Origin of the sequence: Oceanobacillus picturae, assembly GCF_000612865.1 — a bacterium.
In the GTDB taxonomy this organism is placed as follows: Bacteria; Bacillota; Bacilli; order Bacillales; family Amphibacillaceae; genus Oceanobacillus_B; species Oceanobacillus_B jordanicus.
On record NZ_CCAX010000002.1, the window covers coordinates 576,136 to 633,806 of the forward strand.

At 39.0% G+C, this 57,671-nt stretch carries 61 protein-coding genes, 1 pseudogene, 1 riboswitch and 1 other annotated feature (1 of these 64 running past the window's edge); of the genes and pseudogenes, 49 read left to right on the forward strand and 13 right to left on the reverse strand.

Annotated elements, in window-relative coordinates:
* The first annotated feature begins 65 nt into the window (after nt 1-65).
* On the forward strand, nt 66-266 hold the full coding sequence (locus tag BN988_RS13885) for a cold-shock protein (protein WP_036577358.1): 201 nt from the start codon (nt 66-68) through the stop codon (nt 264-266).
* Between the two features lie 176 nt (nt 267-442).
* Here BN988_RS13885 and BN988_RS13890 read toward each other — a convergent pair whose 3' ends face one another.
* On the reverse strand, nt 443-1,000 hold the full coding sequence (locus BN988_RS13890) for a TetR/AcrR family transcriptional regulator (protein ID WP_036577360.1): 558 nt from the start codon (nt 998-1,000) through the stop codon (nt 443-445).
* 267 nt (nt 1,001-1,267) lie between these two features.
* On the opposite strand from BN988_RS13890, the gene BN988_RS13895 reads away from it, so the two are divergent.
* The 7 genes from BN988_RS13895 to BN988_RS13930 all read left to right on the forward strand — a co-directional run bounded on the left by BN988_RS13895 (nt 1,268) and on the right by BN988_RS13930 (nt 10,212).
* A complete protein-coding gene (locus BN988_RS13895) occupies nt 1,268-3,211 on the forward strand; it encodes an efflux RND transporter permease subunit (RefSeq protein ID WP_036577361.1) in 1,944 nt (647 codons plus the stop codon).
* Between the two features lie 4 nt (nt 3,212-3,215).
* Nucleotides 3,216-5,021, forward strand: coding sequence for a methyl-accepting chemotaxis protein (locus BN988_RS13900; protein ID WP_036577362.1), 1,806 nt, complete (start codon nt 3,216-3,218; stop codon nt 5,019-5,021).
* 374 nt (nt 5,022-5,395) lie between these two features.
* A complete protein-coding gene (locus BN988_RS13905; RefSeq protein WP_147629723.1) occupies nt 5,396-5,803 on the forward strand; it encodes an NUDIX hydrolase in 408 nt (135 codons plus the stop codon).
* 15 nt (nt 5,804-5,818) lie between these two features.
* Nucleotides 5,819-6,043 carry a hypothetical protein gene (locus tag BN988_RS13910; RefSeq protein ID WP_147629724.1) on the forward strand — a complete coding sequence of 75 codons (225 nt, stop codon included), beginning with the start codon at nt 5,819-5,821 and terminating at the stop codon, nt 6,041-6,043.
* Between the two features lie 241 nt (nt 6,044-6,284).
* Nucleotides 6,285-7,166 carry an aminoglycoside 6-adenylyltransferase gene (locus BN988_RS13920; protein WP_036577366.1) on the forward strand — a complete coding sequence of 294 codons (882 nt, stop codon included), beginning with the start codon at nt 6,285-6,287 and terminating at the stop codon, nt 7,164-7,166.
* Nucleotides 7,167-7,306: 140 nt separating this feature from the next.
* A complete protein-coding gene (locus BN988_RS13925) occupies nt 7,307-7,627 on the forward strand; it encodes an ArsR/SmtB family transcription factor (protein ID WP_036577367.1) in 321 nt (106 codons plus the stop codon).
* A gap of 14 nt (nt 7,628-7,641) precedes the next feature.
* The gene (locus tag BN988_RS13930) at nt 7,642-10,212 is read left to right on the forward strand and encodes a heavy metal translocating P-type ATPase (protein ID WP_081779460.1); all 2,571 of its coding nucleotides are present in this window, start codon (nt 7,642-7,644) and stop codon (nt 10,210-10,212) included.
* Nucleotides 10,213-10,337: 125 nt separating this feature from the next.
* Here the strand turns inward: BN988_RS13930 and BN988_RS13935 are convergent, their stop codons facing one another.
* Nucleotides 10,338-10,517 carry a YjzC family protein gene (locus BN988_RS13935; RefSeq protein ID WP_036577368.1) on the reverse strand — a complete coding sequence of 60 codons (180 nt, stop codon included), beginning with the start codon at nt 10,515-10,517 and terminating at the stop codon, nt 10,338-10,340.
* Between the two features lie 109 nt (nt 10,518-10,626).
* Nucleotides 10,627-11,496, reverse strand: a complete 870-nt coding sequence (locus BN988_RS13940; RefSeq protein ID WP_036577369.1) for a LysR family transcriptional regulator — start codon at nt 11,494-11,496, stop codon at nt 10,627-10,629.
* Between the two features lie 160 nt (nt 11,497-11,656).
* On the opposite strand from BN988_RS13940, the gene mmgD reads away from it, so the two are divergent.
* The 5 genes from mmgD to BN988_RS13965 all read left to right on the forward strand — a co-directional run bounded on the left by mmgD (nt 11,657) and on the right by BN988_RS13965 (nt 17,135).
* A complete protein-coding gene (gene mmgD, locus BN988_RS13945; RefSeq protein ID WP_036577370.1) occupies nt 11,657-12,763 on the forward strand; it encodes a citrate synthase in 1,107 nt (368 codons plus the stop codon).
* Nucleotides 12,764-12,784: 21 nt separating this feature from the next.
* A complete protein-coding gene (locus BN988_RS13950; protein WP_036577371.1) occupies nt 12,785-14,221 on the forward strand; it encodes a bifunctional 2-methylcitrate dehydratase/aconitate hydratase in 1,437 nt (478 codons plus the stop codon).
* A 12-nt stretch (nt 14,222-14,233) separates the two neighbouring features.
* Nucleotides 14,234-15,136, forward strand: coding sequence for a methylisocitrate lyase (prpB, locus tag BN988_RS13955; protein ID WP_036577372.1), 903 nt, complete (start codon nt 14,234-14,236; stop codon nt 15,134-15,136).
* A gap of 246 nt (nt 15,137-15,382) precedes the next feature.
* Nucleotides 15,383-15,589, forward strand: a complete 207-nt coding sequence (locus BN988_RS13960) for a hypothetical protein (protein ID WP_147629725.1) — start codon at nt 15,383-15,385, stop codon at nt 15,587-15,589.
* A gap of 43 nt (nt 15,590-15,632) precedes the next feature.
* Entirely contained in the window at nt 15,633-17,135 is a 1,503-nt protein-coding gene (locus tag BN988_RS13965; RefSeq protein ID WP_051557953.1) for an alkaline phosphatase family protein, read from the forward strand.
* Nucleotides 17,136-17,140: 5 nt separating this feature from the next.
* Here BN988_RS13965 and BN988_RS13970 read toward each other — a convergent pair whose 3' ends face one another.
* Entirely contained in the window at nt 17,141-17,662 is a 522-nt protein-coding gene (locus BN988_RS13970; protein ID WP_036577374.1) for a hypothetical protein, read from the reverse strand.
* Between the two features lie 671 nt (nt 17,663-18,333).
* Between BN988_RS13970 and BN988_RS13980 the strand changes: the two genes are divergently transcribed.
* From BN988_RS13980 to BN988_RS14010, 7 genes are all read left to right on the forward strand, one after another.
* Nucleotides 18,334-18,654 (forward strand): hypothetical protein, encoded by a 321-nt coding sequence (locus BN988_RS13980; RefSeq protein WP_036577376.1) that lies wholly within the window; start codon nt 18,334-18,336, stop codon nt 18,652-18,654.
* A gap of 99 nt (nt 18,655-18,753) precedes the next feature.
* A complete protein-coding gene (locus BN988_RS13985; protein WP_036577377.1) occupies nt 18,754-20,010 on the forward strand; it encodes an ABC transporter permease subunit in 1,257 nt (418 codons plus the stop codon).
* A 14-nt stretch (nt 20,011-20,024) separates the two neighbouring features.
* Nucleotides 20,025-20,909 carry an ABC transporter ATP-binding protein gene (locus BN988_RS13990; RefSeq protein WP_036577378.1) on the forward strand — a complete coding sequence of 295 codons (885 nt, stop codon included), beginning with the start codon at nt 20,025-20,027 and terminating at the stop codon, nt 20,907-20,909.
* Complete coding sequence (locus BN988_RS13995) at nt 20,906-22,027, forward strand: ABC transporter permease (RefSeq protein WP_036577379.1); 1,122 nt, start codon at nt 20,906-20,908, stop codon at nt 22,025-22,027. Before BN988_RS13990 ends, BN988_RS13995 begins: the two co-directional genes overlap by 4 nt.
* A 95-nt stretch (nt 22,028-22,122) precedes the next feature.
* Nucleotides 22,123-22,584, forward strand: a complete 462-nt coding sequence (locus BN988_RS14000; protein WP_036577380.1) for a GNAT family N-acetyltransferase — start codon at nt 22,123-22,125, stop codon at nt 22,582-22,584.
* A gap of 205 nt (nt 22,585-22,789) precedes the next feature.
* Nucleotides 22,790-23,002: a binding site (T-box leader), on the forward strand.
* A 39-nt stretch (nt 23,003-23,041) separates the two neighbouring features.
* Complete coding sequence (gene argS / locus BN988_RS14005; RefSeq protein WP_051557956.1) at nt 23,042-24,733, forward strand: arginine--tRNA ligase; 1,692 nt, start codon at nt 23,042-23,044, stop codon at nt 24,731-24,733.
* A gap of 23 nt (nt 24,734-24,756) precedes the next feature.
* Entirely contained in the window at nt 24,757-25,842 is a 1,086-nt protein-coding gene (locus BN988_RS14010; protein WP_036577381.1) for a metallophosphoesterase, read from the forward strand.
* A gap of 36 nt (nt 25,843-25,878) precedes the next feature.
* Here the strand turns inward: BN988_RS14010 and BN988_RS14015 are convergent, their stop codons facing one another.
* Together BN988_RS14015 and BN988_RS14020 are read right to left on the reverse strand one after the other, a co-directional pair.
* Complete coding sequence (locus BN988_RS14015) at nt 25,879-26,058, reverse strand: aspartyl-phosphate phosphatase Spo0E family protein (protein ID WP_036577382.1); 180 nt, start codon at nt 26,056-26,058, stop codon at nt 25,879-25,881.
* A 307-nt stretch (nt 26,059-26,365) separates the two neighbouring features.
* Nucleotides 26,366-26,812, reverse strand: a complete 447-nt coding sequence (locus BN988_RS14020; protein WP_036577383.1) for a DUF5301 domain-containing protein — start codon at nt 26,810-26,812, stop codon at nt 26,366-26,368.
* Between the two features lie 200 nt (nt 26,813-27,012).
* Between BN988_RS14020 and BN988_RS18950 the strand changes: the two genes are divergently transcribed.
* Together BN988_RS18950 and BN988_RS18420 are read left to right on the forward strand one after the other, a co-directional pair.
* Nucleotides 27,013-27,159 (forward strand): hypothetical protein, encoded by a 147-nt coding sequence (locus tag BN988_RS18950; protein ID WP_155988309.1) that lies wholly within the window; start codon nt 27,013-27,015, stop codon nt 27,157-27,159.
* 228 nt (nt 27,160-27,387) lie between these two features.
* Nucleotides 27,388-27,915 carry a hypothetical protein gene (locus tag BN988_RS18420; protein WP_051557960.1) on the forward strand — a complete coding sequence of 176 codons (528 nt, stop codon included), beginning with the start codon at nt 27,388-27,390 and terminating at the stop codon, nt 27,913-27,915.
* 73 nt (nt 27,916-27,988) lie between these two features.
* Here BN988_RS18420 and BN988_RS14030 read toward each other — a convergent pair whose 3' ends face one another.
* Complete coding sequence (locus tag BN988_RS14030; protein WP_036577384.1) at nt 27,989-28,966, reverse strand: NAD(P)H-quinone oxidoreductase; 978 nt, start codon at nt 28,964-28,966, stop codon at nt 27,989-27,991.
* A 323-nt stretch (nt 28,967-29,289) separates the two neighbouring features.
* Between BN988_RS14030 and BN988_RS14035 the strand changes: the two genes are divergently transcribed.
* The 7 genes from BN988_RS14035 (at nt 29,290) to BN988_RS14065 (ending at nt 34,622) form a co-directional block, all read left to right on the forward strand.
* The gene (locus BN988_RS14035; RefSeq protein WP_036577385.1) at nt 29,290-30,126 is read left to right on the forward strand and encodes a class I SAM-dependent methyltransferase; all 837 of its coding nucleotides are present in this window, start codon (nt 29,290-29,292) and stop codon (nt 30,124-30,126) included.
* 253 nt (nt 30,127-30,379) lie between these two features.
* On the forward strand, nt 30,380-30,838 hold the full coding sequence (locus BN988_RS14040; RefSeq protein WP_036577386.1) for a DinB family protein: 459 nt from the start codon (nt 30,380-30,382) through the stop codon (nt 30,836-30,838).
* A 12-nt stretch (nt 30,839-30,850) separates the two neighbouring features.
* Entirely contained in the window at nt 30,851-31,579 is a 729-nt protein-coding gene (locus BN988_RS14045) for a class I SAM-dependent methyltransferase (protein WP_036577387.1), read from the forward strand.
* A gap of 20 nt (nt 31,580-31,599) precedes the next feature.
* Nucleotides 31,600-32,631: a S66 family peptidase gene (locus BN988_RS14050; protein WP_036577388.1), complete on the forward strand. Its 1,032-nt coding sequence runs from the start codon at nt 31,600-31,602 to the stop codon at nt 32,629-32,631.
* 30 nt (nt 32,632-32,661) lie between these two features.
* Nucleotides 32,662-33,345 (forward strand): hypothetical protein, encoded by a 684-nt coding sequence (locus BN988_RS14055; RefSeq protein WP_036577390.1) that lies wholly within the window; start codon nt 32,662-32,664, stop codon nt 33,343-33,345.
* On the forward strand, nt 33,342-34,016 hold the full coding sequence (locus BN988_RS14060; protein ID WP_036577391.1) for a hypothetical protein: 675 nt from the start codon (nt 33,342-33,344) through the stop codon (nt 34,014-34,016). Before BN988_RS14055 ends, BN988_RS14060 begins: the two co-directional genes overlap by 4 nt.
* A gap of 192 nt (nt 34,017-34,208) precedes the next feature.
* Complete coding sequence (locus tag BN988_RS14065; RefSeq protein WP_036577392.1) at nt 34,209-34,622, forward strand: thiol-disulfide oxidoreductase DCC family protein; 414 nt, start codon at nt 34,209-34,211, stop codon at nt 34,620-34,622.
* 133 nt (nt 34,623-34,755) lie between these two features.
* Here the strand turns inward: BN988_RS14065 and BN988_RS14070 are convergent, their stop codons facing one another.
* The 4 genes from BN988_RS14070 to BN988_RS14085 form a co-directional block, all read right to left on the reverse strand.
* Nucleotides 34,756-35,436 (reverse strand): ABC transporter ATP-binding protein, encoded by a 681-nt coding sequence (locus BN988_RS14070; protein ID WP_036577393.1) that lies wholly within the window; start codon nt 35,434-35,436, stop codon nt 34,756-34,758.
* Nucleotide 35,437: 1 nt separating this feature from the next.
* Entirely contained in the window at nt 35,438-36,466 is a 1,029-nt protein-coding gene (locus tag BN988_RS14075) for an ABC transporter permease (protein ID WP_036577394.1), read from the reverse strand.
* A 401-nt stretch (nt 36,467-36,867) separates the two neighbouring features.
* The gene (locus tag BN988_RS14080; protein WP_036577395.1) at nt 36,868-38,253 is read right to left on the reverse strand and encodes a sensor histidine kinase; all 1,386 of its coding nucleotides are present in this window, start codon (nt 38,251-38,253) and stop codon (nt 36,868-36,870) included.
* Nucleotides 38,250-38,933, reverse strand: a complete 684-nt coding sequence (locus BN988_RS14085) for a response regulator transcription factor (RefSeq protein WP_036577396.1) — start codon at nt 38,931-38,933, stop codon at nt 38,250-38,252. Before BN988_RS14085 ends, BN988_RS14080 begins: the two co-directional genes overlap by 4 nt.
* 582 nt (nt 38,934-39,515) lie before the next feature.
* On the opposite strand from BN988_RS14085, the gene BN988_RS14090 reads away from it, so the two are divergent.
* From BN988_RS14090 to BN988_RS14140, 11 genes are all read left to right on the forward strand, one after another.
* Nucleotides 39,516-39,941, forward strand: a complete 426-nt coding sequence (locus BN988_RS14090) for a hypothetical protein (RefSeq protein WP_036577397.1) — start codon at nt 39,516-39,518, stop codon at nt 39,939-39,941.
* Nucleotides 39,942-39,956: 15 nt separating this feature from the next.
* A complete protein-coding gene (locus BN988_RS14095; protein ID WP_036577398.1) occupies nt 39,957-40,742 on the forward strand; it encodes a hypothetical protein in 786 nt (261 codons plus the stop codon).
* Nucleotides 40,743-40,804: 62 nt separating this feature from the next.
* Complete coding sequence (locus tag BN988_RS14100; RefSeq protein ID WP_036577399.1) at nt 40,805-41,260, forward strand: hypothetical protein; 456 nt, start codon at nt 40,805-40,807, stop codon at nt 41,258-41,260.
* A gap of 101 nt (nt 41,261-41,361) precedes the next feature.
* A complete protein-coding gene (locus BN988_RS14105; protein WP_051557962.1) occupies nt 41,362-41,895 on the forward strand; it encodes a signal peptidase I in 534 nt (177 codons plus the stop codon).
* 34 nt (nt 41,896-41,929) lie between these two features.
* On the forward strand, nt 41,930-42,838 hold the full coding sequence (locus BN988_RS14110; RefSeq protein WP_036577400.1) for a hypothetical protein: 909 nt from the start codon (nt 41,930-41,932) through the stop codon (nt 42,836-42,838).
* Between the two features lie 245 nt (nt 42,839-43,083).
* Nucleotides 43,084-43,362, forward strand: a complete 279-nt coding sequence (locus BN988_RS14115; protein ID WP_036577401.1) for a GNAT family N-acetyltransferase — start codon at nt 43,084-43,086, stop codon at nt 43,360-43,362.
* 118 nt (nt 43,363-43,480) lie between these two features.
* The gene (locus BN988_RS14120; protein WP_036577402.1) at nt 43,481-43,711 is read left to right on the forward strand and encodes an excisionase family DNA-binding protein; all 231 of its coding nucleotides are present in this window, start codon (nt 43,481-43,483) and stop codon (nt 43,709-43,711) included.
* Nucleotides 43,712-43,762: 51 nt separating this feature from the next.
* Nucleotides 43,763-44,659 carry an RluA family pseudouridine synthase gene (locus tag BN988_RS14125; protein WP_036577403.1) on the forward strand — a complete coding sequence of 299 codons (897 nt, stop codon included), beginning with the start codon at nt 43,763-43,765 and terminating at the stop codon, nt 44,657-44,659.
* A 127-nt stretch (nt 44,660-44,786) separates the two neighbouring features.
* Nucleotides 44,787-45,431, forward strand: coding sequence for a VC0807 family protein (locus BN988_RS14130; protein ID WP_036577404.1), 645 nt, complete (start codon nt 44,787-44,789; stop codon nt 45,429-45,431).
* Between the two features lie 23 nt (nt 45,432-45,454).
* Nucleotides 45,455-45,820 (forward strand): cupin domain-containing protein, encoded by a 366-nt coding sequence (locus BN988_RS14135; protein ID WP_036577405.1) that lies wholly within the window; start codon nt 45,455-45,457, stop codon nt 45,818-45,820.
* A gap of 41 nt (nt 45,821-45,861) precedes the next feature.
* The gene (locus tag BN988_RS14140) at nt 45,862-46,215 is read left to right on the forward strand and encodes a VOC family protein (RefSeq protein WP_036577406.1); all 354 of its coding nucleotides are present in this window, start codon (nt 45,862-45,864) and stop codon (nt 46,213-46,215) included.
* Between the two features lie 275 nt (nt 46,216-46,490).
* Here BN988_RS14140 and BN988_RS14145 read toward each other — a convergent pair whose 3' ends face one another.
* Nucleotides 46,491-47,477: a DmpA family aminopeptidase gene (locus BN988_RS14145; RefSeq protein WP_036577407.1), complete on the reverse strand. Its 987-nt coding sequence runs from the start codon at nt 47,475-47,477 to the stop codon at nt 46,491-46,493.
* A gap of 151 nt (nt 47,478-47,628) precedes the next feature.
* Here BN988_RS14145 and BN988_RS14150 point away from each other — a divergent pair, with 151 nt between their 5' ends.
* From BN988_RS14150 to BN988_RS14180, 8 genes and pseudogenes are all read left to right on the forward strand, one after another.
* The gene (locus tag BN988_RS14150; protein WP_036577408.1) at nt 47,629-48,207 is read left to right on the forward strand and encodes a redoxin domain-containing protein; all 579 of its coding nucleotides are present in this window, start codon (nt 47,629-47,631) and stop codon (nt 48,205-48,207) included.
* Nucleotides 48,208-48,273: 66 nt separating this feature from the next.
* On the forward strand, nt 48,274-48,417 hold the full coding sequence (locus BN988_RS18955; RefSeq protein ID WP_155988311.1) for a hypothetical protein: 144 nt from the start codon (nt 48,274-48,276) through the stop codon (nt 48,415-48,417).
* A gap of 239 nt (nt 48,418-48,656) precedes the next feature.
* Nucleotides 48,657-48,803: riboswitch (FMN riboswitch) on the forward strand.
* 175 nt (nt 48,804-48,978) lie between these two features.
* Entirely contained in the window at nt 48,979-49,629 is a 651-nt protein-coding gene (gene ribE, locus BN988_RS14155; RefSeq protein ID WP_036577409.1) for a riboflavin synthase, read from the forward strand.
* Between the two features lie 23 nt (nt 49,630-49,652).
* Nucleotides 49,653-50,258: pseudogene (gene ribB, locus BN988_RS14160) on the forward strand (3,4-dihydroxy-2-butanone-4-phosphate synthase); the annotation flags it as partial.
* 25 nt (nt 50,259-50,283) lie between these two features.
* Nucleotides 50,284-50,748 carry a 6,7-dimethyl-8-ribityllumazine synthase gene (gene ribH / locus BN988_RS14165; RefSeq protein WP_036577410.1) on the forward strand — a complete coding sequence of 155 codons (465 nt, stop codon included), beginning with the start codon at nt 50,284-50,286 and terminating at the stop codon, nt 50,746-50,748.
* Nucleotides 50,749-51,518: 770 nt separating this feature from the next.
* On the forward strand, nt 51,519-53,399 hold the full coding sequence (locus BN988_RS14170; protein ID WP_036577411.1) for an ABC-F family ATP-binding cassette domain-containing protein: 1,881 nt from the start codon (nt 51,519-51,521) through the stop codon (nt 53,397-53,399).
* A 388-nt stretch (nt 53,400-53,787) separates the two neighbouring features.
* The gene (locus BN988_RS14175; RefSeq protein WP_036577565.1) at nt 53,788-54,360 is read left to right on the forward strand and encodes a hypothetical protein; all 573 of its coding nucleotides are present in this window, start codon (nt 53,788-53,790) and stop codon (nt 54,358-54,360) included.
* Nucleotides 54,361-54,437: 77 nt separating this feature from the next.
* Nucleotides 54,438-55,007, forward strand: a complete 570-nt coding sequence (locus tag BN988_RS14180; protein ID WP_036577412.1) for a hypothetical protein — start codon at nt 54,438-54,440, stop codon at nt 55,005-55,007.
* A gap of 43 nt (nt 55,008-55,050) precedes the next feature.
* Here the strand turns inward: BN988_RS14180 and BN988_RS14185 are convergent, their stop codons facing one another.
* Nucleotides 55,051-56,769: a DNA-binding protein gene (locus tag BN988_RS14185; RefSeq protein WP_036577413.1), complete on the reverse strand. Its 1,719-nt coding sequence runs from the start codon at nt 56,767-56,769 to the stop codon at nt 55,051-55,053.
* 143 nt (nt 56,770-56,912) lie between these two features.
* On the opposite strand from BN988_RS14185, the gene BN988_RS14190 reads away from it, so the two are divergent.
* On the forward strand, nt 56,913-57,671 hold the 5' portion of the coding sequence (locus BN988_RS14190) for a C45 family autoproteolytic acyltransferase/hydolase (protein ID WP_036577414.1). Its footprint extends 294 nt past the window's final position; only the first 759 of its 1,053 coding nucleotides appear in the window; it begins with the start codon at nt 56,913-56,915; its stop codon lies beyond the right edge, outside the window.

Below are 57,671 nucleotides of genomic sequence, written 5' to 3' on the forward strand. Positions count from 1 at the left end.
CCTTTTATCTAAATTGAGCATTAATAGTAATAAATTGTGGGAATACCACGCAGGAGGAAACAAACATGCAACAAGGTACAGTAAAATGGTTTAACGCAGATAAAGGCTTTGGCTTCATCGAAGTTGAAGGTGGAGATGATGTATTCGTACATTTCTCAGCTATCCAAGGAGAAGGCTTCAAAACTTTAGACGAAGGTCAATCAGTTTCTTTTGAAATTGAAGAAGGTCAACGCGGACCTCAAGCGACTAACGTTACTAAAAACTAATAATTACTATTTAAAAGGACTCTTTAATTAGAGTCCTATTTTATGTGTAAAACTTCAACACATGTCCTTAACTTCTCTAAAAAGGTCATGTGTTGTTTTAGTTTTTTAGATAAACTTTTCGTTTTCTTGAAAAAGGAAGGAATCACTAATAGCGATCCACTCTTATTACTCCACACCTATTCAATCCCCTTGTAGCAAACTGTATTAATAATGTCTGCAATTTGTTGAGGTGTCCTGTCCATATTTCGGGAAAGCCAGTGTTTAATGACATGAATGCTGCCACTAATAATGAATGTACTAATATAGGCAGAATCAGCAGAATCTCCTTCATACTCATCCGTCCAATTATCAATTAAGAAACTTCTGGCTACCTCCATAACTCTTTCCTCAAAAGATGTATCTTTATTTTCAATTAGAAGGGTATAGCAAATCTCATGCTTTGATTTAATGTACTCCAATAGTTTAATCGTGGTTTGCATTGCTTTTTCTTTCTGGGCGAAGTTATGAGCGTTTAAATAAGTATTCATATCTGCAATAATCTCTTCTTCAATTTTATTTAGCAGATCGTAGTGGTCCTTGTAATGTGTATAAAAGGTAGAGCGATTAATATCAGCGTGATTACATATTTCTTTTACAGTGATTGCGGAGAGAGGCTTAGACTTTAATAAAGCGATCAAGCTATCCTTTAAGACCATTCGAGTATATTTTTTTCGTCTGTCCAGTTTTTCAGTCATAAAAAATTCACACTTTCTTCACATATTTATCCAACACTATTGTTATTTTCGTTGGATATTGTACGTAAATTAACATACTGGTTGTTGTTAATCCAACACCGTGTATATTATAATATATAGGATTTCAATAATGGACGCAAGAGAGGGTGAGCTTCAATCGGCTGGACATCACAGATTATTAAACGAAAAAAATCGATTGTTATTACATTTATTATAGTAGCTATACTTAGTGTATTTGCGCAATTTGCAGTATCTGTTAATTATAATATGGTGGATTATTTACCAAAGGATTCGCCATCTACAACCGCAATGGACGTCATGGAAGAGGAATTTGATGGGGCGGTTGCAAATACCCGTGTGATGATGCGGGATGTCAGTATTCAAGAAGCGTTGGCTTTTAAAGAAGAACTTAAAGCAATTGAGGGTGTCTCTGAAGTAACATGGCTGGATGACGCACTTGATGTGAAAACACCAATTGAAATGGCCGACCCGGATACCGTTGAATCCTATTATAAGGATGGAAATGCCTTGTTCTCTTTTCATATTGAGGAAGGCAAGGAAGTGGAAACAACGGATGCCATTTATCAATTAATCGGAGAAGACAATGCGATGTCTGGTGAAGCATTAGATACCGCAACTTCACAGAAGATGACAGGGAAAGAGTCCATGTATGCAGCAGCGTTGCTCATACCGATTATTATTTTAATTTTGGTCCTATCAACCAATTCTTGGGCAGAACCAGCCCTTTTCCTAACAGCTATTGGAATTTCTGTGCTGATTAATCTAGGTACAAATATCTTTCTTGGGGAGATCTCTTTCATAACACAATCGGTTGCGCCAATTTTGCAGCTAGCAGTATCGCTGGATTATGCTATATTTCTACTGCATAGTTTTGCAGATTATCGTAAGACAGAAAATACGCCAGCGAAGGCGATGCAGATGGCTATGAAGCGATCCTTTCCAGCAATCGTGGCAAGTGCCTCTACTACCTTTTTCGGTTTTATTGCACTGACATTTATGGATTTCGAAATCGGAGCAGATTTAGGTGTCAACCTGGTGAAGGGTATTGCACTTAGCTTTATTAGTGTCATGGTATTCTTGCCAGCCTTAACTTTAATGTGCTACCACTGGATTGATAAAACGAAGCACAAACAGTTGCTGCCGAGCATCCGCAATGTTGGGAAAACCTTAATTAAGTTTCGTATACCAGCATTGCTCATTCTATTATTATTAATTGTTCCTGCCTACTTAGGACAGGGGAAAACCGACTTTATGTATGGAATGGGGGAACAACCAGATTCAACAAGGTCTGGAAGTGATTCTATTGCGATAGAACAAGTGTATGATAAGCATACCCCGATGGTTCTGTTAGTTCCAAAGGGAGACATTGCAAAGGAAGAAGAATTGGTTCAAGAAATAAAAGATTTTTCCGAAGTAAAAAGTACTGTATCGTATGTAGATGCAATTAGTCCGGCGATACCGGCTGAATATCTCGATGAATCGGTTACGGAACAATTCTTTTCAGAGAATTACAGTAGGATTATCATAAACTCAGCTATTGATAATGAAGGGGAGGAGACCTTTGCATTCATTGAGCAATTAAAAGCGAAAGCTTCCCAATATTATAGTGATGACTATCATCTATTAGGTGAGAGTGTCACCCTGTATGACATGAAGAATGTGGTGGAAGATGATAATACGGTTGTTAATGTCTTAACAGTAGTGGCAATCGCAATCGTGCTACTTATAACATTCCGTTCTCTTTCCTTCCCAGTCGTACTACTGGTGACAATACAGTCTGCGGTATGGATTAATTTATCTATTCCTTACTTTACAAATATATCACTGGTTTACGTAGGGTATTTGATTATAAGTACAGTGCAATTGGCAGCAACTGTCGATTATGCAATTTTGTTAACGGAAGCCTATAAAGAAAATCGCAAAGAAATGCGTGCATTACCAGCTGTAAGGAAAACCATTGATGAAAAGATATTCTCTATTGGAGTATCTGCATCCATTCTATCAAGTGTAGGATTTATTTTATGGCTGACATCTTCCAATCAGATTGTTGGCTCAATTGGATTATTATTGGGACGTGGAGCATTACTCGCGTTCATTATGGTAGTCCTCGTACTTCCTGCTATGCTAATTGTACTTGATCGTATTATCGAAAAAACAACATGGAAACCAAACTTTTATAAGGGGGAATGATCCATTGCGCAATAAAAAATCTATTCCAGTACTATTGGGCACAATGCTCGTGTTTTCCTCCTTCTCAACAACTGCTTTTGCTGATGAAGTGAAGGAAGAAAAAGCGGGCGATTATACGTCAAAAGATGAAGTGATCTATGGAAATATGGCTGCCAGCGGCCAATTGCAAGATATGTATGTTGTAAATACGTTTCGTGTGACAGACCCAGGAGAGATTGTGGATTATGGTGAATATACCTCTGTTCGTAATTTAAGCAATCTGACTGACATTGTAAAAAACGAAGATACAGTTGAATTTAAAGCTGAAGATAAGGAATTTTATTACCAAGGAAATATGGAGAATAAGGCACTGCCATGGGACATCTCGATCACGTATATACTGGATGGTGAAGAAGTAAAGCCACAGGAGCTAGCTGGACAGAGCGGGACATTAGAAATACAGATTTCTACATCTGCAAATGAAGAGGTGGATCCTGAGTTCTTTGAAAACTATTTGCTACAAATTGCGGTTACTCTAGATCCAGCGAATTTTGATAATATACAGGCACCAGAAGGAACAAAGGCTAATGCAGGGCAAAATAAACAAATTACGTTCTCTGTCATGCCTGATAAGGAAGAAACGTACATTATTTCCTCAGATGTTACCAATTTTGAGATGGATCCGATCGAAATAAATGCTGCGCCATACTCCATGTCGATTGAAAGCCCTGATCTTGGTGGAGTGACAGGTGAAATGCAAGACTTGGCTGATGCTATAAGTGAAATTCATTCCGGTGTTGGTGATCTGAAAAATGGTGTGACTGAACTTGATCAAGGTGCACAAGAATTAGGGGATGGGTCTACTGAATACCGGAATGGGATGGAAGAACTAAATTCTTCTTCCAGTGAATTGGTTAATGGATCAGCAGAGATAAAGAACGCATTAGCCACTATTAATCAAACGGTTCAAGACAGTACAGGAAATTTAGATGTAAGTGCACTTATGGAATTTCCGTCCCACCTACGTGACGTTGCAAATGGCTTGAAAGAATCTGCACGGGCACAAGGGGAATTGGAAAAAGGATACAGCGAAGCTAATCAGCAATTGGAAAAAGCAATGGCTGCTATTCCTTCCTATGAAATTAGTGAAGCGCAGATAAAGGCATTGAATGAAAGCAACGCAGATGAAGAAGTGGTCGGGAAACTAATCGAAACGTACCAAGCTGCAAATACAGCCAAACAAACGTACAATGCTGTGAAAGAAGCATTTAGCGGGGTGTCAGGAGCAATAGAGCAATCGTCGGGCGCTACGCAAGAGATGGCTTCCAACTTAGAAACAATGGCAACAGAGATTGAGAATGCCATGGCTTCTACAGGAGGCTTGGACTCCATTGCTCAAATGCAAGAAGGATTTTCTGTTCTATCTTCTCAGTATCAAACATTCCATAACGGATTGGTAGATTACACAGATGGTGTCGGACAATTGACTTCATCCTACCAGGAGCTAGATGCGGGGATTCAGGAGTTGGGAAATGGAACTTCTGCAACCCGCGATGGTGTAAGTGAGCTACATGACGGTACAAAAGAATTGCAGGAAGCTACTAGTGATCTACCTGGTCAAATTGAAGAGGAAACAGATGACATGATGGAAGAGTTTGCTAACTCGGATTATGAACCTAGCTCCTTTATTTCCGATAAAAATGAAAACGTGGAAGTAGTTCAATTTGTTCTAAAAACGGAAGGGATTGAAATTCCTGAACCGGAAACAAAAGAAGAACCGGAAGAAGAAGAAAAAGGAATCTGGGAAAAATTCTTAGATCTTTTTCGGTAAGTTTTATAAAAGCCTTTTAGCGATCAGCTCAATGATAAAAACCTTCTTGTTAATAAAACGAGGAGGTTTTTATTTTATTTCTAAATTGATATAAATGTATTTTACTGCATTTGAATTACTTAGAAAAGATATAAATAGCTTCTAATAAATTGATTTTTGAAACAATTTATTAGAATAAATGGTAAAATTATAGGTAATATCTTCTGTACTCAGATGGAATACCCAACATTAGTTAATACGTAAGATATTAAGACAACAGTTAATTAAAATAAATTGTACTAAAGTAAGGGCCAAAGATTTTCTAGCAAACAAACTACTTTGCGAAATACATAATTTGCTTAGGTATTGAATCTATTCAAAAGGAGGCTATACAAGTGCAACCACCAAAACATATCGTTTCAGCTGCCACGATCGTACTTAACGAAAAACAAGAGATCCTTCTAATTAAAGGACCTAAAAGAGGGTGGGAGATGCCTGGAGGTCAGGTAGAAGAAGGGGAGTCGCTGAAACAGGCAGCAATAAGAGAAACAATGGAAGAGTCAGGTATAGAGGTAGAAATAACAAGGTTTTGTGGAATGTTTCAAAATGTAGAAAGATCGATTTGCAATACGTTATTTTTGGCGAAGCCGATAGGTGGAAAACCAACGATAAGTCCTGAGAGCTTGAAAGTAGGTTTTTTTCCCATTGAGCAGGCATTAAAAATGGTAACACTGAAAAATTTTAGGCAAAGAATTGAATACTGTTTAGATGAGAAGCTGCAGCCTTTTTGTATTGAATTTTAAAAGAAGTTGGTGATTTTGTTGTCGAATAAAGGAAAATTTTTGCTATGTATGGTTGCTATCATTCTTGCAACCTTCCTCGTTCCAGAGCTCGTTACACGTTATATGCGTGTAGGACAAGAAAGTGTGATGCTGACAACAGATTACGATGTTACATACTTTTCATATGTTTTTAGCGTACAATTAGGGCTCTTTTATCTCGTGTTTCTTTCCTATGTTGTTTTTGTGAAGAAAGATAAATAACTTTTAGAGGTGAACTAGATTGAAAGAATGGTGGAAGAGGAAGAAAGCCAAGACGAGAAGGGCCAGTAAGGATTACCAGCACTATACGAAGTGGGATGTTTTAGTAGATATCCTTATATGGGTTCCGGAATTAATTATCTTACCTTTTAGGATCATTTTTTGGCTAGTTAAGGGACTAGGGAGATTCTTAGATATTACATAAGGTGGTTGGTTAAAAATGTTATGTTAGGGAGGGAACTCATTGCGGAATGAACAAGAAATGATGGAGCTTATATTAGATACAGCTAAGAATGATGCACGAATTCGAGCAGTGTATATGAATGGGTCTAGAACAAATTCGAATGCCCCAAAGGATATCTTTCAAGACTATGATATTGTATATGTTGTGACGGAGACAAACCCGTTTATCAAAGATAAGGCGTGGCTTCAAGCTTTTGGTGAATTACGTATGATGCAAGAACCTGATAAGAACGACTTTGGTAGAGAAGCGGAGAATAACTCTGTTAGTTCGTATGGATTTTTAATGCTTTTTACAGACGGCAACCGAATCGACCTTCGACTTTTAACAAAAGAAAAAATGCTGGAGGAGTATGAAGAAGATAAGCTCACCATCCCCCTGTTAGACAAAGATAATATCTTGCCTTCAATTGCGCAGCCGACTGATGTGGATTATCATGTGCAAAAGCCATCAGAAACTATATATGACGGTTATACAAATAACTTTTGGTGGTGTTCGCAAAATGTTGCAAAAGGTATATGGCGTGATGAACTACCTTACGCTAAACAGATGTTTGAGCTAACAATGAGAGATGCATTAGATAACGTGGTCAGCTGGTGGATTGGCATACAAACAGATTTTCAAGTTTCACCAGGAAAGTTAGGAAAATATTTTAAAGACTATCTACCTGATAGGTATTGGAAAATGTATGAAAAGACATATTCGGATGCAGATTATGAAAATATGTGGGAGTCCATATTTGTTACATGTGAATTATTTAGAGTCCTTGCAAAAGAAGTTGCGGCACATTTTAATTTCATTTATCCAATGGAAGATGACCAAAATATGACGGCTTATTTAAAACAGGTTCGTAACCTACCAGCAGAAGCGAAGGATATATTTTGACTGAAGAAGCATTTACCTAGATGCTTCTTTTTTTATTTGTTTTTTAGGACAAGTATTTAGTTGACACACATATTAGGAACCGGTAATATGATGCTAACAAACATATTAGTATTAGCTAATGTAACGAGGGGGATAATGGAATGTTGCAGGTTGATATCGATACAAAAATGAAGTTTTTACATGGACTTTCTAATAAAACAAGAGTACAAATTCTTGAGAGTATAAAAGAAGATGAAAAGACCGTTTCTCAAATAGTTCAAGACCTTAATGGCAATCAATCAAATATATCCCAGCATCTAACATGTTTAAAAGGCTGTGGGCTAGTTGTAGGGAGACAAGATGGAAAATACGTTTATTACCGTGTGCGTAACCAACTAGTTCGAGATTTATTAACAATGATTGATGTGGTTCTAGAAGATGTGGAAAAGGATGTTGCTTGCTGTGACAGTCACATAGATTAAGGAGTTGAAAATAAATGGCAGACAAATGCTGTGGACCAACTAATAGTGAAGTTGTTCAAGATAAACAAGGTTGCTGCAGTAGTCAACCTAAAGCTGCACCGATAGAAGCAAGCGGTTGCTGTAGTGGGGCATCCAATAATCAGGTGGAAATAACATCTTGCTGTAGTAATGAAAAGGATGAACCAGAATCTCATACACCAAAGAAAGAGGTATCCAATTGTTGCGCTAGCTCTGTTTCTCCAATGGAGGATAGTCCTAAATCGTCTTTAACAGTTGAGTCAATGGAATACAGCGTACAAGGAATGGATTGTCCTTCCTGTGCTTTAACCATTGAAAAAGGGGTACGTAGTCTAGATAAAATTCAAGATGCTAAGGTAAATTATAATACTGCGAAATTAAAAGTAGTAGCAAGCGGGAATGGTTCTCTCGACCAAATAGAAAATACGGTTGAAAAGCTAGGTTACAAGATAGCTCCAGTGCATCAAAATAAGAAGATTAAAACGTATGATGTAGAAGGCATGGACTGTGGAAGTTGTGCTAAAAGTATTGAAAACCACTTCAATCATCATCCTGCTGTTAAAAGTGTAAATGTCCATTTTTCGACTGGTAAAATGAAACTCGAACACGAAAATTCAGTTGAAGATATCGTTTCAGAAGTATCTAAACTCGGTTACCGTGCTACATTGCTTTCGAACAAAGGCCAGCCTGAGGAAACAACGAAAAGAAAGCGCACGTATGGCGGTAAGACTACTCTTTCTGGTTTATTCATAGCATTTGGCTTTATTGGTTCTTTTAGTGGGCTCGCTCCATTTGTATCCACCATTCTTTATGCTGTTGCAATTGTATTAAGTGGTGCTAAACCAGTGAAGAGCGCTTATTTTGCCATAAAAAGCGGTTCATTAGACATGAACGTTTTGATGTCAGCAGCTGCGATCGGAGCCGCAATTATAGGTGAATGGTTTGAAGGGGCAACGGTAGTATGGTTGTTTGCAATCGGTACTGCACTTCAAAATAGGTCTATTGAACAGACAAGGAAATCCATTCGTAATTTAATGGAATTGGCGCCATCAGAGGCTTGGATTAAGGCTGGCTCAGAATTAGTTAAAAAGCCAGTAGATGAGGTAAGAGTTGGTGAGGTAATTGTCATCAAGCCTGGAGATAGAATTCCACTCGACGGTGAAATTATCCAAGGGGAAACGAGTGTTAACCAGGCACCAATCACAGGAGAATCTATTCCAGTTGATAAGATGACTGGTGATACCGTTTATGCAGGTACAATTAATGAAAGTGGCTCACTCGAAGTGAAAGTTACGAAATTAGTTGAGGATACTACTATATCAAAGATTATCCATTTAGTAGAAGAAGCACAGGAGCAGAAAGCACCTACACAAGCATTTATAGATAAGTTTGCTAGCATTTACACCCCTATTGTGTTTCTGATGGCCCTAGCTGTGATCGTTATTCCTCCACTTCTTGGGTTGGGAACATGGGGAGAATGGACGTACAAAGGACTTGCATTATTAGTTGTGGCCTGCCCTTGTGCTCTAGTTATCTCCACACCTGTAGCTATCGTATCTGCCATCGGAAATGCTGCAAAAAATGGTGTACTTATTAAAGGTGGAACATTCTTAGAGAGTGCTGGCGCTATTGAAACAATCGCGTTTGATAAAACAGGAACATTAACAGAGGGGAAACCAAAAGTTTCTGGGATTACGCCAATAACCATATCTGAAGGCGAGCTACTTTCTGTCGCTTTGACATTAGAAGAGTACTCCACACACCCAATAGCGAAAACAATTGTTGGGTATGCGAAAGACAAAGGCTTTCAAGCGAAGGATGGAGAATTATATAAAAGTATTGCTGGTAAAGGTGTCCAAGCAACCATTAATGGAGAAATTTATTTTGCTGGTAATCTAAAATTATTTGAAGAAATGAATATCCCACTTGGTGAAATTAACCCTGAACTAACCGAAATACAGGGTCAGGGAAAAACAGTGGTTATCATAGGTACACAAAAAGAAATACTCGGTGTTATTGCCGTTTCGGATATGATTCGCCCAACGACTGTGAAGGCATTAGATGGCTTGAAACAAGTTGGGATAAACCAAGCCGTCATGCTAACAGGCGATAATGAAGGCACTGCAAAAATGATCTCAAAAGAAGCGAACGTAACGCGTTATTTTGCTGAACTATTACCGGAAGATAAGGTTAAGGCGATTAAACAGTTACAAAGTGAAGGCCATAAAGTTGCAATGGTAGGGGACGGAATTAATGATGCTCCAGCACTAGCGACATCTGACTTAGGAATTGCTATGGGTGGGGCAGGAACTGATACTGCAATGGAAACAGCGGATATCGTGTTAATGGCAGACAATCTGGAAAAATTACCACATACCATTAAGCTAAGTAGAAAAGCATTAGCAATTATTAAACAAAATATCTGGTTTTCGGTAATTGTTAAGCTTATCGCATTTATTTTGGTTTTCCCAGGATGGCTCACGCTTTGGTTAGCCGTATTGAGTGATACAGGGGCAGCTATCATTGTCATCTTAAACGCTCTACGACTTTTAAAAGTTAGGGATTAAATATGCAAGATGATTGTTCGGTATTTTTATATGATTTCGAATGAAGTACACGTTAATCAGCGAAGGAAAATACAATTCAGTCGAAAAAACACCCTCCTGATTTATTACCAGGAGGGTGTTCACTTTTATGCTTTTACCCAATACGCTGCATCATTATCTGAAGGGGAAGGAGGGAATTGTTCTCCTTTTTCGATGTCAATGGTCGTATCATTACTGCTTGATCCGCCATTTACTAGACTATCAACTTTGTACTTACCGCTCTCTGGTGCATTTTCACCTGTTTTATACTTTTCGTTTGTAGCCATCTTATCCACCTCCGTTAGATTTTTAAAAGAATCCTTTATGATTCTACTCTACTGTTACCGGAATTTGTTCCTATTAAACACATAAACTTAAGATAGAAAAAGGACTTTTTTACAATGCCTTCACATCAATCGTTTGAATGAATTGCACAAAGGCTTTTACAATATTTAATTCAAGGGTATCTTCATGATAATACATCCAGGTTTTTCGTGTAATTGGCTTCCCGTCAGGCAAATATAGTGGTTTAATGAAAAGCTCTGGATGTGGACGCACAACTAAATTAGCTAAAATCGCATAGCCCAACCCGTTTATGACCATTTCCTTACACGTCTCGACTTGGTTCACCTGGATATTAATATTTGGTGGTTGCTTGTAATTGTTATACCACCAATGTTCCACAAGAGATCGCATTTTTTCATCTGTATAGTAATCAATTCGCGGTAAGGTTGGAAGATCTTCCATTTGAAACTCCCACGGAGAAGCAATACAGATCTCTTCCTCGTAAAGAAGATCTTTTTGTTCATTCCAAGCATAGTCTCCTTTAATAAAACTAATATGTACATCATGATTGGAAATCAGACGATGCATCTCACTGCTCCATCCTGTCACTACTTGAAATTCTACATCTGGATAACTTTGCTTAAACAATCGGAGGAGCTTCGGCATTTTATTTAGTGCAAAGAAATTGGAAACACCAACTCGAAGTGTTCCTGCCACTTGATTTTTCATGTTGTGTAATTTTTCCTCAATCTTACGCTGCTCATGCAGCATTCTTACGGCATGTTGAGCCAGTTGCTCACCTTCAGGGGTAAACGTGATTCCTCGTTGTTTCCGGTTCATTAGTTGCACGCCGTAATAGTTCTCCATATTTTTTAATCGGGATGTTAAAGTCGGCTGGGAGAGGAATAGCCGTTCTGCTGCCTGCGTAATGTTTTCTGTCTCATACAAGGTCGCGAGCATTTCCCAATCCTGAAATTTCATAACGCTGCCTCCTCCGTGCCATTGAAAAAATCTATGGCTAGTTATCAAAATTATATATTTTTCTTATCTTTCATTCAATTTTATAATAAAATTATAATAAGATAGCGAAGTTTTTGAAATTTCACAGGAAAACTGCACAATTAATGAGGAGGTTAAAAATATGGACACGAAAGAAAAGTATGTTCCTGGCCTTGCAGGGGTGGTTGCTGCAGAAACGGAGATTTCTTTTTTAGACACGGAACAAGAAAAGATTATTATAAGAGGACATGAACTCATTGACCTTTCGCAAAAAAATGATTACCTCGATATGGTGTACCTCCTTTTAGAAGGAAGCCTACCAGATGAAGCAGTGAGAAGTGACCTAAAAGAAAAACTTATGACTCATTATGATATCCCGCAAAATGTATTGAAAGTGCTTGATCTCTTACCAGAAAATACCCATCCAATGGATGCTTTGCGGACAGGTTTGTCAGCGCTTTCAGGATATGATGACGATATAGAGAACCGCTCGGTAGAAGCAAATAAGGAAAGGGCATACCGCCTGCTTGGGAAATTACCTGCGATAACTGTAAACAGTTATCGACTAATTAATGGGCAAAAAGCAGTGCAGCCAGATCAGGATTTATCCTATAGTGCTAATTTCCTTTATATGATAACAGGGGAAAGGCCGGAGCCATGGCAAACGGAAATATTTGATCGTTCCCTACTTTTATATAGTGAGCATGAAATGCCAAATTCAACATTTACCGCAAGAGTTATTGCGTCTACAAACGCTGACCTTTATGGCGCCTTAACTGGAGGTGTTGCTTCCCTGAAAGGAAACCTGCACGGTGGAGCAAATGAAGCGGTCATGTACATGTTGAACGAAGTAAAGTCGGCAGCAGCCTTTGAAGAATTACTTATGAAGAAACTTAGTCAAAAAGAAAAAATAATGGGCTTTGGGCATCGGGTCTACATGAAGAAAATGGATCCAAGGGCGCTCGTCATGAAACAATCCTTAAAAGAGTTATGTGATAAGAAAGGTGATCATACATTACTGGAAATGTGTGAGGCTGGGGAAAAGGTGATGCGTGAGGAAAAGGGACTTTATCCAAATCTGGATTACTATGCCGCACCAGTGTACTGGATGTTAGGGATTCCAATCGGCTTGTATACACCAATTTTCTTTAGTGCCAGAACTGCTGGCTTATCCGCCCACGTGATCGAACAACATCAACATAATCGTTTGTTCCGCCCGCGTGTGAATTATATTGGAAATAGCTACTAATCGAAAAAGGGGAGAAGGCTTTTGCAAACAACGAGTGAACAGAACAAAACAGACGTTTTACTAGAGGAAATTGCGGATTATGTATTGAATAAAGATATTACGAGTACGGAGGCATACAACACGGCACATTATGTGCTACTGGATACACTAGGATGTGGAGTTCTTGCATTAAATTATCCAGAATGTACGAAGCTACTCGGACCAATTGTACCAGGTACTGTCGTGCCTAAAGGGGTAAGAGTACCTGGCACATCTCATGTGTTAGATCCAGTTCAAGGAGCCTTTAATATTGGCGCAATCATTCGCTGGCTTGATTATAACGATACCTGGCTGGCAGCTGAGTGGGGTCATCCATCAGATAATCTGGGTGGAATATTGGCGGTCGCGGATTATGTTAGTCAGGAAAGACTAGCAAAAGGCCAAGCGCCATTAAAAGTTCAGGACGTACTAGAAATGATGATTAAAGCACATGAAATTCAAGGTGTACTCGCGCTTGAAAATAGCCTGAATCGTGTGGGGCTTGACCATGTATTGTATGTCAAAATTGCCACCACAGCAGTTGTTACAAAAATGCTTGGTGGTGGCCGTGACGAAATTGTAAATGCCTTATCAAATGCTTGGCTGGATAATTCAAGCTTGCGGACGTATCGTCATGCACCAAATACAGGCTCGCGAAAATCCTGGGCTGCTGGTGATGCGACTAGTCGCGGTGTACGTCTTGCGATGATGGCAATAAAAGGTGAAATGGGCTATCAAACCGCACTTAGTGCTCCAGGCTGGGGATTCCAGGATGTATTGTTCAATAAGCAGGAACTAAAAATAAAGCAGCCTCTTGATAGCTATGTGATGGAAAATGTGCTCTTTAAAGTGTCCTATCCTGCAGAGTTCCATGCACAGACAGCTGCAGAAGCGGCCGTACAGCTTTATCCGGAAGTGAAGGGTCGTTGGGACGAAATTGATCAAATTACCATCTCTACTCATGAATCTGCAATTCGTATCATTGATAAAAAAGGACCTTTGCACAACCCGGCAGATCGCGATCATTGCTTGCAATACATTACAGCAATCGGACTTTTAAATGGAAACATTGTGGCAGAGGATTACGAAGATGAAGCTGCCGCAAATCCACTCGTTGATAAATTAAGAGATAAGATGGTTGTGACAGAAAACAAAGCATACACCGAGGACTATTTGGATCCAGAAAAAAGGTCGATTGCGAATGCTGTACAGGTTCACTTTAAAGATGGTACATCAACAGAGAGTGTAGCTTGTGAATATCCACTTGGACACCGTTTCCGCCGGGAAGAAGCGATACCGAAAGTATTAGAAAAATATGCAGCAAACTTGGCTACACAATATTCAAGAAAACAATTAGAGCAAATTGAAGCGGTAAGCTACAAGTACGAAACACTTGCAGACATGAACGTGAATGAATTTATGGAGCTTTTCGTTAAATAGGAGGAATGTACGATGGCGTGGATTGTAGACGAAGCTATACCACAGCAGAAGCTAGCCGAGCAATTTAAGGAATTGATTCAACAGGAAACCATCTTGCAAATTCCCGGTGCCCATGATGCCATGGCAGCACTTGTTGCCAAAAAGGCAGGATTTTCCGCACTATATTTATCTGGTGGCGCTTATACCGCAAGCAAGGGGCTGCCAGATTTAGGAATGGTCACATCAACTGAAATGGCCGATAGGGCACGTGATCTCATTCGTGCAACGAACCTTCCTGTGTTGGTTGATATTGACACAGGATTTGGCGGGGTACTTAATGTCACACGTACTGCAAGGGAAATGGTAGAAGCAAACGTAGCTGCCGTACAAATTGAGGACCAACAGCTTCCAAAAAAATGTGGACATTTGAATGGAAAACAACTTGTAACGACAGAGGAAATGGCACAGAAAATCCAGGCAATAAAGAAAGCAGCACCTTCTCTTGTTATTGTCGCTAGAACGGACGCCAGAGCCGATGAAGGCATGGAGGCTACAATAGCGCGCGCCTTAGCATATGTAGAGGCAGGAGCAGATGCTATCTTCCCAGAGGCCCTACAGTCAGATGAAGAATTCCGCCTCTTTGCCGAGAAAGTGGATGTCCCATTATTAGCCAATATGACCGAGTTTGGTAAGACACCATACATATCCGCAGAAGCCTTCCAGGATATGGGCTTTAAGATGGTGATTTATCCAGTTACCTCGTTACGCGTAGCGGCAAAGGCATATGAACGGATTTTCCAGTTAATAAAAGAGGAAGGGACACAAAAGGAAGGTGTCTCAGATATGCAAACAAGAAAAGAGCTATACGAAACAATTTCCTATCATGATTTCGAAGAGTTAGACCAGAACATCGCCAAGACGGTGCTGGATAAATAGGTGGAATTGAAACTCCTTTAGCAAGGTGAGTGTATCTTGCTAGGGGAGTTTTGTTTTGTTGAAATCTGCTTTGTTGTAGGGGGCTTTTGGAGAGTCGCGTCAGAATAAGGGGGAGTCGCGTCGGAATGAGGAGAAGTCGCGTCAGAATGAGGGGGAGTCGCGTCGGAATGAGGAGAAGTCGCGTCGGAAAGAGAGGGGGTCGCGTCAGATCCAGACAGCCACAAAGTGAAACCAGAGTACCACAAAGTGAAACCAGAGGCCCGCAAAGTGAAACCAGAGTACTACAAAGTGAAACCAGAGGCCCGCAAAGTGAAACCAGAGCACCGCAAAGTGAAACCAAAGCACCGCAAAGTGAAACCAGAGGCCCACAAAGTGAAACCAGAGCACCACAAAGTGAAACCAACACACCTTAAACCGAATCTCTATACGGATTGTTTCATCATGCCTAGTTAAACTAGGGCTAGTTAAACATTGTATAGAGAGGAAGAATAGCAAAATGCCCCAATACAAAAAGCCGGAAAAGCCAGTAATACTGTTAAACATAGATTCATTAATGTCCTATCCACTTGAGATGGCGGTCCAAACAGGACGTGCTCCAGCATTAAAGTTCCTAATGGAAAATGGTACCTATTTTCCTGAGATGGTCAGCTCGTATCCGACCATGTCCGTTACCATTGATAGTAGCCTTTTAACTGGCACCTACCCTGATCAACATCGTATTCCGGGATTGAATTGGTTTGATACGAATAAAAGGCAATTTGTTAACTATGGAACAGGTGTTAGAGAGACTTTTCGAATTGGAATGCGTAAATCTATACATAACATGCTCTACCGACTAAATAATGAGCATATGAGTACAGGAGTAACCACCATTTACGAAGACCTTGCAAAAGAAGGGGTGTCCTCAGCGTCTATTAATTCGTTTGTCTATCGAGGAAATACGCCTAAAAGGTTGAAGGCGCCTCTGTTACTGCGCAGATTAACGCGTTTTGAAAAAGGGACTTGGGTTAGTCAGACGACGCCTGTTTTTTCCTTGGGTGTCTTTTCGAAAATTAGGAGATGGGGTTTTCCTACACAGCTAGCTGCAGGGAATCACAAATTTACGGCACGGGATCTGCGCCATTTAATTCGCACGAATAAACTTCCGGGCTTTACCTTTTGTATATTTCAGGACTTGGACGCTCGGATTCATTTTAGAGGGCCCATGGATATAAAAGGAATTACAAAAATTGACCGTGAAATACAAAAGACATTAAACCTATACTCAAGCTGGGAAGACGCTCTAAAAAAGAATATCTGGCTTGTAATTGGTGATAATGGCCACGCTCCTTCTGGGATGAGTTACAAGCAAGTTGTAATAGATTTACGGAAATCACTTCTTAATTATCGGATTGCAAAGATTCAGCAGCCTGTTCACAAAAAAGATCAACTCGTTTTTAGTGTGAATCAACGTATGGCTTATATTTACGTGCTAGATGAGAAGCTACCATTGTCACCATTAATAGAGCACCTTAAAGCGGATAAGCGAATTGATGTGATCGCATGGAAGGATCAAAACCACATTTATGTAGAATCTGGAATAGTAGAAGGACGTATAACCTTTTCTCCAGGTGGAAGCACACAAGATATTTATGGTCAAAGCTGGCATATTGAAGGAGATCTTGAAGTGCTTGATTTAAAAAGGACCGATGGAGACAGACTTGCATTTGGTAAGTTTCCAGATGCTTTATCCAGGTTGTACGGTGCCCTTCATTCCCAATCGGGTCGGTTTATTGTGGTAAATGCCAAGCCAGGATGTGAATTCAAGGCCCAGTCGACACCATTTCATTTGGCTGGGGCAGCGCACGGCTCCTTGCATAAACAGGAGTCGCTCGTACCGTTAATTATTGCAGGTTCAACAGCCAAGCCCATTTATCCACGATTTGTAGATCTAAAGGCGTTTATTTTTCAATTAATAATGAATCAATTCCACTCTGAAAAGGACGAGCCAAAATTATGAGGATATTATTCTTCACGAACTAATATAGCAAAAGCATAAATGGCTTTTCCTATCAGTTCGCCATCCCATTCTGTAGTAATGTTATAGTAGTATTTTCCTTCTTCAGTGGGTGCAGTCATGCTACTGTTTTCTACATTAACGTCTGTTTCTTCTTCTCCACTGGTATCGATTTGAACGATGCTCACAACTGGGGTGTATATTTCATCAGGGGCTTTGGCTTCGCTTGTAGAGAAGGTGAATTCAACTTTCTCTCCAGGTTTAACGCGAAGTGGTGTTTCACCCAACAACAATTCATCTGGAGGATCAGGAGTGAGCGAACAGTTTTCTTCCCAACAATGAGTATCTCGCATGGCCGCAGTTGAACTAGCACCAGCACTTATATCTATATAAGGAGGACTGACTTGTTCACTTCCCACTCCCGTAGAAGGTGAAGAGGTATCTTCTTTAGCAGGCTTTACCTCCTCATTAGAACAGCCTGTGAAAATAAGTAAAATGGTAATAAGTATGAAAGCAAATAGTAATTTCATAATGTTCCCCCTATGAAAAATTTATTATGAGATACTAGCGGTCAGCTGCCAGCAAGAAATGCTAGTTTTCCTTAACTAACAAGGAATGTACATAGACCGCGGTACCTTTTAGTTCTTCATTCCATTCAGCGTGCTCGTGTAATAACACCTTCCTGGTTCTTTCGGTGCGAAAAAACTATCATCCTCAACCAATACTTTGGTTGTCTCATCATCGTTTGTTTTACTTAGTGAAATAGTTATCAGGGTTACTTCTTCAGATGATGAAGGGTCGCTGGAAACCTTTCTCCGGGCTTACCAAGTAGGGAACCCATCGTAACAACTTGTCTGAAGGTTCAGGCTCAAAAGTGCAAGTTTCTTCCCAGCAAAAAGCATCTAGTATCCCATCCACGGAACCAGAAGAATTTTCTAACCCAATTGAGTTGTGCATTTGTCTCTTGCGTAGTAGTTGGAGGTTCTTTTTTAACTGTATCTTGCGTTTCATTTGAACAGCCTGTAAACAGGATTGCTATAAATACAATTAAAATACTGACACTGCTCCTCATATCATCCCACTCTTCAATATGTTATGGCTTACATTCCAAATATATCATAAATTTGTAATTTTTTTAATACTTTAAGAGGTATTGAAGTAGGAATGTCGAAGTTTTATATAGAGAGAAGGGGGTGATTAGATGAAGAAAAAATTAGGAATGTTTGGTGCCATTGGTTTAGCGCTTATATTAAACTTTGGAGCTCCTGTACAATCTAATGCTGCGACTAGTGATAGCGGGGAAGAAGTACTTGCACAATCAAAAACGATTTATCATACGGTATATCTAAATGGCAATGTAACGCCTAGTTCAACATATTATTATAATAGTGGTGGTTGGAAAGGGACACTCTCTAGAACGGGATATCAGTATGACGGCACAAGAACTATTGCTAGGTACTATGGTACAGTTTCATGCTCAGGGCCATGTGCACTTACATCTTTAAAAACAGCAGACAAATAGCGAGGAATGTAGGGGAAACAATATACAAGCGTTTCCCCTATTCTCACCGTTAACGCTAATACAGAAACAGCCATATATAAATTAAAAGCAGGTGGTATATTGTTAACCATTATCCGTTTTGAATTGAAAAAAATGGCAAAGTCAAACTTCTATCGAGCCCTACTAATTGGCTGCCTCATCTTTATACTTAGCTATTATATATATGTTCACATACATACGATGCATACAGATGATTTAATCTTAGAAAATGAAGCTGATATCTCTATGATTCAAAGTGAGATTAATAGTGTTGAGGATTCCATCGAGGCAGGGGAATTGGAAGCAGAAGATAAAGAAACTTCTGACCGCCTTGAAGACTTAAAAAGAACCATAAGATCTGAACAAGAAGAAATAAAACTTTTTGAAAGTGGGGAATGGACTCCACTATTAAATAAGGAAATCGAGCAATATGAACAGCATGTCGAAAACCGCATTTTCCGTGATGAGTATTACTCTGCTGCATGGCCCACGCTTGTTACAGAAGAAAGCAAATTGGAGTATCACAAGTGGCTAAGAGATAAAGAAATTACTCCTGTTTACCCGATCCATTTTTTGTCTTGGGTGACACTATATGATCAAGTGTACGAGCCTCCTGACATTGAAGAGTCAATAAAAAAACTTAGTACGAAGTATTCTTCTACCGGCATTTACTTCACTAATCATGTGTTTACATTCGTATTTAACATTTTAGGTGCATGTTTTTTTCTCTTTCTTTTTGGTGACATGGTCACAAAAGAAGGGCTTGGCAAAAATGGATCAATCCAGCTATTGCGGACCCAACCGATACGCCGTTCTAAGATATATATAGGGAAATTTTTAACAATGCTTTTGATAACATTCCTTTTACTACTCGGCACTGTATTGCTGTCATTCATACTCGGTACAATATTTGACCGATTCGGTGATTGGGACTATCCCGTTTTAATTTATGGAGAGGAATTCTCCTTTAACTTTATGAATATGGGAACAGTCTTACTTCAATCTGCTAGTCTCTTTTTCTTGGTGTTGATCTTTTGCTATTCCATTTTATTTTTCTTTTCCATTATCACAAAAAAAGCCTTAGTAGCAATTGGTTTAACGATCGCCATATTGTTTGCGGGGATAGGATTAAGTGCGGATTCAGTGACGTCCATGATTGCTCCTTATATTCCCTTCCACTATTTTTCTGTCAGAGAAGTAATTACAAATGAACTGGCGCTAACGTTAGAGAATAGCAGTTTTTCATTTAAGCAAGGTATGATCGTACTCGCGGTTTCCAGTCTGCTTTTATGGCTGATGACCTATGTTGTTACTATTTTACAGAAGCGGTTTTCATAAGAGGGGAGAAGAACATGATTGTAAATGTAGAAAACCTTAAAAAACGTTACAAAAAACAGCTTGTGCTTAAAGGCATCAACATAAAAATTGAATCGCCACAGATCATCGCCCTAGTCGGTCCAAATGGTTCGGGCAAAACAACGTTATTAAACTGTATGACAAACCTTCTTACAGTGAATGAGGGTAGTATTGAACTCTTAGGGAAAAGCCACAAAGATAGTTCGCTATTTTATGATGTATCTTATCTGCAGGATAATCGAATTTTGTATGGCGATTTAACGGGCTATGACCATTTGAAGTTTATTTGTCAGGCGCAACATATTGATCAAAGTAAAATTAAAGAAGTAGTCGAGCGTGTAGGAATGGGATCCTACTTAAAAAAACGGGTACGAAATTATTCGCTTGGGATGAAACAGCATCTATTACTTGCGATGGTTATTATTAATGAACCGAAGCTTTTACTGATGGATGAACCATTAAATGGGCTGGATCCTACAAGTGCAATAAACATGCGTAATATTTTATTAGAGCTTGCTGAGATTGGGACAACGATTATCGTATCCTCCCATAACTTAGATGAAATCGATAGACTTACCAATACCATTTATTTTATGAAGGACGGAGCGTTGCTTAAGGAATCACTCACAGACCTTCATCTAAATCAATATGAAGTATCTGTTAGCAATACGGATAAAGCAGTAGAGGTTCTTAATGCCAAAGGGATTCCTTATAGTCTGGCAGAAAAGGGTGTACTACGTTTTGAAGAATCAGATGTATCCCTGCAACAATTTATTGATTGTTTAAATGAGAATCAAATTGAGATAATTTCCATTGAAAATCAAAAGGTTGGAGCAGAAAAGAGATACAGGGAACTTTTTGAAGGGGAAGCTTCCGTATGAAACTACTCTCTTTTGAATTGAAAAAAATAATCTTTAGTAGAAAATTCCTTTTCTTGCTCCTACTGGTTTTCATAGGAATTAGCTTTTTGTTTATTCGCAATCTCGTTTTTCAAGAGCAAATAGTGAAAGAAGAACAAAAAGAGTTGGAAGAATTACTGCAGGCTAACTACAATAATGCGGGTTTGCATATAGCGGAATTGGAAGTAGATCCTGAGAATGAAGAGCAGCAGAAATTACAGCGAATAAATAGTTCCATGATAAATAAGTTATATGAGGTAAGAAACCTCATCAATACAGACGAATGGAAACAGCAACTGAACTTGGAAAACCAATACTATAATGAACTGACTAGCTATGTGGAGGCAGGGGGAGAAACAACCATTCCAATAAAGGAAATCAATTATCGAACTGCCATGAATCAAAAATTGGTAGATGAAGATATCATGCCACAGCACGACCGTTATAGCACAGCGCTACCCAACTTTTTAAAACAAATTTTGACCCTCTTTATAAATGCTGGTGCAATCATTCTCATGCTATTGATTATTGGGGACACGTTATCAGGGGAGTTTGAAAATCGTTCTGTGAATCTACTGTTTACCCAACCATTAGAAAAACACCAAATTATAACGAGCAAATTTGCAAGTGCTATCATTACTTATCTGCTAGCAATGGTGGGGATCGTTGGCTTTACCTTCCTAATAGGATTTTTCTTTGGAGATAAGGGAACGTTTAATTACCCTGTCATCTTTGAGAAAAATGGGGGGATACAATTCCTTACTGTCAAAACGTATATGCTTCAAGGGCTTGCCCTTATCTCTACCACTATTATTCTAGTAATCACTCTCTGCTTCCTGTTTAGCCTCCTAATCAAGCAGACATTGGCTACTCTATTTGCAGTTCTCGTTACACTGTTAGGAGGATTTGCTTTATGGTGGCTTTTACCTTCTGGGGTTATGGCCTGGCTCAATCCGTTCCGCCAAGTTTACCCAGATAATGTACTTCTTCTACAAATTGAGGCACCATGGTACCAAAGTTTTCCAGCAGTTTTTCTCCTGGCGTTTCTCCTGCTTGGTTGGAGCATGCATATGTTCAAATCTAGCAAACAAGAAGGATGAGGTATCATCCTTACTTATTGACTTTGATTATGAATCGGTATTATGCGGAGAATAGATAGCGGGGTATGATAAAAGAAAAACAGGTAGGGGTGACAATGGACACAACCGTGCGTTTTCGTATAGCTAGGGAAGAGGATGTAAGCGAGATTGTGCAAATGCTTGCAGATGATGAGCTTGGGAGAAAGCGAGAGCGTTATGAACAGCCACTACCTTCATGCTACTTGGAGGCTTTCCAGGCAATTGATCAGGATCATAACAATGAATTAGTCGTCGCGGTAAAAAGTGAAGAAGTTATCGGGGTTCTCCAGCTCACCTATATTCCGTATTTAACCTATCAAGGTGGGTGGAGAGCTTTAATTGAGAGTGTTAGAGTACATTCAAGGGCACGTGGGAGCGGAATTGGGGAGCAGCTAATGACATGGGCTATCCAATGGGCAAAGGAAAAAGGATGTCATGTGGTGCAGCTAACTACAGATAAACAACGGCCAGACGCACTTCGATTTTATAAAAAGTTAGGCTTTGTAGATTCCCATGAAGGCATGAAATATCATTTGTAGAGTTGACATGGAGTGTGATTTCAGCTATGATTACAAAAATTATAAGTGTGTGATCAAAAAGGAGGATGAAAAGGACCGAGAAGTTCGAGGCGGTGTAGCTTTGAGTACCGGAACGTATGCAATTAATACGTGAGGAACGGAAAAGCAAGCCAACGAAGAAATTCGATGTGTCATTTTTACCGGACTTTTTGAACAACCTCTATAAGTGAATTCTGTGAAGAAGAGAGTAATTATCACAGGTTCTTAAGCGAGTTAGGGATTTGGTGTGAGCCTAACAGAACAGTGATAATGAAGCGGACTTCTGAGGAGCAGCCTGAACGAGTGCTAGTAGGGTGTGCCGGTTGATGAACGTTAATCATTTCAAGCTTGGTTCAATTTGAACAAAAAGAGTGGTACCGCGGGTAATCTCGTCTCTATATAGAGGCGGGATTTTTTATATTGAAAAGGAGATGATGGGTTGAAGGGTAAACAGTTATTTGCTAAGAAAATAGCGGAAAGTACAGTAGGGGTATTAACAGAGGATGAAGTATTAAAGAGAATAGAGTTACCTAAGTATCAGGAACAAGGAGATCTTGCTTTCCCATGTTTTGAACTGGCAAAGGTATACAAGAAGAATCCAGCTTCTATTGCAACGGAATTAGCAACTAAAACAAAAAGTTCTTATTTTAGTAAAGTCGTCTCTGAAGGGCCCTATGTAAATTGTTTTTTAAATAAGAAACACGTTAGTAAGGAAGTATTAGCGGAGATTCTAACGAAAAAAGAAGCATATGGGTCACTGACTATAGGGCAAGGAGAAAAGGTAACTATAGACTTCTCTTCTCCCAATATTGCAAAGCCCTTTTCAATGGGCCACCTACGCTCCACAGTAATAGGAAACGCTTATGCCAATATATTAGAAAAATGCGGTTACAAGGCAATACGTATTAATCATTTAGGGGATTGGGGTACACAGTTTGGAAAACTCATTACTGCTTACCATCGTTGGGGGAATGAGCAGATTGTACGCCAAGATCCTATTAAGGAACTATTAAAGCTTTATGTTCGTTTTCATGAGGAAGCGGAAGTGGACTCAATGCTGGAAGTGGAAGGACGTCTCTGGTTTCGTAAACTAGAACAAGGGGATAAAAAAGCGTTGGAATTATGGCAGTGGTTTAGAGAAGTCTCCTTGGAAGAATTTAAAGGGATTTATAAGCTTTTAAACGTAACCTTTGATTCATACAATGGGGAAGCGTTTTACAATGATAAAATGGAGGATACGATTCAGTTACTAAAGGGAGAGAGGTTGCTTTCTACTTCTCAGGGTGCAGAAGTTGTTACCTTGGAGGAGCATAATTTACCTCCTTGTCTTATTCAAAAGTCGGATGGGGCAACACTCTATGCGACAAGAGATTTGACTGCGGCCATCTACCGACATAAAAAGTACCAGTTTGCCAAATCAGTCTATGTTGTTGGACAGGAGCAAAGCCTTCATTTTCAGCAAATTTTTCTGGTATTAAGAAAACTGGGATTTAATTGGGCAAGTCAGCTAGAGCATCTACCTTTCGGGTTTATTTTGCAAAACGGTAAAAAGATGTCAACAAGAAAGGGAAAGGTCGTCCTCTTAGAGAATGTATTAAGAGAAGCGATTGCGATGGCAGAAAAAAGCATAGAAGAAAAGAATCCTACTTTGCAAAACAAATCTAAAGTCGCCCACGATGTTGGAATTGGGGCAATCATTTTTCAAGACTTAAAAACAGAGCCACAGCATTCTGTTGAATTTTCCCTTGAGACCATGTTGCGATTTGAAGGTGCGACCGGTTCATATGTGCAGTATACGCATGCAAGAGCCTGTTCCATTCTAAGAAAATCGAATCGTTATAAGGGCAATGAAAGCCTTGATGGGTTGGCAGATGAGCCTAGTTGGTCTGTAGTGAAAAAGCTGATGGATTTCTCATCTAAAGTTCAAGAAAGCTATGAACAGGCAAAGCCTTCTGAGATTGCAACTTACCTTCTCTCGTTATGCCGAGAATTTAATAAATACTATGCCCACTGCAAAATTCTACATGAGGATAACAAATTAGCAAGTCGATTGGCCTTGGTCGAATGTGCTGCCATTGTCATAAAAGAGGGACTACGCCTGCTTGGAATGCAAGCTCCAAGCGAAATGTAAAACGACAAGAAAGGTGATTAACTATGCTTGAGATAGAGAAATTACAGTTAGAATCCGGTAAAAGAGCTATCATTGTCTCTGATATTCATGCAAGCAAGGAATTATTTATAAGACTGCTAGATAAAGTAGTCTACACGTCAGAGGATTATCTATTCATTAATGGCGACCTTTGTGAAAAAGGTCCAAATAGCTTGGAGGCTGTACGTTATGCCATGGAGTTGGAGCGGTCTTCAAATCGTGTGTTTATAACAAAAGGTAATTGCGACATTCTCTTTCAGTATGTACTGGATGAGAATGAAGCAATATGGAACTATATCAAAAATCAACCCAATTCTCTTCTTCATGACATGCTTCATCTTAAACAAAAGAAGCTAGATGACTTTTCAAGCTTAAAGGAACTGGGTGATTTTTACCGAGAACATTTTTCTAACGAGATGGAATGGCTAATAAGCAGGCCACTGGCTTATGAAACAGATGCATTCATCCTTGTACATGCTGGAATTGAGAACAGGCTTGACTGGGAAAATACAAGTGAACAGTCAGCTCTTGCTATGCCTTGCTTTTACGAGCAAGGTCACAAGGCAGAAAAGCCGGTTATTGTTGGCCACTGGCCCGCGGTAAATTATACCGCGGATAAAAACAGTTCCAATAATTCAATCATAGATACAGAAAAAAAGATCATTACCATGGATGGTGGGAACCAAATAAAATCAGATGGCCAGCTGAACGCGGTCCTCTATGAGAATGGGCATTTTTCTTATACCTTTGTAGATGAAATATATAAGCGAGCCATCGTGCAACAAGAACATAAGGACCTGACAGGACGTATTGGCACAGTCACCTATCCCAATTATGAATTTACGTTGTTAAAAGAAGATACGTTTTTTACATTTTGTGAGAATAAGAGCCTAGGAGTAAAACAATGGGTGAAAAATGAATATCTTATTCATTCTGGAAGAACAACACGTAGCAAAGGTGATGTGAGTACAACTTTCTTATCTGTACACGAAGGTGACATGATTTCTATTATAAATGCTGACTGCACTGGCTATGTATTAATAAAAAACAAACAAGGTGATGTTGGCTGGATCCCGGAATCCTGTTTATAAGCAGAACGAAGAGTTTTGGCGATCTATGTGAGTTCTTTACCCAGTTAGTGAAAGGGAAGATTTTAACTGTTTGTTTAACAAGACATCTAGCTGCTGGCTACATAAAACGGTACGACTGTCCGTCATGCCATAACGTTTTGCACATTCGAGCATTTCCTTTTGTTTGTTGATGATTGCTGGGTTTAGTTTTGCTTCGGCTGGTTTAATAACTTTCATAACTAAAAAGCTCCTTTTCTCCATATATGAAAATATTTTGGGACGTTCGTCATAAACGCACAAAAGTAAGTATGCAAAACTTTGCTTTCTATTGCAACAGTTTCTACAAAACAAGCTAAAACAGCATAAAATGTGACAAAATTCGCTTGTGGAGATAAAGTGTCTATTACCATTTAACTCCGACAAATGAAATGTTAATCAACATCAAGTAGTTGGGAAAACTATCTGATTTATAAAAAGGAAAGATCTAATGGACAACTGTGATATGTTAAAAAGAAGAATGTTTGATCATAGCAGACATTCTTCTTTACTCTTCAAAAAAATTGTCAATTAATTTTAGTTTGTTACTTTCAAGTATTTTATAATTAGAGCTGTCTCCTCCGTCATAGTTAAATATGGACACAAAGTCATCTTCTTTACCTAACATAAGTGGCACTCCGTATTGTCTCTGTCCATTTTCTTTAATTGTAATCCAATATAGCTCATTAATGTTTGGGTAATCGTCATTTGTTTCTTTAATCTTTCTAATGTCTGAAAGAACGGTTAACACTTGTTCTAATTTATTTGCACTTTCAAGGGTTTCAATAGCATTATCAGAAGATCTAATAATATCAATCTGAGTTATTTCTTCTTTATCATTCAGTACTATATTTTCAAACGAAGTATGATCATTTAATTTAAAAAAGTATAGCAAACCAGCTATTGCAATAAGGAGCACACTTATTATAAGTAAAAGACTTTTCTTATTTCTCATTGAATCCCTCCAATCTGTCCGCTGTTTTCTATTATAATATTCTATATATAGAATTAAATTAACACATAATGCTTGTACATTGTTGAATACAGTCACAAAAATTAACAGTCCTTCTGTAAGCGCAATATAGGATAATTACAGAGAGCAGTGAAAGCTTTTGAGTGGAAGAATCACAATAGAGTGTGGAGATGGAGGAAAACATGTCATTAAAAGTTAAAGAATTAACGATAGAAGACTTTAAAGGAGCTCGTGAATGGTTAAATCAAGATAACAATAACGAAGAAGTTTTGAATTTATTGAAGGATGCCAAGCATCAATATGCATACACAGCTTGGGAAAAAACATGATAGCTGGAATCCTTGTTTCCTGGCAAAACCAATTTCATCCCTACTGTACATATATGAAAATTATAAATAAGAAAAACACAGATCACGAGGCAATTGGAAGATCCCTTCTGAATAAATTAATTCAAGATGAAGTGACATTTCCTATCCAGACATCACTATGGCACTCTTTTACCAAGCAGAGAACTAATTATAAAAAAGCATGGGTTTAAAGAAGTAAGAAGAACATATATGTCGGTTTTAGATGTTGAGAAAATAAGTGGAAATTCGGTTATAGAGCTAGAGAATGCCTCTATTATTCCACTCACAGAAGTGCAAGTGAATGATGCTTTGCGACATGACTTAATAAGCTTGGTGAAAAGTAATTACGAGCGGGCACATGTTATTAATCCTGTGGCAAATCTTGATTTCAAGTCATGGGAGAAGCTAGTGTTTGCGGAAGATTTAATTCAGTATGGAAGCTATTTAGCTATAGATAAAGGGACTCAGAAATTGTTGGCCTATACCTTCCTACATCATTCAACAGAATTGGATAGAGTGGAACTAGGTTGGTGTGGTACTCACGACCTCGAAAATAAAAAACTGCTTCAAAGTCTAGCATTATGCCAACTAATTTTTGCAAAAGAAGCTGGTTTTCGGTTTGTTGAAGGGGAGTTTGATACAACAGATCCATTTGCCATTGAAATAATGAGGAGTTTCCCATTCAAAGCGTCAGAAGCATGGATTACCTACCAATTAAAAGAAGCACCAACGACCTAAAGCAGGCTGCTGATGCTTCTTATCTGACTATAAATACGTCTCTCTGCTAAGAGAAACGCCTCCTTTGGATCACTTATTCCATTGCTACAATGATCTTCCCAATATTTTTATTTGCTTCCATATGGCGATGTGCCTCGGAAGTCTCTTCCATAGGGAATACACGATCCACGATTGCTTTTAATTTACCTTGCTTAAACAGTGGCAAGGCGTTTTTTGCAAAATCAGTCGTAAGTTCTTGTTTATAATCATCACTTCTTGGGGTGAGAAGTGTCCCTTTAAGATGGACACGCTTGCCCATGAGAGACATGAGGTCAATCTCATCTACTTTACTTCCACCAAGCATGCCAATTAAGACCCAACGCCCATCTACAGCGATACTTTTTAAGTTCTTTTCCCAGTAGGAGGCACCGATAAAGTCTAGAATAACGTCAGCACCAACACCATTTGTTTCTTTTAAAACTTCTTCAGCAAAATCTTGTTCTTTATAATTAATCCCAATATCTGCTCCAAGTGATCGACAGTAATCTAATTTTTCCCTGGAACCAGCAGTGGTAATGATTTTAGCATTGGTTAACTGGCTAGCCAACTGAATAGCAGCCGTTCCTACACCACTCCCGCCTGCATGAATTAATACGGTCTCTTTATCGGAAAGTTCACCAAGCCAAAATAAGGTTTGGAATGCGGTAAGAAACACTTCGGGTATAGCGGCAGCTTCTTCATAACTGAGACTATCCGGGATAACCATTGCCCGATCAGTTGGCATCACTGCATATTCTGCATAGCCCCCACCATTAACAAGTCCCATTACCCTAGTACCAAGTGGGACAGTTGCTTCCTCTCCACCATCTACGACTTCTCCCGCTACTTCAACCCCGAGAATAGGGTTTTTCATATAGCCTGATTTTCCTTCACGTGAAATAATATCTGTACGGTTGATAGCTGCTGCTTTTACTTTTATGAGAAGTTCCCCTTTTCCGAGGGAAGGTTTGCTAACCTCTTCTACTTGAAGCTGTTCTGCACCACCAGGTTGATTAACGACAACTGCTTTCATGACGAACGCTCCTTTAAATCATTATTTTGTAGCACTTATCCCGGTGAAACCGTCCGTAAGATCCCCTCAAGGCATGAAGTGATACAATAGTTTTGAGTGGGAATAAACGGACGCTAACACCCCGATTCGTTTAACTAACAAGCAGTGGGGAAAGAACGAAACCCCCCAATGATTGAAGTTTCACTTTATACTACGCCAAAAAGAAATTGCCGGCAAACGATTTGAACTAACATCTTTGAGACATTTCTCATTAAATAAGTGTTCCCATTTTTCATAATAAAGGATAAGCTTATGAATAATATCTAAGAAAAAGGGGGAGTTAGATGAGAGAGTCTATCGTTTCGAAAATAGCAGCATGTATGGCAGTTAAAGGGGAAGTTCAAACGGATCAAACAGAACATCGCGTAAAGCTAGCGGAGTCATGGGGGATCGAAGCAGGGAGTAAGATTCTAGAAATAGGGTGCGGACAAGGTGATACGACAGCAGTACTGGCATATTTCACAGGGAAAAAGGGACATGTCCATGCAATTGATATCGCAGGTCCTGACTATGGAAGTCCTGTGACACTTGGAGAGTCAAGAGAATATTTACTAGCATCTTCATTGGGCAAGCAGATGGATATCCAGTTTCAAGTCGATGTGTTAGCTGACAATGTAACCTTTCCAGAAAAGCATTTTGACTATATCGTATTCTCGCATGCCTCATGGTATTTACGTTCCGCTGATGAACTTGCTTCGATATTGAAGAAATCCAGGAGTTGGGGGAAAAAATTATGTTTTGCTGAATGGGATCCTGCCATCCAACATGTTGAACAACAGTCTCATATATTAGCGGTTCTTCTGCAAGCGCAATACGAGGCATTTAAAGTGAGCAGCGAATCAAACATTCGAAGCCTTTTTACTGTGGAAGACATCAAAGATATTATAGAAGGCACAGGTTGGAATGTGGTGAAAGAGGAATCGATTTATTCACCAAAGCTTAAGGATGGAGAATGGGAAGTAGACATGGCACTAGAATTTGCTGAAGATGAATTGAAACAGTTACCAGAAATTCCAGGGAAACTGAAAAAATTAATTCAATCCGAAATACGTATATTGCAGAGAAATAAGAGCATGTTCCCAATTCGCCCGTTATCTACTATTGCGCTAACCGCAGAATAATATTAAAGAGAATCAGCTGTCAGCTGGTTTCTTTTTTTACATAATTTTAGCTAGGGAGCAATTACGATGCAGTTTTATTTTAATGTTCCGAGTATAAGAAAAATGTATACATTCGCTAAAAGACGAGCGAATGTATTTTTTTCTAATAAATTCACATGTAAAGGTTTTGCTTTTTTTGCTACAATTATAATAATTGTATGAATTGTTTGTTCTTATATAAGTGATCGCTTTATTGAAAAAAGGGGGAGATAGTTTGCAACAGTTATTTAAGTATAATTGGCAGGTCCGCGATGAATGGTTCGATTGGTGTGACCAATTACCTGACAGTGAATTAAACAAGAAAAGGACTGGTGGAACAGGAAGCATTTTGTATACACTCTTCCACATTATCGATGTCGAGTACAGTTGGATACGTGCTATTGAAGGGAAAGAAGACGTGACGTTTTCCTTTGAAGAATATCAAAGCATAAACAAATTAAAGAAACTCTCAGATACCTTGAGACTTGAATTGGAATCATTTCTAGATAGGTTAGAAGAAATAAACTTGGAGGAAAAGGTAAAGGCATCATGGCAGGAGGATGAATACATAGCAGAAAACGTTATGAACCATGTTCTCGTACATGAGATCCATCATATTGGGCAGCTATCCGTGTGGGCAAGAGAGTTAAATAAGAAACCAGTATTAGCTAATTTGATTGGGAGAGAGTTATAAGGGGGAGAGTCGTTGGGATATAAGGGTTCGGCTGTATACGATAATGAAGAGTTTAATAGAAATTACATTGCTAGACGGAATCGCAAAGAGAGTCCGAACAACATAATGGAGTACCCCGCATTGATGCGGTTTATCGGTGACGTGAAAGGTAGTGAAATTCTTGATCTAGGCTGTGGAGAAGGCTTGTTTGGGCTAGATCTTTTAGAAGCCGGCTGCAAAGGCTATGAGGCGGTAGACGGTTCAGACAAAATGGTGGAAGCTGCTAGAGAGAACATTTCAAATGAATCTGCTTCTATTCATCATGCGCCATTAGAAAACTGGAACTTTCCGACAAACCGCTATGACTTGATTACATCTCGACTTGTTTTTCATTATATAGAAGACCTTTCAGGCATTTTTGAGAGAGTTTATCAGGCATTACGTGCAGATGGTAGGTTTATTTTTAGTGTCCAGCATCCAGTGCTTACAGCATCAAAACACGAAGCTTTGGAGGGCAAAAGAACGAGCTGGAATGTAGACCATTACTTTGATTTAGATGGAAGAGTAGAAAAATGGATCGATAAAGAGGTAGTGAAATACCATCGAACAATAGAAGAATATTTTCGTCTGCTAACTGAAGCGGGTTTTCAAATAAAAAACCTAAGTGAATGTCCTCCTGAGCGGGAGAATTTTAAAACAGAAGAAGAGTTTGAAAGAAGAAAGAGGATCCCTCTATTCCTTCTGTTTTCTTGTGAGAAATAATATTGGAAGGGTGTTGAACTATGCTGACAAAACCGAACAAACTGCAACCTGGTGACAAGGTTGCTACCATAAGTCCTTCATGGGGAGGAGCAGGCGACCCTGAAATAAGGTGGCGTTATGAACAAGGTGTAAAGCGACTAGAAGAAGTCTTTGGTCTACAGGTGGTGGCAATGCCTCATAGCTTAAAAGGGACGGACTATATCGATTCCCATCCGGAAGCAAGAGCGCAAGATTTAATGGAGGCATTTCAGGACAAAAGCATAAAAGCAATTATCGCTAATATCGGTGGTAGTGATAGCATACGAATGCTTCCCTATATTGATTTTGACATCATCCGCCATAATCCGAAGATCTTTATGGGCTATTCCGATGTAACAATCTCCCATTTGCTTTGTCACAAGGCAGGGCTCTCTTCCTTTTATGGGCCTGCGATTTTAACAGACTTTGCTGAAAATGTAGAGATGGATGCTTATACAGTCGATCATATAAAACGAACATTGTTTCAAGATAGCGCTGTAGGTGAAATATTACCAGCGGATGAGTGGACTAGCGAATTTTTAGAGTGGGATATTTCGAATAAGGATCAGAAAAGAAAAAAGCAGAAAAACAAAGGGTTTGAGTTGCTACAAGGGGAAGGAACTGTAACAGGTCGATTAATCGGCGGCTGTATCGAAGTTCTTGAATTTGCAAAAGGAACGAAGATTTGGCCAGAGGAAGCTTATTGGGAAGATGCTATCCTGTTCTTTGAAACTTCAGAAGACAAACCGGCCCCACAATCGCTCATCTTTTGGTTACGAAACTATGCTACTCAAGGAATCTTAGAAAGAGCCAAAGGGATCATCTTTGGTAAACCACAGGATGAGACGCATTATGAGGCATATAAAGAATCTATTCGCCTAGTCCTTAAGGAAAATGGGCTGGAAAAAATGCCCGTACTTTATAATCTAAATTTTGGGCATACAGAGCCAAAAATTGTCTTGCCTTATGGAGTGAAGGCAGAAATAAATTGTCAGCAAGGAACATTTTCGATTGTAGAAAATGCTGTTGTATAAGGGAAACTGTTAGACAAAGGATTGTTTGAAATGGAAAACATAAAAATAGTTGAACTCATCATGACGATTTTGGGGATTGGTTGCATTCTTTTATTGGTATATTATCTTTATAAAAGAAGGGAAAAAGGGAATCCGAAGCCGTGGCTGATTCTACTCATTACTTCTATTGGTCTTCTCAATATCCAATATGAAATCGCCTCCTACTCGGTCCCTGTTATCCCAATAGGCGTTATGATAATATATTTCGAATTTCTTATAAAAAGGCGCAATTGGCATTGGTACCGTAAATATGCTTGGACCGGCTTTTTGGGAAGCTATATTTTGTTTGCTACAACACTGCTAAGCCAGCCAATCCAAGCCTTTTTTTATCCAAATGAACCAGAAACTTATTTAGCGAATTTGCACCAGCCTGAATTAATTACCACCAACTTCATCAGTGCAGAGGGGAAGACTTTACATAAAGAAAAACTAAACGACGCACTCTCTAATCTCGAACGACAAAAGCTAAGAAATGAGAAATGGATAGACAGTCTATATGACGAAGAAGAACGTTTCCCCTATCTTATAACTGGTATTGATCCAAAATGGGGCAGTGGAATCGACACCATGGTATTTATAGAGGATAATGGCAAGGGTTGGCTCATTACAACGCCAGAAGCGCATTATTATTATCGCTCTCCGACTTCTATTTTTAAGGAGGAGAGTAACGAATGAAAAAGATGATCCCTTTAGCAATATTGATTGTTTTAGCAGCTACAGGAACACTCCTTTATTACTTTTATCCGTCTTCTCCAGAAGAATTTTATACGACAGATGAAGCAAAAGAGCTAATAAATGAGGTGTACCCTGAAGCGAAAGTGGATGTAGTGCAGGAAATAGTGAAAGTGACAGATTATCATGCTTTTGTTCCGTTTATCTCAGAGGATAACTATATGGGCGCAAGCTTTTGGGAATGGAAAAACCATAAATGGAAGCTGACTATTGTAAAGAATAGCTTGTTACCAAAAATTTGGAGAATAGATAAAGAAGATCCAGAAGAGGCGTATATAGTATGGAATATCCATCCAGCTATGGAAACAGATAAATTAGGCATCTATATGCATCGACCACGCCATTACTATGAAATGGAGGAGGTAGAGCATTATGAGCCCCAATTTCAGTTTGAAGAGATTTATTCTTTAAAAGAACATACCTACGGGGCAAAGCAAATTCCAGCAGAATGGGCAATCACGCTAAAAAACTATTATCGGCTAGAAGAGGTAGATTATTTGCGAGAATTCATCACTGGTAATGCGCATATGAGGATAGGCTGGTACCCCTTAAACGAGGCCGAAAGAAGAGACGTTACCAGAAGGGGGATATTATCAGAAAAGTGGCATCTATGATAATGATGAAAAATACCAGTCGTTACAGTACTTACCGATGCTATCTGAACAGGAATTGGAAAGAGATGTCGGTGAGAAAGAGTAGAGGAAGAGGATGACTACTCATGATTCTATCATTTCTAGAACGTTGTTTTTTAGACATGATACAGGGAAAATTAATGTTATCAGAGTCTCCATGAGGATGGTGAGAGAATGCAGAGGCTTATCTTGTTTGACGGGGTATGTAACTTTTGTGATAGAAGTGTACAATTTGTAATGAAAAGAGACCCAGAAGCTAAGTTTACATTTGCCTCGTTGCAAAGTGGGGCTGGTGAACGAGTGAAGGAATATTACAAGATTGATCCTTCACTAGATAGTATGATTCTAGTTGAGGAGGGTACCTATTACACCAAGTCTACTGCCGCATTAAAAATATGTAAAAACTTGAAAGGATTATGGAAGGTATTTTCTGTATTGCTTGTTATACCAAAGCCGATACGAGATTTCTTCTATAATATTGTGGCCAGGAACCGATATAAGTGGTTTGGCAAAAGGGAAAGTTGTAAACTGCCCTCATCTGAGGAAAAATCAAGGTTTTTAGAAGAGCGGACAGAAGTAAATCTTTAATTGTTAATAGTTAAATGAAAAGGTAGATAGTAGAACACTCTCTATTAGGTGAAACTATGAGACAGTGGGGGAAGAAAGACAACCCCCACTTCAAACGTCCATTTAAGTGGGGGTTATTCAAACATCTAATAAATTAGGACTCGCTAATCACGCCATCTTTCATGATTACAGTACGATCGGCGTATTTCAACATGTCTGTATCATGTGTAACCATTAGAACTGTATGGTTCCGCTCTTTTGATAAGGACCTAAGCAACTCTATCACTTCTATTGAGCGCTTTGAATCGAGGCTGGCGGTGGGTTCATCGGCAAATAGCATACTCGGCTGATGGATAATTGCACGTGCAATAGCGACCCTCTGTTTTTCCCCACCGGACAAGTTATCTGGATAGCTGTCCTTATGACTCCACATATCCACTGCTTGCAATACACTTTTGATTTCTTCTTCTCTCTTTTTCTTCGACCAGTTTAATTCAGCCGTGTCCATCATCAGTTGTAGTTGTTCCTGGACTGTTAGAAATTGTACGAGATGTGCATGCTGGAAAACAAATCCGAATCTTTTTGCACGTACGTCTCTCAATTGAGTAGGGTTCATTTCTGTTAGTTCTTTGTCTTCAAATATAATCTTTCCCATGGTTGATTTCTGAAGACCTGCTACTACGGTGAGCAGAGTGCTTTTTCCGGAACCAGATGCTCCGATAAGTGCTGTGATTTCTCCTTGAGAGAGTTCCAGGTCAATTCCTTTCAAAATTTTCTCTTCCTTATTCCCATCTTTGAATGTCTTCACAAGTTTATTGATTGACAATGTTTCCATACTATACACCTCCTTGGTTTATTGCCTGTATTGGTTCTACTTTACTAATTTGAAATCCTGATAAAGTAGCGCCGATAAATCCAATACCTAGAAATAGTAAGGACATTATTGAAGCCGACTCTATTGTCAAAAGAAAAGGCATTCCCTCTGGCATAAAGAGTGTGAGCAATTGACTTATACCGATTGAGAGTATAAGTGAAATGAATGTAATAATGATCATCTGTATCCACATCATCTTGAACAATGCGGATGTCTTCATCCCAACAGCCTTCAATATGCCGTAGGTGCCAAGCTTTTGTACGTTAATCATATAGAAAAAGATACCGAAGAGCATTCCACTTATGACCAATAAAAATATGACAATCATATTGAGAGATAACTGCTCTGCATTATAGCTTGGAATTGTATTCAGAAAATCTTTATTGCTATATTGGGTTAAACCATCAAATTTCGGAGTATCATCCCCTTCGACAAAAGCAATTTGGAAAGTATCTGTTCTGTGCATTTTTTGAAAATCATTACTGTTGATGAAGGCAATGGATGAATGGCTGAATTTCTGTTGATCTACAAATTCTTCTACTGTCAACTTATTGTCTAACAGACTGTTTGTTAAATCATCACCTTGGCTTACACCTTCTGCCAGAATAGAGTTATTTAGAATTACTTCTCCTTCCTCTACTTTAGGGAAAAGACTACTGTTTGTAGTGCTTACGAATACAACGCTGTGATTTTTATTACCATTTTCAAGTTCACCCATCTGGATAGATAGGAATGTTGCTTCTGGCGCAGCCTCTCTGATCTTATTCATTTTCTTTTCATCTAGGTGAGAAAGATTGTACTGATCCTCTGATTTCTCTTGCATGTAAAACGTACCTTCCGGCAAATCCTTAATTAGTGACGCATTATCATAAGAGAGTCCATTCGCTAGTCCTGAGATTGTCATTGTAAGGAGACTGATCAGAAATATGATCGTCCCCAATATCAGATATCTTGTTTTGAATTTTACTATTTCTTTCCAGGCCATTTTCATAATTATGCCTCCTACATTAGTTTTGTATTTTAGCAAATAGTTAAGAAGGGAGGTAGTTAAACTAGAGTAATACACTACGTTTAATAGATGGGGCAACATGCTATCTTGCTATAGTGTTAATACGTTGAAATAATTTGGAATATAAGCAGTAACTTTTCCTGTGTTTTACAAATAAAAACCTCCTTATTCCATCTACATTTCATACTCTATACTCTGAATATGAACGCAATATGAACTAAGGAGGTTTTTTTATCCCGGTGCAATCTTCCGTAAGACTCCCTCTTCAAAACATGAAGGGAAACCGTGAGTTTTTAATGGGAGTAAACGAACGCTAACACCCCGATTCGTTCAACTAACAATCACTGGGGGGAAGAACGAACCCCACTGGTTGAAGTTTCACTTTATCTTTTGGGTAGTATCACCTGGAATATACTGCCCTTATCGTTTTCGTTGGATTCCACAAGAACTGTTCCTTTGTGTAGTTCAACCACTTTATATACTATTGACAAGCCCAGTCCGGATCCCATTATTTCTTGGGATCTAGAAGAGTCCACTCGGTAGAACCGTTCGAATATGTGCTTCTTCACTTCGTTATCTAAGCCGATACCTGTATCTTTGATACTGACCTTAATGTCTTCCTCAAGCTCTGTTAACACAATTTCAACTTCACCAAACTCACTGTTATATTTAATTGCATTTGAAAGGAGATTATCCCATACTGCATCAAGCAGTCTTTCATCAGCAATAATTTCTACATCAGGAATATCATATGAAAGCATCAGATTGTTTTCGTGAATCTTCCATTCGTATCGCTGTGCCAACTGAGTTATTTGTCTACCAACATTATATTTTTTAAGCTTTAGCATGTGTTCTTCATGTTCCAATGATGAGAGCAACAGCAATTGATTGGTCATCGAACTAATACGGTTGGTTTCATTATTAATAATATCTAAATATTCCATCCCTTTTTCATCTCTACTTAATATATTATTTAGAAGCCCGCTATACCCTTTTATGTTTGATAGTGGAGATTGAATATCATGAGAGATATTTGAGATAAACTCCTTTCGCATAAGTTCATTCTGTTGTATCTTTTCAGCCATTCTAATAAAGCTCCGTGTCAGTTCTCCAAGTTCATCTTTTCTGTTAGTCTCAATTTCTTTAACAATGTAATCACCAGAAGATAATGTCTTAGTTGCTTCACTCAATCGCTTCACTGGTTGCACAAGATATTTGGCCCCGACCAGAACTAATATAATGCTTAAAATGATTGTAAATAGAAATAGCCAGCCGAATAATAAATGCATTTCGCTGAACAGCTTTTCGATGTCAGGTCTCATAAACAGTGCATATGTTTCTCCATTATAGGTTATAGGTACACCAATGGTATTTGTTAATTCATTAGCAAAGAACCCGGTAACGAACGTCTTACGGGGAAACTGTAGCATTCCGTGATAAGTTTCTCCACCCAGTACTTTTTGTATCACCGTATCAGGAATTTCTTTTATCCTAAAATCTGAACCATAGAACACCCCATTTGTCGATGGTTGGACCAGATAAAGTTGGTATCCGAGATCTGCTACATTCACAAGATATTGTTCAATATCGACATTCGGATTCTCCTCAATAAAAGTAGACATCTCCTTTGCAATCTGTGTATTCTTCTCATCGTTATCTGGCTTTAAATAATGTTGGTAATAAGTGTTCGAAAGAAAAAATGCAGTCAGAAAGCTTATTAACATGATACCTATGGTCGTTGCAGCAAAAGTGAAATATAGAGATCTCATTTTCGATTAATCTCCAATGAATAGCCGATACCTCTTGCAGTATGGATGTTAAAAGGGACTGTTTTATTTCTGAAACGTTCCCTCAATCTTTTGATATGCACGTCTACGGTCCGATTATCACCTGTAAAATCTAATCCCCAAATATTCTCAATTAATTGTTCACGTGAGAAAACATGCTCAGGGTTTTTTGCAAATAAATATAAAAGTTCGAATTCCTTAAGTGGCAATTTAATCATTTTCGCATCAATCATAAGCGAGTAATTATCAGGACAAATTCGTATATTGCCAAGTCGAATCGTTTTATCAGCTTCCTGTGGAATTCGATATCGACGAAGAAGAGCCTTTATTCTAAATAAGAGTTCTTTCAATTCAAACGGTTTGGTCAAGTAATCATCTGTCCCTGCTTTGAACGCTGTCTCTTTATCATCAATTTGATTTTTGGCAGTCAAAATGATAATGGGGATATTATATTTATTCCGGATTTTTTTCGTTAAAGATACTCCATCCATATAAGGCATCATTACATCGACTACTGCTATTTCGCAGGGATGGTCCTTCAACTTATTCAATGCATCTATTCCATCGGTTGATTCGATTACATCATATCCATCTTGCTCTAAACCGAGTCGGACAAATTGTAAAATATTTCGATCATCATCAACTATTAGGACTCTTGTCATAAAATGTGTCTCCTCTTCAAATCTATTTTCCTTTATGAATTATTAGTTACAATCATACATTATTCTCGCATTTAACTGGGAGTAAGCCCATCCTAAATGTAGTTATTTTAACATTAGACATTTATTATATAACCAGAATATGAACTAAATGTGAATAACCTTCATTTCCATTAAAATTAATCAAACTCCATACTTCCTTCCCGCATCTCTCTGTTTTTTTGGCAAAAAGTAGAAAGGAATAGCAGAGATCTCCTAATTTACACCTGACCAACCATGTGTCTTAACTATCCACTGTTTAGCAAAAAACGACAAGGTACACAACTTTCCTTGCAATAATTGTCTAACGAAACTTTGCATAAAATAATCATGGGTGAAAAGTAGAGTAAACAAGAGAAATGTAGAGATATTTAAAAATAAATGAGATAGAACACTAGATTTACTAGATTGCATTCTAAACTTTTGTGTTCTATACTACGATTTAAATGTTCTTGATATAGAACAAAGGAACTCGAAGTCCCATACGATTTTAAAAAAGGGGGGAGATCTATTCATGTATTTGCTTAAAGGAAAGGTTGTATTGGAATGAAGCGGTTGGGCTTGGCTCTATTAATGCTCCTAGTCCTATTGCATGCAGGGACTGCGTTTGCTGAAAAGCACGCATCACAAAACAGCTGGTGGGATGCTTCAAAGCAAATTGATACGTATATCCAGTCTATTGCAATCGCAAGGGAAGTTGTGCAAGAAACGGTAGATACAGCGTTGGAGGAAAATGCGGAAAAACTGCAAACACATGGTGTAACGGTTACCAAAAATGCTAAGAAAGAAATTATCAAACAAAAAGAAGCTTACTTAACACAACTGAAAGAATCAAAAAAAACGTTGCTGGAATCTGACATGTTTCGTAGCTTTCATGACGAAAAGAAAGCGGAGCTAGATGAATCCTTAGAAGCGGAAACAAAAGCCATTATAAAATCAATTCTTATGGAATCCGAAAATGAAACCAAATAGAAAAGGGGTAATTAAATGAAGGTATTACGTACAGTAAAAGGGAAAATTGCAGTTGGTGTACTCACAGTAGGAGTGATTTCCGGTACAGGAGCGGTATTAGCAGGTACAGACGCAGGTGCTAACCTTCAGAATTGGTATGAGGGTTTGTTTAATGAAACAGCGGCTGAAATTGAAGCCGATGTAACAGCATATGGAGAAGGGAAATTGCCAGGGCTTACTGCAGAATACAATGGCTTAAAAGCTGATGCTAGTGGGGACATTGATGGAAAGAGAGCAAGTGAAACAGAAAGTGCTGATGCAGCCATTACCCAAGTGAAAAATAGCCATATCGAATCACTAGAGGGCACAAAAGCAGAGATTCTAGAAAACGTGGGCCTTGAGTTTTATAATCTCTTCCTTGAAGGTTTTTTCGAGATTGAGAGATTAGGAGAAGAAGGAGTCAACTATGCAACAAATGACCTGACAGCCTTTACTGGAACTGAGGGTGAAGAAGCACTTGGCCAATTGACCGATGATTTAACTGCAGCGAAAGACTCTGCTGTCTCAGAATTGGAAGAAGCAATCCGACAAGCACGAGAGGAAATTGAGGCAGAAGTGGATAACCAGCAAGAAATCACTACAAGAAATTTACAAAACCAAATTAATTTTAAGATAAGGGATGTTAGAGAAGTAGTAGAAGAATTACTAGAAGATCTAGTAGAAGAACAAAAGGCAATCATCACTGCTGCAGCTCAGACTCTAGAAGATGAAGCAAAAACTGCTTTAGATGATGTTGTTTCTTCTATGTCAAGTGAAGAATAAAAGGATGGCAACGTCTGTGCAGTGGCATAGGCGTTGCCCTCTATTAAAGGGGTGACCAAATAGTGGAAGATAGTAGATTGGTCAAGCACCAACAGACACAACGACGGAAAAAAAGACGGTTTTTAGTTGGCGCTCTTATTCTCTTTATCATCTTAGGTAGTGGGATAAATGTAGTGTTTGCTGATGAGGGTGTAAAAGGAATGCTGGCAGGTTGGTTTGATCAAAAGAAAACGGATGCTATTAGTGAGATTGAAGAAGCACTTGCAGACGAACAGATGAAGCAAACTAAACGGTTAAAAGAAGAGCTAAAAATAGAATTACAAGGAACATCAGAACAGCTGCAGGAATTTACTGCCGAGGAAAAAGAGCAACGCGTTAAGGCTTTGCAAGATTATGCGGATGAACTATTAATTACCTTGGAAGAAAGCGAGAAAGAAGAAGTACAAGCGATGTTAGAATCCATTTTCCTTGAAGCAAAAAAGGAGATGGAGCAAGTAAGTAAGGGACAGGGAAAATAATTGCTGGCTTTGCTTATAGAGTGGAGAACGAAAAGCGATTGTAACAATTAACAGCAGAGGAAGTACCATCTTGCTTCATAGGAGAGAAGGAGGGCTATGACTTGAAAAAGGTACTGAAAGGCTTGGGGAACATAGGCATTGTTTTCTTAGTTGTTTTTATTCTTCTACTTGGTTATTCATTGATCCAAACGGTAAAGCAACCGGGTAGCAATGCTAACGTACTTGGTTACCAGCTAATGAATGTCCTTTCTGACAGTATGGACCCAATTTTTCATGCGGGAGATATGGTGGTGCTATCTGATGATGTTGATAGCGTGAAAGTTGGAGATATCATTACGTTTGAGCAAGAGGGTGGGACCTTGGTCACTCACCGTATAATCAGTGAGCAAATGACGGCACAAGGGACAGTATATGAAACGAAAGGTGATGCTAACAATGTGACAGATGAGGGTTTTGTAAAGGGAGAAGATATTTACGGAACCTATTCCTTTCATATTCCAATGGCAGGATCTGTTGCCATGTTTCTAAAGTCGCCTAATGGCTGGGTTGTGCTGGGAGCGATTCCTCTACTATACGTAACAATCGTTTTGATGAGAAAGTTATATGTTCAGCGAAGAGAGCAAAGTACGAATTAAATATTTTTTTCATGAAACCTAAGGGGGAGAAAGAATGAGGAAGAAACTAACACTTGGTTTAATTGCTTTATCTTTGGTATTGATGGCCATTATTGGAACCGTAGCCTATTTTACAATCGGTTTCTCAAGTGAAGACAATATTGCAAAGGCTGCTGACTTTGATGTCGAAGCAGTTAATAAAGAAGGCAAGGTAATTGGTAATGCAGAGTTTGATCTTGACGAAGACCTAGTACCTGGCATGGAGAAAAAAGAAGTATATGCTTTTGCAGTGAATAAAAACAACACAACAGTACCGGTAGAGTACCAAGTTAACCTTGGATTGTCTGGTGACTTATTTCCTGATAATGGACAATCTCCAATAAACCTGGAGTTCGAACGTTTAAAAGACGGAGTCTGGGAGCAAGTGGAATTGGAAAATACCTTCCATCCAGAACAGGATTCTGAACAGTTTAGAGTTATGGTAGATTGGCCACACGGGGAGAATGACATTGCTTATCAAGGGAAAACAGGAAGTATTCATTTAGAAGTAGTCGCAACACAAGTAGATGAAGAGGAAGCGGAAGAAGAAGGACCGCCATACATCACTGGCGAGGTTGCTTTTAAAGCAACACCAAATGGTTCAACGAGAGTAACAGAAGGAAAGGAACTAAACTTCTATACAAAGGATGACGGCTACAAATTTATTGAATTAGCGGTTGGCGATGGCGACGGTGAATTCGAGAAAAAAGTTGGAAATATTACGGTACATGAATACGAAGCAGGTGGCATAACGTGGTTCCAAGTTTATACAGACCATGAATACTATGCCAGTGAATCTCAAATGTGGCGGGTAAGAGATAGCTATCTTGACTTTTCGGAGGAAGGAAAAGTTATATTTCCTAAACTTAACGGTCCACATCTAACGATTGAATCAGACGCACTTTATAACTGGTTTACAAAATAAGCAAGAACGTACAGGTGATAAAACATCTGTACGTTTTTTACATAGAACATTTTCCATTGAACATACTTTTAAAGAACAGTAGGCTTTCAACTTAAAAGGTCATACTTAGACAGTAAGTACTTATCATCTTTTTCCGGCTGTATACAAGCTATGCAAACAAGTATTACGTACACTACACATACGGCTTGGTTTGACGAAAACAATTTAAAGGAAAAGACTTAAAAAAGGATAAGGAGCATACAAAAATGACTACAATAAAAGAAGGTTCACAATCATTTTACGTTGGCGAGAGTGAAACAAATCCCGATGCTGAAATTGGCTATACCTTTTCAGAGAACGGTGACATTGTCATTGATCATACTGTAGTATCTGAATCGCTACAAGGCCAAGGACTTGCCGGAAAGCTTGTCGAACGGGTCGTAGAGCAAGCCAGACAGGATGGAAGAAAAATCGTTCCCCAATGCACTTATGCCAAAAAGAAATTAGAGGAAACCTCAGAATATCAAGATGTGCTGAAACAGTAATACAAACACCCTCCAAACATGCTTCATGCTGGAGGGTGTTTGTACATGTGCATTGCTCTTCTGTTATACTAGTATAGTTCAAATAATCACATGATGTATAAGTAAAGAGGGGAAATAGATGTATCTTAACATTGAGGAAACAGCAGAATTTTTATCAATGGATGAGTCAAAAGTAAAAGCACTGGTATTGAACGGGCGAATTCGTTCTCTTCATGATGGAAAACAGTACCTCATCAATAAAGAACAGTTCAACACACACTTTGAGCAGGTGGAGAAATACCGTAAGCTTATCCAGGACTACCTCAATGAACCAATTCCAGAAGATATTGATGTGCATGATGAGGATTAAACCTATATGTTTTAAAGAGAGCAATGCCTCTCTTATTAAAGGAGAATAAATATGCCCAAAAATCAAAAAGCCCAGGCGAATACACTTATCTTTCGTGTAAAAGAAAAATCAGAACTGCTTTCCTTTCTTTTAGAAGCAATGCCTAATCGTAGCAGGAACTCTGTGAAATCTATTTTGACACGAGGACAGGTTACAGTGGATGATCATATTGAAACAAAGCATAACTATCCATTAAAGCCAGGACAAACGATTACGATACTTAAAAATAAAGCAGCTGTAAAAAGACAGGCATTAATTGGGATGACGATTTTATATGAAGACGATGATATTATCGTCATAAATAAAGAAGCTGGTCTGTTATCCATTGCCACACAAAAAGAAAAAAAGCAGACGGCCCATTATCAGTTAATGGAGCATGTGCGTATCCAAGATCCTGCAAACCGCATTTTTGTTGTGCATCGACTTGATAAAAACACATCTGGTGTAATGATGCTTGCTAAAAGCGAAGCAGTGAAGCTTAAGCTACAGGACAATTGGAAGCAGGTTGTTAGGGAAAGAAAATATGTGGCAGTAGTAGAAGGAAAGGTCAAACAGGAGAAGGGTTACGTTTCCTCTTGGCTGTTAGAAAGTAAAACACATGTTATGTATTCAACGCAAAATAAAGACAACGGCCAATTTGCTAAAACGCATTATAAAAGGTTGAAGGCAAATGATAGTTTCTCCTTGATGGAATTAGAGCTAGAGACTGGACGGAAGAATCAAATTCGTGTTCACATGCAGGATCTCGGACACCCGATTGTTGGAGACAAAAAGTATGGCTCCACTCAAAACCCAATTGGACGAGTAGGGCTCCATGCACATGTATTATCTTTTTACCATCCAACAACGGAACAACCGATGTATTTTAAAGTAGATGTTCCGAAATCATTTTTAACGAAAACAAAATAAGCAACACACAGGATAACCTGCTATTGAAGCAGGTTATTTATTTTCGCTAAGAAACAGAAAAATCAAAAACATGATTGTAACTGGTATAATTTTCTAGGTATAATGGTAGAAAGAAAAGGAGGGTACCATGAATAAAAAGCTCATCTTGCTTGATATAATATGCTATGCCGTTGTCCCATATCTTATCTGGAATTACGGGAGAGAGATTCTAGGGGATTACTGGGCGATTATATTGTCAACGGTACCTGGTTTCATCTACACGGTTTATCGATTTTTAAAGGAAAAACAATTCAATATTGCAGGCTTATTTATCCTGGGTTCCCTGGCAATCAGCACGACTGTAAACTTACTTTCCTCCTCTGCGGAAAGTATGCTCTGGAATCAGGTTTATTTGGGTATGTCTTACGGATTAGTTTTCTTATTATCTATTTTTATCAAACAACCGTTAGCTTTACATTTTATGGTGGATTGGGCTTACTTACAGGGGTTTGCACGGCAAGATAGTAGGACGTTATATTTCAAACCGCAATTATTGAAGTGGTTTCAACTTTTGACGTTACTATTTGTTGCTCGAAGTGTCTTTATGAATGGATTGAAAGCTTTTCTGTTACAAACCTACGGCGCAGCCGGCTATGGTAAAATGCTTATTTATATGAATATTAGTGGATGGATATTTTCTGCCGTTGTGACTTTAGGATTTGTGTTCATTGGTGTGAAAATCAATCAATATGTAAATGGTGGTGAAGAAGCAAAAGTAGCAGTTGAAAAGTAAATGGAGCGACAAGAAAGGTGGAGATGGTCATAGATCCTATTAATTTCAAAGAAAAATTATCTTTATTCCAGGAACACTGGTCTCCAAAAGTCATCGGAGAAATGAATGATTATCAGTATAAACTAGTTAAGGTGGAGGGGGAGTTTGTTTGGCACTCCCATAAAGATACAGATGAAGTGTTTATCGTATTGGAAGGTGAAATGAAGATAGCCTTTCGAGATGGTGAAACACAGCTGTGCAAAGGAGAAATGTATATCGTCCCAAAAGGTGTTGAGCACAAACCTATTGCCGAAACAGAGTGCCATATTATGCTTGTCGAACCAAAAGGTGTAGTGAACACAGGTGAGGCTAGCTCTGAGTTAACAGCTGAACAGGATGTTTGGATATAGCTTAGACAAATACATAATATTGGAGAGCGAGAGTAGAAAATATGAAAAAACAAAATGGTAGAGTCGTAGGTTTTGAGATGAATAGTCAGGAACCTGAGAAAGCAGCAGCTTTTTATGCGAATGTTTTCGGCTGGGAAGTCGCTGACCCAAAATGGGATTATTGGGCTGTGAAAACTGGGGAGGACGGGATCAACGGAGGGATTGCAAAAGGACCACATGATTACCGACACGGGATAAGAGTGCAAATCGAAGTAGAATCGATTACTGAAACGATAGCACAGGCTGTTGAAAACGGTGCTATGGTTGTAAGAGAAAAAATGGATTTTGATACATTTTACCTCGCTTATCTTGTAGACCCCTCTGGAGTAGGCATTGGTTTAGTAGAACAGAAATAGTCTGCAAGAAGGAGCTCAATTTTGAATCAAAAAGGCTGAAAGTGAATCGAGAACGTCAAAAGTGAATCAAGAATGACGCAAAGTGAATCGAAATAGCCATAAAGTGAAACGAGAATGCCGCAAAGTGAAACGACAACACCAAAAGTGAAACCAAAAAGCCGCAAAGTGAAACGACAACGCCATAAAGTGAAACCAATGCATCCCAAAGTGAAACCACCATACCCCAAAGAGCGAGCGAGACTAAACTGTCTCACTTGCTCTCGCCTGGCAATAGTTTAAAAAGGTGCTTTTTCTATAGTTCTACCTTGTCTCCCATGGGTGGTTTTTGCCATTTTAAGTGAACGAATAACTGCTTCCTCTGTTGTTTCCACTACAGCTTGAAATAGCTGGTTCATAACCTCATGATCATCTCGCAAGTAGACCATTGTCTCATCAGCTTTCCCAGCGTGGTGTTCATAAGTATTCGCTGTGGAAAATGCAATGGCGATATCCCCACTGCCATTGTCCAGATGACTTCCCGTTCTGCCAAGCCCTGCTGCACATCGCTTGGCTAGTCTATTCAATTGCCTATCATAAAGAGGCGCATCTGTTGCAATTATCATCATTATTGACCCATCTGGTGTCTCAAGCTTATGCTTGCGCCAATCTGCAAACAAAGCTTCTTCACGCTTGCCGAAATTACTTACTACCAGGCATCCCAGCGTGTAATGTTCTTTTTCAGTTGAGATAATGCGTGATGCTGTTCCTACACCACCTTTATAACCAAAGCAGACCATGCCTTTTCCTGCTCCTACTGCCCCTTCTTTTGCCGGCTGTTCTGTGGCCGCTTCTATTGCCTGTATCGCGTGAGCTGGTTTAACTGCTTGCTCCCGAATCGAGTTCAGGTAACTGTCATTACACTCCCCAACTACAATATTGATGGAGCTTGTTGTATCCCCAATATCTTTTGTCGTCTGAAGCATATACTCCAATGTCCCTTGCCAAACGGCCCCCACACTAAAAGTGTTAGTGAGCATAATAGGGGCTTCAAGTAGCCCTATTTCCTCTAGCTGTGCTAGGCCTGTAGTTTTCCCATAACCATTTATAATGGCACTACCAGCGCGGACTTTTTTGTAAAATAAATTATCTTCGTGTGGAAGAATTGCTGTTAATCCCGTACAAATTGTCTTATTTTCGTCCAGCTTTTCATACAATGTAACATGTCCTACTTTTACACCAATCACATCAGTAATACAGTTTGACTTTCCCTTATTAAGTGCCAAATGCCCAGCTCCCTTTCTCTATTTTCTATAGTATAACAAAATAGAATACTAAAAACTCTGTGATTTTAGTGAGCGAACTCTGCTTTTCTTAGTATGTTATGTGCTGGAAAGAGACAGACTATACATAACTGAATGAAACGGAGGCATCGTGATGAAAAGGATTCTGTTCATCTTATTTGCTATAAGTATTGTAATAGGCTCTGTTTATAATCTTATGCTTGCTGATAAGGAGGCAGAGCATTCCAAAGGCTTATACAATGGGGAAGAAAGTGTAGAAGTTAGCGGAACCGTTCCTCTAAGCGTTAATGTAGGGGATAAGGCACCGGACTTTGAACTGAAAACACTAGATGGTAAACAAGTGAGGCTCTCTGACTATAGAGGAGAGCGAGTATTGTTAAACTTTTGGTCTACCTGGTGCCCACCGTGCAGACAGGAAATGCCAGATATGCAGCAATTTTTCCAGGATAAGGATCCTGTGATCTTAGCCGTTAACCTGACTGATACAGAAGTGAATCAAAAGACAGTGAGAGAATTTATAGAGGAATTTGGCGTAACCTTTCCAGTCTTATTGGACGAAAAGGCTAAAGTAAGTCAGTTATATCGTATACAGCCAATTCCTACTACGTATTTCATTGATGCTGAGGGGAAAATAAGGTATAAAGCCTTTGGTGCCTTAACCTACGAACAGATGATACAGGAATATGAAAAATTGAGCGAAACATCAAAATAGCCGTTTAATTATACGAAGATAGGGTATAAAATACCTAGCGTAGCGCGCTACTGGGAGGATATTTTAGTGGAATATACGAAAGAAGAGCTGTTTTATTTTAAAAGAGACCGAGAGTATTTAACGGAGCTTCTTCAAAAATATGAAGATGACCAGATAAAAATAAAAATCCAGGAAGAGATCCGTTTTCTTGAATCGATCCTAACACATTAATTTAAGCCCTTTATGGATGTAAAATATACACCTGATTCTGATTCAGCAAGAGCTCCAATTGAATGTGGGGCTTTTTTTGTATGTTAAAAATGTTAGCCAAAAGGCAATGACAGTAACTATAACTTTGAATTCCCAGTATACAAAAAATGTACGTATTTGCTAAATAAGATACGTATTGAATGAGTTGCTTGCATTCTAAATAAATTTAAGTTATAACATAGATACAACCGAATAATTAGAATTTCCTTCGGGGTCGGGTGAAATTCCCAACCGGCGGTGATGAAGTGTTATGCTTCTAAGTCCGTGACCCGTGCGGCGCAATGCCAAGCGGTGGATCTGGTGAAACTCCAGAGCCGACAGTAAAGTCTGGATGGGAGAAGGAATTGAAAAGCGAGCATGTTTATGATGAAACGCCTTATTATGCTATGTGCATTTTGCACTGTTATAGTAGGACATTGTTTTATCCGCGTGTTTTATTAGCTTATTAAATTCTGCCCTTTTACCCTCTGAAGCGATAATCAGGGGTTTTTTAATGCAATTAAATTTGAAGGGGAGGATCGTATGTTTACAGGAATAATAGAAGAAAAAGGAACATTGCTCAGAAAAAAACGTGTGTCAGAACGTGCTGTTACGCTAACCATTAAAGCGGAACATATTCTGTCAGACATGAACATTGGGGATAGCATTGCAATTAATGGGATTTGTTTAACGGTCACGCGTTTTTCGGATCATTCATTTGAAGTGGATGTTATGCCAGAAACGATTAAAGCAACATCCCTTAACGCCACAGAAGAAGGGGACTTCGTCAATTTAGAAAGGGCAATGGCTGCAAACGGTAGGTTCGGTGGTCACTTTGTATCAGGTCATGTAGATACTACAGCAGAAATCGTACACAAAGCACAGCAAGAAAATGCGATCTATTTTAGGATCAAATTACCTGCTAACTACAAAAGCTTATTGTTGCCAAAAGGATCGATCACAGTTGATGGTATTAGTCTGACCATATTTGACGTGGAAGATAGTACTGTTACGATTTCGATTATTCCACATACCTCAGCACAAACTACATTAGGAACAAGAGAAGTGGGAGATTTCGTGAACATTGAGTGCGACATGCTAGCCAAACATGTACAGCACCTCTTGCAGTTTACGGAAAATGCTCCAGAAAGCAATCTAAATAAAACATTTTTACAGGATAAAGGCTTTTTATAAAGTTAAAGAAAGGAGTGATGACTATGTTTCATACTATTGAAGAAGCAGTCGCGGACCTACAAGAAGGTAATATTGTAATTGTGGTAGATGATGCAGATCGTGAGAATGAAGGAGATTTCGTGGGTTTAGCAGAAAAAGCGACGCCGGAAATGATAAATTTTATGATTACACATGGCAAGGGGCTCGTTTGTACAGCTATAACCTCAGACATTGCTAAAGCTGCAGGCCTAGAATTAATGAAGCGTAACAGCACGGATCCGTTGTCGACAGCCTTCACTGTCAGTGTAGACCACATTACAACGACAACGGGAATTAGTGCATCAGAAAGAGCTAAAACAATTCAAGCACTCACGGATGAACAGGTAGCAGCTGATCAATTTAAACAACCAGGTCACGTCTTCCCATTAATCGCTAAGGAAGATGGTGTACTCGCCCGCCGAGGTCATACAGAAGCTGCGGTTGATTTAGCTTTGCTAAGTGATGCAGCTCACTCTGGTGTGATTTGTGAGATCGTTAAAGAGGATGGCACAATGGCACGGGTCCCTGATTTAGCCGTTATGGCCGAACGGTTCGGATTAAAAATGATCACAATAGAAGACTTGGCAGCATACAGGAAAAAGCAGCAACAATATATGATGGAGAGGGGATAATAAAATGGGAAACGTATTTGCAGGAAATTTAGTTGGTACTGACATGAAAATAGGAATAGTGGTTGGAAGGTTTAATGACTTTATCACAAGTAAATTATTAGAAGGTGCAAAAGATACATTAATGAGACATGGTGTGTCTGAAGAAAATATAGATGTGGCTTGGGTTCCAGGAGCATTTGAAATTCCACTTGCTGCAATGAAGATGGCAAAAAAGGAACAATATGATGCTGTGATTACATTGGGAACGGTCATTCGTGGTTCCACTCCTCATTTTGATTATGTGTGTAATGAAGCAGCTAAGGGTGTGGGGCAAGCTGCAATGCAAACAGAAAAACCCGTCATTTTTGGCGTATTAACTACAGAAACAATTGAACAGGCAATTGAACGTGCCGGAACGAAAGCAGGAAACAAAGGTGCAGAGGCAGCAACAGCTGCTATTGAAATGGTAAGCTTACTAAAACAATTTTAATTAAACGCGAGGAAGGTCGGAGTATTGCTCCCGGCCTTTTTTTAAGCCTGAAATAAAATTGAACATGTTGCAAGTTCATCAACCACGTTAGCAGTTCAATCAACCATAAGCCATGAAGAATCGACCACAATAGCAATTCAATCAACCATAAGCCATGAAGAATCGACCACAATAGCAATTCAATCAACCAAAAGTCATGAAGAATCAACCAAGATAGCGATCCAATCAACCAAAGCCACCTTTAGCGAACAGCTCCACCCCACACCATACTTAGTCTCCCAATAGATGGTGAATTAAAGCCATAATACCGGTTAATTTCACATGGCCGCTAATCTCTGTTGTTTCAATCAGCCAGTCTATGCTTCTCTTAATGGAAAAAAGCTTCTCAGTAAGATAAACTGGTTGGTAGGGAAATTTATTCTGGTGTAACCGTCCGTAAACTCCTCCTTCAAAACATGAAACAATGGTGTTTAAGTGGGAGTAAACGGACGCTAATACCCTGATTCGTTCGACTAATAGTCATTGGGGGAGAACGACACCCCCACTAGTTAAAGTTTCATTTTATTATTCGGAGGCGATTAACATAAAATTACTAGGAATACAGCTTGTCATGATAGCGGTTATATGGGTAGGTATGGCCTTCTTTTATTCCGAAATGACGCCTGTGAGCAAAGGGATATTTTATTTGGTAACATCATGGTTATTACTTTTGTTGGTACTGGTTACAAAGGATTGGCTAAAAGCTAGAAAAAGATGAGGATGAGTTAACGATGCTAACATTAGAAAATTTACATAAATCCTTCGGGGACAAAATATTATTCGATTCCGTTACGAGCACCATTACAGACCGGGAAAGAATTGGTCTGATTGGAGTAAATGGAACGGGAAAATCCACCTTTTTGAAAACAATTGCTGGACTAGAAGCACCGGAAAAGGGCACCATCAAACACCCAAAAGATTATCGGATTGAATACTTAGCCCAAGATCCACCACTTAATCCTGAACTGAATGTAATGGAACAAATCTATTACGGAGATTCTGTGATTATGCAGGTAATGCGTAACTATGAGCAGGCTTTGTTGAAACTGCAAGAGGAACCGGAAAGCAATGAGGCGCAAAGCAGATTAATAAAGATGCAACAAAAAATGGACGAAGCAGAGGCATGGGAAGCTAACACAGCTGCAAAGTCTGTTTTGACAAAGCTTGGAATTACCGATTTTGATAAGCAAGTAACAGAACTATCGGGTGGACAAAAGAAACGAGTGGCTATTGCCAAGGCGCTGATTCAGCCTGCAGACCTCTTGATTTTAGATGAACCGACAAACCATCTTGATAACGAAACAGTAGAGTGGTTGGAGAAATATTTGCAAACGTATAAAGGATCTTTGCTACTCGTTACGCATGATAGGTATTTTTTAAATCGGGTCACCAATCGAATTTATGAGTTAGATAAAGGTAATTTGTATGTGTATGAAGGAAATTATGAAATATTTCTTGAGAAAAAAGCAGAACGTGAAGCGCTTGAGGCAAGCAATGAAGCGAAGCACCAGAATACTTTAAAACGTGAACTAGCATGGTTAAGACGTGGAGCAAAGGCACGATCCACAAAGCAAAAGGCTCGAATAGGGCGCGTTGAAGAGATGAAGGAAGAAACATTTGATACGAAGAAAGAGCAAGTTGATTTTAAAGTAGGGTCAACCAGGCTAGGAAAGAAAGTGTTGGAACTACAGGAAATCAGCAAATCATTTGGAGAAAAAAGGTTAATCAATGAATTTAGCCGCTTGATTGTGCCAGGTGAGCGGGTAGGTATTATTGGCCCAAATGGTACGGGGAAATCAACGCTATTAAATATTATGGCAGGGCGTATCAAGCCAGATGGCGGTCAGGTAGAAGTTGGAGAAACGGTAAACATCGGGTACTATACCCAAGGTGATGAAGAGCTTGATGGATCACAACGCATTATTGATTATATTAAGGAAGTTGCAGAGGTAATCCATACGAGCGATGGCGATGTTATTACAGCTGAACAAATGCTGGAGCGATTTCTATTTTCCCGTTCCGCACAGTGGACGTATATTCGCAAGCTATCTGGTGGGGAAAGACGCCGTCTATACCTTTTAAAGGTTTTAATGCAAGAACCAAATGTCCTCTTTCTTGATGAGCCGACAAATGACTTGGATACTCAGACGCTGGGAGTGCTGGAGGAATATTTGGATCAGTTCCCTGGTGTCGTAGTTACAGTATCGCATGATCGCTATTTTCTAGATCGTGTAGTAGATCGTTTAATCGTGTTTAAAGGCAACGGTGCGGTAGGTGAGTACTATGGTAATTATAGTGAATACCTTGAGCAGGCTCAGGCAGAACAAAGCGTCACAACACCACCAAAGGCAATAAAAGAAAAGCCAAAGCAGAAAAAGAAAAAGCTATCCTATAATGAACAACGAGAATGGAATACCATTGAAGAGGAAATTATGGAGCTAGAGAGTCGGGTAGACGAACTAAAAGCAGGGATTGTAGATGCTGGTAGTGATTCTGAAAAAGTTCAAAAGCTCTTCCAGGAACAAGAAAAAGCAGAAGTAGCACTCGAACAGAAGATGGAGCGTTGGGAAGAACTTTCCCTCATGGTGGAAGAGTTTGAAAATAATAAGTAAGTTAGAGGCCTCCCAGGATTTTGGGAGGCTATTTTATTTATAAAATATGGTTAGGGGTCCTGATCAGCCACCGAGGTAGAAAGCAAGCATCGGCTTTGAGGCAGTGGATATCGGATTTGAGTTAAGAAGTATCGGCTTTGGAGCAGTGGATATCGGCTTTGAGGTAAGGAGCATCGCCCGAGAGCAGAAGAGCATCGCCCGAGAGCAGAAGAGCATCGCCCGAGAGCAGAAGAGTATCGCCCGAGAGCAGAAGAGTATCGCCCGAGAATCCGAAACATCATCCAAAAGCCACGATTTATCCAAGCGAGGACTTCTTATTTTTGTTATATGCATGCTTTTCACCATATTGCTCAAACTAAGCCTATTACTAAATATGGGTGGGCTGATAATGAGCGAAGAACAGCTTTATAATAAAATACTCGAGGTAAAAGAACAGCTACATAATTTACAACACACCTACTGGGAAATGACTACCAGTTTCGATACATGGCGTTTTTGGTTTCTGCTAGGAAGCATGATTATTGCACTAATCATTTTGTATTTTACTGTGGATAGAAAAAGACTCTTTGAACTTACTTTTTTTGGTTTTACCATACATGTACTTTGGGCAAATACAGATCAGATTTTAACATCCCTCAATTATTTCAGCTATCCACATAGTTTTACTTATGTAATGACTACAGGAGTTACCTCAACCACGGTGGTATTTCCAGTAGTATTTATGTTGGTATATCAATATTGTCTTAAGAAAGGGAAAAACTTTTTCCTCTATACTATTGTACTAAATCTGTTATTTGCTTTTGGTATGGGGCCGTTGTATGTATACCTCGGCTTCCTAGATATGAACAAAGGCATGAATTATGGATTTCTTTATCTAATTGACGTTGTAGTTGTTTTTGTTGCTTTTGCTTTCACGAAATTTTTTCAGATGATGAAACAGGATTGGAAGGCGAAGCAATGAGGTAAGGAGATTTTTCGGCATAGTTTCTTATATTGGGTATAAACTAAACCTATTATTATAAATAGGTGGTTTTAGAAATGAGTGAAGAACAACTATACAAGAAAATATATGATGTAAAGGAACATTTAGCAAAGTTACACAAAGAATTTTGGAATGATTACTCAGATTTTGAGACATGGTATTTTTGGTTTAACCTTCTGTCGATTTTCTTGCCATTACTAATTCTCTATTTTTTACTTGATCGTAAACGAATCTTTGAAATTTCATTTTACGGGTTTACAGCGCATATTCTCTGGGCCAATCTAGATAATATCTTAGCTTCCCAAAATTATTTGCTGCACCCTCACAGTCTATCCTATTTACTTCCAGTAGGCTTTTCCGTTACTACGGTTATATTTCCGGTCGTCTTCATGCTGGTTTACCAATATTGTACAAAACATAACAAAAGTATCTTGATCTATTTTGTTGGGGCATCTGTCATCTTTGGTTTTGGGTTTGGAGGATTCTCTGTTTTGGTAGGATTGTTGGAAATGCATAAAGGAATGAATCTGTTCTATCTGTTTCTTATTGATATTGTAATTGCCTTCCTCGCGTATGGATTTACTAAGTTATTTATCATGATTAAGCATGATAAGAGAGCAGATTAATAAGCAAAAAGCAGGCTATAATTTCTACAGCCTGCTCTTTTTATTATTCTGTTAGATCTTCTATCACAATACTTTCTACAATACCGGTGCCGTTATCACGAATATTTGCCTCAAAAGAAACATTATCACCAGGTTGCATGAAAATGGCGAGTGGGGATTTCCCTGAACTAACATTATAAATAGTGTTATCATCTTTGATTAGAAATTGTACTACTTGCCCATTGTTTTGATTGCTCACAAGAACTCTTTCTACTTCCCCGCTCCGTTCTTCTAAAGCAGATTCTCCTGTAGAGGAAACATTGCTTGGATCTTGGGCGAGTGCAAGGCGATATGCTTCCAGTGTTTGTCGAGCCGTATCACCAAACACCACAAAGTCAGAATCAGAAGCCTTGATATAGGCATAGTGCTTGAATAAACCGTTTGGATCCAGAACATTTACAACCCATGTTGGATCTCCATCAATGTTGTATAGTACAGGCATTGATCCAGTCCAATTCTTCTCTGGGAATTCTTTGTTTACAATTTCTTTTGCCCCTTTACTGTCCATAATTCCATTGTTTTTATCACCATTGTAGTAGGTGAGCTCTCCTGTACGAGCATTAATTAATGTGTAACCTAAAGCGGAATCAATATTCTCTTTTGGTGAGGACATGTCAGTAAAGTAATGCATTTCTCCATTTTCATCAAAAATCGGCGTGACATTACTTTCGGTTCCAGAGCCGTTTGGTATTTTTACATCTCGTTTACCAAAAATGGAGTTTAACCAGCCATGCACATACTTACCAAAGTACTCGTTTTCATCAGAAGCCATTTCAGAGCTGACAGAGCCATCTATAAAATCAGGCGCCTCATTTGTTTTATATAAAGTGACATCACTTGTTACCGGGTCGACAATGGCAACATTTAGTTTTTCTACATTTGGTTTGTTTGTAAGACCGATTGGTTTATAAAGTGTTTGGACATACCATGGTTTTCCATCTTCGTCTACTTCCAACTGTGGTTCCCCACTTTGAATATAGTTAGGATAAGCACCGTAAATAGTACGCTTTACATTATGATTAAAAAAGCTTGAATTCGTGTATTTCATTTTACTCTCTACAAACTGTGGTTGTGCGTTAACATCTGTCGCGGAAATGGTGAAATACCCTTCCGTTTCTTTGCCTCGGAAGTAACGCCAAAAGTCGGTAAACTCGACAGGAGCAACAAACACAATATCATCGTTAACTTTTTGTACTTGCAGTTTCCCTAAGTCGTAGAATTGTGTATTTGGAACAACACTCATTGCTTTTTGCACCTTGTTTCTAGCAAATTCAGGGGATACGACAATTGGCGTAGCGTCTTTATCCAATGGTTTTGCTTCTGGTATTTCTTCTTTAGGGATAGACTCATAAGAATCATCCAATCCAAAAATACCTAGTACAAAGAAAGTAGGTATAGCTAGGATTGCTAGCAGAACAATGACCCCAGAGACAGTGTCTAGCTGCTTGCTAGACTTTGTAAATGGCTGACTTGTCGTTAAAGCGTAGAGTCCAACCATACCTGCAATTCCGATAACGATGTTAGATATAGTCATATTGGGAATGGTCATCGGCAGCATAATAACGTATATTGCAATCGCTCCAATAATAAATAGCACGATAAAGATTAGCAGAACTGCTTTCAATGTGGTCTTGCGATGTTTTTTATTGTTGATAACAAAAAACAGTGAAATAATTAGATACAATATAAATGAGAGTATCGTGGTGCTTAAAATACCTGTCATGATTTCAACTCCTATGTGTTTTCTCTATACGGCATGTAATACGTTGTGAATGTAAAAAAGTTTCATTCCGAGACAATTTCGTTTGAAAACATAAAGTTGTATATTAGACTGAGGTCAATACAGATAAAAAAAGAGGGAAATAAATGAAACAGATATATAGCGATATTATTCAGTTTCGCGGAAGCCATTATGATTTCGGCTATAAGCAGGGGCTAGAATTAAAGGACTCGCACACATTGCAAAACAGAAAAAAACAGTGGAAAATTCGTCGGCCGCGTTTCACCATTTCGGTGGAAGAAGTGAAACAGGTGATAATGCCGTTTGCACCTGCTATCTGGGATGAGCTTCGTGGATTACAGGATGCACTGGAATGGAAAATGGAGGATGTATTACAGGAGTTTGGTGGATACCGCTTGGAATATATGAAAAGTGGTTGCTCCATTTTTACAGGATCTGACTACATGGTGAGAAATTATGATTATCATCCTAAAACATATGAAGGAAGATATACCATATTCCAACCGAGTGACCAAGGCTATGCAGTCATCGGTCCGTCTCAGCGGATTACCGGACGGATGGACGGAATGAACGAAAAAGGACTTGCGATGGGCTATAACTTTATGCATCGTAAAAAGCCAGGCGACGGTTTTATCTGTAATATGATAGGGAGAATTCTCTTAGAAACCTGTGCTGATGTGGATGAAGCTATTTCCTTATTAAAAGAAATACCACATCGCCATTCCTTCAGTTATGTATTATTAGATAAAAGTGGAGAAACGTACGTGGTAGAAGCCACACCAAGAGCAGTAGAAGTACGTCAATCAAATATATGTACAAATCATTTTGAATTACAAAAGGATGAAAACCGCCATCATTTAGATGATTCGTATAAACGTTATGCA

Coding starts and splice junctions, on each gene's coding strand:
- BN988_RS13885 (WP_036577358.1), top strand. CDS start 66: ATGCAACAAGGTACAGTAAAATGGTTTAACGCAGATAAAGGCTTTGGC.
- BN988_RS13890 (WP_036577360.1), bottom strand. CDS start 1,000: ATGACTGAAAAACTGGACAGACGAAAAAAATATACTCGAATGGTCTTA.
- BN988_RS13895 (WP_036577361.1), top strand. CDS start 1,268: ATGGTGGATTATTTACCAAAGGATTCGCCATCTACAACCGCAATGGAC.
- BN988_RS13925 (WP_036577367.1), top strand. CDS start 7,307: ATGTTGCAGGTTGATATCGATACAAAAATGAAGTTTTTACATGGACTT.
- BN988_RS13930 (WP_081779460.1), top strand. CDS start 7,642: ATGGCAGACAAATGCTGTGGACCAACTAATAGTGAAGTTGTTCAAGAT.
- BN988_RS13935 (WP_036577368.1), bottom strand. CDS start 10,517: ATGGCTACAAACGAAAAGTATAAAACAGGTGAAAATGCACCAGAGAGC.
- BN988_RS13940 (WP_036577369.1), bottom strand. CDS start 11,496: ATGAAATTTCAGGATTGGGAAATGCTCGCGACCTTGTATGAGACAGAA.
- mmgD (WP_036577370.1), top strand. CDS start 11,657: ATGGACACGAAAGAAAAGTATGTTCCTGGCCTTGCAGGGGTGGTTGCT.
- prpB (WP_036577372.1), top strand. CDS start 14,234: ATGGCGTGGATTGTAGACGAAGCTATACCACAGCAGAAGCTAGCCGAG.
- BN988_RS13965 (WP_051557953.1), top strand. CDS start 15,633: ATGCCCCAATACAAAAAGCCGGAAAAGCCAGTAATACTGTTAAACATA.
- BN988_RS13970 (WP_036577374.1), bottom strand. CDS start 17,662: ATGAAATTACTATTTGCTTTCATACTTATTACCATTTTACTTATTTTC.
- BN988_RS13980 (WP_036577376.1), top strand. CDS start 18,334: ATGAAGAAAAAATTAGGAATGTTTGGTGCCATTGGTTTAGCGCTTATA.
- BN988_RS13990 (WP_036577378.1), top strand. CDS start 20,025: ATGATTGTAAATGTAGAAAACCTTAAAAAACGTTACAAAAAACAGCTT.
- BN988_RS13995 (WP_036577379.1), top strand. CDS start 20,906: ATGAAACTACTCTCTTTTGAATTGAAAAAAATAATCTTTAGTAGAAAA.
- BN988_RS14000 (WP_036577380.1), top strand. CDS start 22,123: ATGGACACAACCGTGCGTTTTCGTATAGCTAGGGAAGAGGATGTAAGC.
- BN988_RS14010 (WP_036577381.1), top strand. CDS start 24,757: ATGCTTGAGATAGAGAAATTACAGTTAGAATCCGGTAAAAGAGCTATC.
- BN988_RS14015 (WP_036577382.1), bottom strand. CDS start 26,058: ATGAAAGTTATTAAACCAGCCGAAGCAAAACTAAACCCAGCAATCATC.
- BN988_RS14020 (WP_036577383.1), bottom strand. CDS start 26,812: ATGAGAAATAAGAAAAGTCTTTTACTTATAATAAGTGTGCTCCTTATT.
- BN988_RS18950 (WP_155988309.1), top strand. CDS start 27,013: ATGTCATTAAAAGTTAAAGAATTAACGATAGAAGACTTTAAAGGAGCT.
- BN988_RS18420 (WP_051557960.1), top strand. CDS start 27,388: ATGTCGGTTTTAGATGTTGAGAAAATAAGTGGAAATTCGGTTATAGAG.
- BN988_RS14030 (WP_036577384.1), bottom strand. CDS start 28,966: ATGAAAGCAGTTGTCGTTAATCAACCTGGTGGTGCAGAACAGCTTCAA.
- BN988_RS14035 (WP_036577385.1), top strand. CDS start 29,290: ATGAGAGAGTCTATCGTTTCGAAAATAGCAGCATGTATGGCAGTTAAA.
- BN988_RS14050 (WP_036577388.1), top strand. CDS start 31,600: ATGCTGACAAAACCGAACAAACTGCAACCTGGTGACAAGGTTGCTACC.
- BN988_RS14055 (WP_036577390.1), top strand. CDS start 32,662: ATGGAAAACATAAAAATAGTTGAACTCATCATGACGATTTTGGGGATT.
- BN988_RS14060 (WP_036577391.1), top strand. CDS start 33,342: ATGAAAAAGATGATCCCTTTAGCAATATTGATTGTTTTAGCAGCTACA.
- BN988_RS14065 (WP_036577392.1), top strand. CDS start 34,209: ATGCAGAGGCTTATCTTGTTTGACGGGGTATGTAACTTTTGTGATAGA.
- BN988_RS14070 (WP_036577393.1), bottom strand. CDS start 35,436: ATGGAAACATTGTCAATCAATAAACTTGTGAAGACATTCAAAGATGGG.
- BN988_RS14075 (WP_036577394.1), bottom strand. CDS start 36,466: ATGAAAATGGCCTGGAAAGAAATAGTAAAATTCAAAACAAGATATCTG.
- BN988_RS14080 (WP_036577395.1), bottom strand. CDS start 38,253: ATGAGATCTCTATATTTCACTTTTGCTGCAACGACCATAGGTATCATG.
- BN988_RS14085 (WP_036577396.1), bottom strand. CDS start 38,933: ATGACAAGAGTCCTAATAGTTGATGATGATCGAAATATTTTACAATTT.
- BN988_RS14090 (WP_036577397.1), top strand. CDS start 39,516: ATGAAGCGGTTGGGCTTGGCTCTATTAATGCTCCTAGTCCTATTGCAT.
- BN988_RS14095 (WP_036577398.1), top strand. CDS start 39,957: ATGAAGGTATTACGTACAGTAAAAGGGAAAATTGCAGTTGGTGTACTC.
- BN988_RS14110 (WP_036577400.1), top strand. CDS start 41,930: ATGAGGAAGAAACTAACACTTGGTTTAATTGCTTTATCTTTGGTATTG.
- BN988_RS14115 (WP_036577401.1), top strand. CDS start 43,084: ATGACTACAATAAAAGAAGGTTCACAATCATTTTACGTTGGCGAGAGT.
- BN988_RS14120 (WP_036577402.1), top strand. CDS start 43,481: ATGTATCTTAACATTGAGGAAACAGCAGAATTTTTATCAATGGATGAG.
- BN988_RS14125 (WP_036577403.1), top strand. CDS start 43,763: ATGCCCAAAAATCAAAAAGCCCAGGCGAATACACTTATCTTTCGTGTA.
- BN988_RS14130 (WP_036577404.1), top strand. CDS start 44,787: ATGAATAAAAAGCTCATCTTGCTTGATATAATATGCTATGCCGTTGTC.
- BN988_RS14135 (WP_036577405.1), top strand. CDS start 45,455: ATGGTCATAGATCCTATTAATTTCAAAGAAAAATTATCTTTATTCCAG.
- BN988_RS14140 (WP_036577406.1), top strand. CDS start 45,862: ATGAAAAAACAAAATGGTAGAGTCGTAGGTTTTGAGATGAATAGTCAG.
- BN988_RS14150 (WP_036577408.1), top strand. CDS start 47,629: ATGAAAAGGATTCTGTTCATCTTATTTGCTATAAGTATTGTAATAGGC.
- ribE (WP_036577409.1), top strand. CDS start 48,979: ATGTTTACAGGAATAATAGAAGAAAAAGGAACATTGCTCAGAAAAAAA.
- ribH (WP_036577410.1), top strand. CDS start 50,284: ATGGGAAACGTATTTGCAGGAAATTTAGTTGGTACTGACATGAAAATA.
- BN988_RS14170 (WP_036577411.1), top strand. CDS start 51,519: ATGCTAACATTAGAAAATTTACATAAATCCTTCGGGGACAAAATATTA.
- BN988_RS14175 (WP_036577565.1), top strand. CDS start 53,788: ATGAGCGAAGAACAGCTTTATAATAAAATACTCGAGGTAAAAGAACAG.
- BN988_RS14180 (WP_036577412.1), top strand. CDS start 54,438: ATGAGTGAAGAACAACTATACAAGAAAATATATGATGTAAAGGAACAT.
- BN988_RS14185 (WP_036577413.1), bottom strand. CDS start 56,769: ATGACAGGTATTTTAAGCACCACGATACTCTCATTTATATTGTATCTA.